The organism is Paenibacillus daejeonensis DSM 15491 (genome assembly GCF_000378385.1).
Taxonomy (GTDB): domain Bacteria; phylum Bacillota; class Bacilli; order Paenibacillales; family Paenibacillaceae; genus Paenibacillus_D; species Paenibacillus_D daejeonensis.
Genome location: NZ_KB899672.1, coordinates 115,343 through 170,800, shown reverse-complemented (window position 1 = coordinate 170,800; position 55,458 = coordinate 115,343). Strand labels below are relative to the sequence as shown.

The following is a 55,458-nucleotide window of genomic DNA, read 5'->3' as shown; positions in this document are numbered from 1 at the left end:
CACGAGGCTTCAGCAGACGATGCAGCATCAGAATCTGGTACGCATTGCAGGCGATAAGCGGAACAAACATGAAAATAACCGCCGTCGCATTATTTTCTGAGCCCAGTGCCGGCCATGCTTCGATGAACGTGACGACGATCATCAGGAACATGGTCGGTACAAAGGCGGTTTTATTGGTTTGTTGGGTTTTAATATTGGCTACCGTCAAGGCGATCAGCCCAAGAACAATAGGCAACACCCAGAATAGCCAGTTGTTGAAGCTTGCTCGGTTTTCATACAGCATATACCCCAGCGCAAGCAATGCGAACAAAGACGTATAAGCTTGCAAGGCATTCCACAAATATTTTTTGCGCAAAATACTTAAGGCAATATAGTTAAGGGTGAGATAAGCAAAAAAGCCCATCTGGCTAAATGCCCCGATCATCGTCCCCACCAGTGCCATCATCGCCGCATTGAAACCGGCGGCTTCTAGCCCCATAAAACCAAACTCCTGATCTGTCCATTGCATAATCGAACCGGTAACTGCCGTAACGACCGCCCCTACCGCCATGCAACTCCAGAACAGGAAAAACCATTTCCTAATATTCACCGCATCCCAGCCTCCTCTGTATCCCCTTCATTTTACCACTTTCAGAACAAAAAGCTACTTTGCGTCCATGATAATCCCGTGAACAATGAAGCATACTAAGCACTAATTACAACAGCCTGCAGTCCGCTGTTTGCTGGCGCCGACTGCTCAAGAAGGGAGTTCATCATATGCGGTGTAACCGCTGGTCCGTCCTCTTGCTTACAGCTCTTATGATGCTCGTGCTCGCCAGTTGCGGATCCGAGCCCACCAGCAGCAGCGAGCCGATCAGCTACAAGGATATGAAATCCATGGTGATTGATATTCTCAAAACAGAGGATGCCCAAAAAGCGCTCCAAGAGTCCGCGATGTCCACCAGTGGTCAAAGCAGCGGTATGGGTATGGGAATGCTGTCGGTGAATGATAAAGAGCAAGTCCGCATGGCGGTTAAAGAGGTGCTGGTCTCACCTGATTATGACAAAGTGATTAAGCAGCTTATGGTGGACCCACGCTTTGCTGGTGAATTTGCCAAATCAGTCAATTCGCAAAATAAAGAAATCCATAAAGAACTGATGAAGGATCCTGCTTACCAGGAAGACTTAATCAAGGTCATGCAAAATCCAGAGATGGATCGCATGATTCTGGATGTGCTGCAAAGCACGCAATTCCGCAAGCATGTCGCTACGATTATGCAGGAAAGTATGCAAAGCCCCTTGGTAAAGCTGCAATTACTTGATTTGATGCGTACCGCGGTGAAGGAAGAACTGGAGCCCAAGCCCGATGAGAAGGTCGAGAAAGAGAAGAAATCCGGTGATGGCTCTGGCGAAGGTGGAGAAGGCGGTTCGGGTGGCGATGAGCAGGAAAACAGCGGAAACGGCGAAGATAGCGGCTCTTCTACGTAATTCGTTCAGTCAAAAAAACAAGAGTCCTCGGCATGCTTAGCAACGCATCCGAAGGCTCTTGTTTTGCTTGTATCAGGTTTACTTTTCCGCTACCAGTTCTAGAACTCTCCTGGCCATGGCATCATACAGTTGCCCTGTCGGTGTCTCTGCTTTGTAGAGTGACGGTGAGAAGTCGGGCTCGGACACATGATTATCAGGAGCTCCCAAAGGAATCTGGGCCAACAGCTCAACGTTCAGCGTTTCTGCCAGACGGCCGCCGCCTCCCCGACCGAAGATGTAATCCCGCTCCCCGTCTTTATTCTCATACCAAGCCATATTCTCCACCACCCCAAGAATCTGGTGCTCGGTTTTAATCGCCATGGTGCCTGCTCTGGCAGCTACAAAAGCAGCCGTTGCATGCGGAGTCGTAACGATAATTTCTTTACTCTGTGGAATCATCTGATGAATATCCAGCGCCACATCACCGGTTCCTGGCGGTAGATCAAGCAGCAGATAATCCAGCTCGCCCCATTCGATTTCTGCGAAGAAGTTGCGCAGCATTTTGCCCAGCATTGGACCACGCCACACCACCGGGCTATTATCTTCGACAAAGAACCCCATGGAGATTACCTTCACGCCATGCCGTTCAATCGGAATAACGCGATCACCAACGACCTCTGGCCGCTCTTCAATCCCCATCATGTCAGGCACACTAAAACCATAGATATCGGCATCGATGATTCCCACTCGTTTCCCCTGGCGGGCGAGTGCTGCAGCCAAATTGACCGTTACCGTTGATTTGCCGACCCCGCCTTTCCCACTGGCGATTGCAATGAACTCTACTTCACTGCGCTCATTCAGCAACGGATGGGTCTCAAGGCCGCTTCCATGTCCTTTGACAGGCTGAGCTTCTGTAGGGGCTTGGCCGCTAGCAGCTCCGGCAGGATTGGCGGTCTGGGCAGCACCCGTCGCCGCTTGAGTAGTTAAGGGACGAAACCGCAGATGAGCAGATTCTGCACCGATCCGCTCCAGAGCGTCTCGCAGAGCCGCCTCAAGCGGCGGCTGGGCCTCGTCACTATCCGTCAGCACAGTCATGGACACCTGACTGTCCTTCACCATGACGTCACGAATCTGGACGACTTGCTTGGGGGCGTCTTCCTCTTGCCCCGCTTCCGTAAAAGGCTGTATCGCTTCCAACACTTGCTCTCGGGTTAACATAAACGTATTCACACACCTTTGCAAAGGTTCGATTGGTTCAGACTTGTGCAGTCCACAATGCGTATATTATAGCACAAATCTACCCTCGTCTCCCGCCCCGCACTTTCATTTCAAGATCCACTTTCCTGCCTTCCTGAGCCGATCAGGCCAGGCGCTTTCTCACCGGAGACATATCGCATAATGCCTTGATAAATAGAAGCGGCCACCTGCTTCTGATACGCCGGATCACCAAGTCTCTGCGCTTCGCTCGGATTCGAGAGAAAACCGACCTCTACCAGAGCGGTAGGAATTTCCTCGATCGCTTTGAGCAGATAGACCGTATTGACCTCGCCAGCAAGCCGGTTCGTATTCTCCAGATTGCGTCTGAGCTCCTCCTGAATGAAATATGCCAGCACCTCATTGTCCGGATGGTTGGGGTAGTAGAATGTCTGGGCCCCTGACCAACGGGTCTGCGGGATACTATTCATATGGATACTGATAAGAAGATCCGTTTCTCTTTCCTTAACCTGCTTCGCCCGCTCCAGCAAATCTTCGGTCTTGCGTCGGCTGTAGCCCCGGGTCCCCTCCTGCGCCAGATCATAGTCACCTTCTCTTGTCAGGTAGACAAGCGCCCCTGCTTCTTGGAGATAGTCTCTGAGCTGCAGAGCGATGGCCAGATTAAGATCCTTCTCAATTAATCCCTGCTTGCTGAGCGCACCTCCATCGACGCCGCCATGTCCCGCATCAATCGCTATGACTTTGCCCGATAAAGGCAGCGTCCAGTAGGACCACGTTCGCGAGGTAGGCATCTCCTGTGACAAGAGCAGCAGCGTTAACACCACGGTACTAACGGCGATCCCCAGTCGCAGCGCCCCTCGATGATTAAGCCAGACGATCAGCCGTTTCCTTCGTTGCCAGCGCTTCATCACAAAAAACCGCCCCCGATCCCCAATGTAAGGCCTGCAGGGCGTCCGGCGGGACAGCCCTGCTCTCCTTATCATCTTATGGGACGAGACGGTTCATTATGCGCTTATGTTCAAGACTAGAGGACGTAGGTCTCAGCCATGCCCTCAATCAAAATCTTCGCTACTTCCGGACGCGAGAACTCCGGTGGAGGGCATACGCCATCACGCAGCAGCGCTCTGACCTTCGTACCCGACAACGTCAGGTGCTGCTCCTTGTCATGAGGACATGTCTTACTGGAAGCCATGTTGCCGCAGGACTTGCAGAAGAAGCTGTGCTCAAAATAGAGCGGCGTAATGCCAAGATCTTCAGCAGGGAATGAACGCAGCAGATCCTGCGCTTCATAAGTACCGTAGTAGTCGCCAACGCCAGCGTGGTCGCGTCCTACAATGAAATGCGTGCATCCGTAGTTTTTGCGAACCATGGCATGGAAAATAGCTTCCCGTGGACCCGCATAGCGCATAGCTGCCGGGAATACACCGAGAAATACGCGGTCTTCAGGGTAGTAATTCTCCAACAGGGCAACATAGCTCTTCATGCGGACGCCTGCCGGCACATCATCAGACTTGGTCTCGCCGACCAGCGGATTCAGGAACAGAGCGTCTACGACCTCCATCGCACATTTTTGAATATATTCATGCGCGCGGTGCACGGGGTTGCGGGTCTGGAACCCGACGATTGTACGCCAGCCTTTGTCTGCAAAGATTTTGCGGGTCTCCGCTGGGTCAAAATAGTAATCCTCAAAACGCTCCGGCTTCGGACGATTTAGCACCGTGATCTCTCCGCCTACATACGTAGCCGAGCGTGACAAGAGCTTCTGGACGCCGGGATGCGCTTCGTCAGTCGTCTTGAACACTTGTTCCGCTTCATACAGCTGATCGATCTTATAGATGCTCGCGATATCGATGACGCCATAGGTTACGCCGTCTTCACCGACCAATGCGGCGCGTTCGCCCACTGCCAGCTCTGCCGCCTTGCCCTCGCTCACCGATAGCGTAATAGGAATACTCCATACTGTGCCATCTGCCAGACGCATCCGGTCGATAACAGACTTGTAGTCCTCTTCGTTCAAAAAGCCTGTCAGAGGGGAAAACGCGCCAACTCCAATCAGGTCGAGATCCGAAATCGTCCACGGATTAATCGTGATTGTCTTCAAGGATGATGTCTCGGCCAGCAATGCTTCCCGTGCTTCCCCTTCGGCTACCCGGTTGACCAGTAAGCCGCCATGTGGCTGAATCGTACTCATATGATCAAATGCCTCCTGTACATACTAGTGTTAGTAAGGGCCAATCGATTATTTATGCAGTCCGCACTCTGTCTTGTCGTTGCCCGACCAGCGTCCCGCACGCGGATCTTCGCCCGGCATAACCTGACGGGTGCAGTACTCGCAGCCAATGCTTGGATAATGATTGTCATGCAACGGGTTATAGAACACATTGTTGGTCCGAATATAGTTCCATACGTCTTCCTGGGTCCAATCGGCGATTGGATTGAACTTCACCAGTCCGAACTTGGTATCGTACTCGATTTTCTTGGCATTCGCCCGCGTTGGCGCCTGATCTCTGCGAATCCCTGTAATCCAGGCCTCGTATTTGGACAGAATCTGAGTCAGCGGCTGGACCTTGCGGATATTGCAGCAGAGGTTTGGATCACTCTTCCACAGCTCTTCTCCATGCTGCTCGGCTTGCTCGACCGGTGTCAGCTCAGGCTTGACCTCAACAAATTTAATGCCGTAACGCTCGGCCATCTTATCGCGCGTCTCGTAGGTTTCTTTGAAATGAAAATCCGTATCCAGGTAAAAAATATCCGTGCCAGGGCTGATTTTCTGGAGCATATCAACAATGACAACATCCTCTGCACCGAAGCTGCAGGCAAATGTAATATTGGGAAACGTTTCGACCGCGTATTTCAAGATCGCCTCTGGCGATGCGCTCTCCAATTCGACCGCCTTTTGCTCAATCAACGCTTCTTTCTCAAACAGATTCATTGGAATGACCTCCGTTAATAAGAATTCCTAGTAAATTTATATGCTTTAAATATTATACGTCTTCTTACTCAAGAGTTCAATGTTTTTATTGGTATCTTATGCCCATGTACCTGCATTCGCTCCTGATGTGGCATCGACCAAATCGAACTGCTACACTAGAACAAAACCATCCAATTATAGGAGGCTCCCCCATGAGCTCAGCAATGAACGGGCAGATTGACGGCATTGTGCAACGGCACAAGCAATTTTTTGATACGGGTCGTACCCGCGACCTCTCCTACCGAATTGAACAGCTCCAACGCTTGAAGCAAGCGATTACGCGATTTGAACCGAATATTACCCAGGCGATGTATCAAGACCTGCGCAAAAACGAAACTGAGACGTATCTTACCGAGATTCTGATTGTGCTGCGGAGCATTGATTACACCGTCAAGCATCTCCGCAAATGGGCCAAGCCCCAGAAGGTCCGTACCCCGCTAGCGCTTCAGCCCTCTTCCAGTGAGATCCGCTACGAGCCCTATGGGACTGTCCTGATTATCGGGCCCTTCAATTATCCGTTCCAGCTTGTCATTGAACCGCTCATCGGCGCACTGGCGGCAGGCAACTGTGCCATCGTAAAGCCCTCGGAGAGCACGCCTCGCGTGGCTGCTGTCATTGAGCACTTGATAGCTGACACCTTTGCCTCCGATCTCGTCAGCGTCGTACAGGGCGAGCGTGAGACAACGTCTGCGCTGATTCATGCCCCCGTCGACTATATTTTCTTTACGGGCAGTACAGCGGTAGGGCGAATTGTTATGGAGGCTGCTGCCAAACGCCTGGTACCCGTCACCCTGGAGCTCGGAGGTAAAAGCCCGGTCATTGTCGATGAAACAGCCAAGCTGGATATCGCCGCCAAGCGCATCGTATGGGGAAAGCTTATCAATACCGGACAGACCTGCATTGCCCCGGATTATCTGCTTGTTCACCACAGCGTCAAAAATGAGCTGCTGGATCGGATGAAACAAGCGATTACTGCCTTTTATGGAGACGTACCGCAAGACTCTCCCGATTACGGGCGGATCGTCAACGCACGCCAGTTTGACCGGTTGGAGGCAGTCCTCACAAGCGATGCAGAGCAGATTGTCTTCGGAGGGCAACACGACCGCAGCGACCTGTACATCGAGCCGACCTTACTAGATAACGTCACGATAAATCACGCCTCCATGCGGGATGAGTTGTTCGGCCCCATTCTTCCAATCCTGACCTATGATCAGCTGGAGGATGCCTTCGCCATAATTGAGCACCATCCGAAGCCGCTCGCTCTCTACCTCTTCTCCGAAAACGAGCAGCATGTGGAACGCGTCATGAATGAGGTGCGCTTCGGCGGCGGCTGCATCAATGACACGATTATGCATGTGGCCAGTCACCATCTGCCATTTGGCGGCGTCGGCCCCTCCGGTGTCGGCGCCTACCATGGCCGACACAGCTTTGAGCTGTTCTCCCATCGCAAGAGCTTGCTCAAGAAGAGCAGCCGCTTGGAGCCAGGCCTCGCCTTCCCTCCTTACGGGAATAAACTGGAGAAGCTCAAGAAGTTTTTGAAGTAAGCATCGTCTGTACTCTAGTAACGCAAAAAGTCATCCTGCAGATAATTCTAAGAAACGAATATCCGCACCTGGTGCGACAGCAGCCGACGACCAGTAGTTTTTGCCGGGCAATAGAGGAACAAAGGTGCGTTACAGCGGGCCGATGGTGGGGATGCAGGCAAATAGAGGAACAAAGGTACGTTACAGCAGTCCAATGGCGGGGATGCAGGCAAATAGAGGAACAAAGGTGCGTTACAGCGGGCCGATGGCGGGGATGCAGACAAATAGAGGAACAAAGGTGCGTTACAACGGGCGATTCCGCGGCACATCTTAATCGCAGCAAACAAAAAAGCCTCCGACCATAGGCCGGAGGCTTGAAAACATCTTAACGTTTGGAGAACTGAGGCGCGCGACGAGCGGCTTTCAAGCCGTACTTCTTACGCTCTTTCATCCGTGGGTCACGTGTCAGGAAGCCTGCACGTTTCAGAGCCGGACGGAACTCAGGGTCTGCTTTGAGCAATGCACGGGAGATACCGTGACGGATTGCACCCGCTTGACCTGTTGTACCACCGCCATGAGCCAGTACGAGAATGTCGTACTTGGACAGTGTTTCTGTCAGCGCAAGTGGCTGTTTCACGATCAATTTCAATGTTTCGTGACCGAAATATTCGTTCAGATCACGTTTATTAATGATGATTCGTCCTTCACCCGGTACGAGACGCACGCGCGCGACCGAATGTTTACGACGACCTGTTCCATAGTATTGGACTTGAGCCATGAAACTGTCCTCCTTCTAATTAACCGCGAAGCTCGTACACTTCAGGGTTTTGGGCTTGATGTGGGTGTTCCGCGCCGGCATAGACTTTCAGCTTCAGTCTGATCTTGTTACCCAGACGGTTGTGAGGGATCATGCCGTGGATGGCTTTCTCAATCACGCGCTCAGGGAACTTCGCGAGCAGTTCTTCAGCAGAAATAACTTTCAGGCCACCTGGATGCATCGAGTGACGGTAGTACTTCTTGTCTTTCATTTTGTTTCCGGTCAGTACGATCTTCTCGGCATTGATGACCACGACGAAATCGCCTGTGTCAACATGCGGAGTAAACTGTGGCTTGTGCTTACCGCGAAGCAGAGCGGCAGCTTCACTGGCCAGACGGCCAAGTGTTTTGCCTTCAGCGTCGATAATGTACCATTTGCGTTCTACTTCATTCGGCTTGGCCATATACGTGGTACGCATGGATGATCCTCCTTCATTCGTTCAAACAAACATATATTCATTCAAACAACGTAATCGTGTTTAATTCATGCTAGTGGTTTTTTATACCGTTAAACTATTGATTGTGTAAGGGTAAATCCGTTGAAAATTGTTGCATTTGCGCTGTTCTTAGCTGGGGGCCGTGGGATAGCCACTAAGAAAGCACAAGTTATATTCTACTACATTGAAGCACGAAGATCAAGCAAAACTTGCGATCTCTCCATACTCCACATTCCACAGCGTTAACCCATGCGCCATGGCTTTCGGTCCCGCTTTGGCACGGTCCATTGCAGCCAGGATTACAGGCATCTCCTCCGCGGACATTCGCCCCTCGCCGATGCGCATCAGCGTTCCCATAATCACCCGCACCATATTGTAGAGAAACCCGTTACCGGTAATATAGGTATAGACCACCCCGTCCTGCTCCTCCATATACGCCTCGTAAATGGTTCGAACATGCGAGGTTTTGGTCGAGTGGATCGAGGTAAACGAAGTGAAGTCATGCTCGCCAATCAGACAGGCCAGCGCCTCTCGCATCGGCTCCAGCTTCAGCGGACTGTAATGGTGAAACTCATACCGGCGGCTGAACACATCCGGGTGCTTACCAAGACGTATGGCGTAGCGGTACGTTTTACGTTTGGCCGACTTGCGAGCATGAAACGCCAGCGGCACCTCGATCGCCTCACGGATCACGATATCGGCAGGCAGATACGTATTCATCGCCACGGCCCAACGACCCACAGGAATCTGCGAAGACGTCTGAAAGTTGAAGACCTGACCATACGCATGGACCCCGGCATCGGTTCTGCCCGACCCATGGATCTTAATCGCCTCGCCAGTCAGCTTCCCTATCGCCTTCTCTATCTCATCCTGGACCGTATTCCCAATCGGCTGGCTCTGAAACCCGTGATAATCCGTCCCGTCATAGCTCACCGTCATGCACAGGTTCCGCATGTCTTCACTCCCATGTCTTCCTAGTAGAACGATCCTCAAAACAACGTGCAATTAACCGCTGTGAGGAGAGGGGGCTTCCAATCGCTGTTGTCCTCAGATTTCTCTATTAAAACCGCCAAGCGGTTGAAATCCGAGGACAAAGGCGAGCGCTCCGCTTTTCCAGCCTCCCTCTCCTCCCAGCTTTCGCACTGGTTTTAAGTTTCTTAAACGATCTAAATAGTTTCTGATCTAAAAAGTCTCATCTTCTATAGAAGTCCTCAAACCAGATGCGGCGCAAGCGAGCATCTGGCCCCCTGGCTTCTATGAACCAAGTAAGTGAGGCTCGCAGGCGAGGCCGGCATTGGCCGAAGTCCTGCCTTAAAGCCTTGTTCAACTTTCAAAAAATACCGGAGAGGTACGGAATTGTTCTGGAGAAGCGGAGCGCTCGCCTTTGTTCCCGGATTTCAACCGTTCATACGGTTAATCAATGAAATCTGGGAACAACAGCGATCGGAAGAACAATCCGTTACCCGCAGGCTTTTTTGAAGTGCTTTGAACATGTTTTAAGGTAGGCGCAAGCCATAGCCGGCCTAATGTGAGTGAGATTCACCTTGCCCCGCGAATCTCACAAAAAAAAGGTGGCCCAAGTGGTCCACCCCTTCTCGTTTCGGTCAATTACGCACGATCTACAAGCTCAAGGTAGACCATAGGCGCAGCATCGCCGCGACGAGGACCGAGCTTCAGGATCCGTGTGTACCCGCCCGCACGTTCTGAGTAACGGGTGGCCAATTCGGAGAACAACTTCTGGATGGCATCCTGCTCTCCATCAATGGTTTCACGACGAACAAATGCTGCTACTTGACGGCGGGCATGCAGATCGCCGCGTTTTGCTTTGGTGATGAGCTTCTCGGCAATGGAGCGAACTTCTTTAGCTTTCGCTTCCGTTGTCTGGATGCGCTCATACAAGAACAGGTCGGTCACGAGGTCACGGAACAGTGCTTTCCGCGCGCTCGCATCACGGCCCAACTTTTGATAAGCCATTTGCGTAGAACCTCCTTCAAACATGTCTATGAACGATAGTGTGTATCGTGCTTATATCTTACTCTTCCGTGCGCAAGCCCAGGCCCAGCTCTTCGAGCTTTTCCTGTACCTCTTCCAAAGACTTGCGGCCCAGGTTGCGGACCTTCATCATGTCTTCTTCCGTCTTGGTGATCAACTCCTGAACGGTGTTGATGCCTGCACGCTTGAGACAGTTGTACGAACGGACAGAGAGATCCAACTCCTCGATCGTCATCTCGAGGACCTTCTCTTTCTTGTCTTCTTCCTTCTCCACCATAATCTCAGCATCTTTAGCTTCGTCCGTCAGGCCGACAAACAGATCCAGATGCTCCGTGAGAATTTTGGCGCCCAGGCTGACTGCTTCCTCCGGCCGGATGCTGCCATCCGTCCAGACTTCCAGGGTCAGCTTGTCATAGTTGGTCACCTGACCTACACGCGTATTCTCAATTGCATAGTTCACACGAGTAATTGGCGTGTAGATAGAATCCACAGGGATCACACCGATTGGCTGGTCTTCGCGCTTGTTGCGGTCAGCCTGCACATATCCGCGGCCGCGGTTAGCGAAAATCCGCATGTGGAGTCTTGCACCGGAGGCCAAGGTGGCGATATGAAGATCAGGATTGAGAATCTCGACATCGCTGTCTGCGCGAATGTCGCCGGCCGTGATGCTGCCTTCGCCTTCCGCATCGATTTCCAACACTTTCTCTTCGTCGGAATGAATCTTCAGAGACAGGCCCTTCAGATTCAGAATGATCTCGGTCACATCCTCAATCACGCCCGGAATCGTTGAGAACTCATGCAGCACTCCATCGATCTGGACAGACACCACTGCCGCGCCCGGCAGTGACGAGAGCAGAATCCGGCGTAGCGAGTTACCCAGCGTCGTGCCGTAGCCTCTCTCGAGCGGCTCGACGACGAATCGTCCGTACGTGCCATCCTCATTCAGTTCTACCGTTTCGATCTTCGGCTTTTCGATCTCAATCACTAATTGAACCCTCCTTCAAAAACGTCGCTCCGTATCCATAGCGTTATGCGGTCAAATCATGTAGTATGCCTAACCTTCACAACCATTATTCACAAGTTGCAGATATTTGATACCACAATCAAATGAACTATACGCGGCGACGTTTAGGTGGACGGCATCCGTTGTGCGGAACCGGCGTTACGTCTTTGATCATGTTCACTTCAAGACCTGCGGCTTGCAGGGAACGGATCGCAGCTTCACGGCCTGCGCCAGGACCTTTTACCATGACTTCTACAGCTTTCATTCCGTGCTCCATTGCGGCTTTCGCGGCGGACTCGGCTGCCATTTGCGCTGCAAACGGCGTGCTCTTACGGGAACCTCTGAAGCCCAGGTTACCAGCACTTGCCCAAGAAATCGCGTTGCCGTGCGGATCCGTAATCGTCACGATAGTGTTGTTGAATGTCGAGCGGATGTGCGCTACGCCAGATTCAATATTTTTACGGTCACGACGTTTGGTACGGACCACTTTTTTCGGTTTAGCCATTTCAGTATCCCCCCTTATTTCTTCTTATTCGCAACGGTCCGACGAGGACCTTTCCGTGTACGGGCGTTAGTTTTTGTCCGTTGACCACGAACAGGCAATCCACGACGGTGACGGATACCGCGGTAGCAGCCGATCTCAATCAACCTTTTAATATTCAACGAAATTTCACGACGCAAGTCGCCTTCTACCTTGACCGATTTGTCAATCGTCTCGCGCAGTTTGCTAACTTCGTCTTCCGTTAAATCGCGAACACGTGTCTGTGCGTCGATGCCTGTTTCACCCAGGATTTTTTTAGCCGTGGTTTGGCCAATTCCGAAGATATACTGCAGAGCGATCTCTACGCGTTTGTCACGCGGCAAGTCTACACCAGCTATACGAGCCATATTCCGTTTCCCTCCTTCTTAACCTTGTTTTTGTTTATGCTTAGGATTTTCACAAATCACCATAACATTGCCTTTGCGACGAATGACTTTGCATTTTTCGCAGATCGGCTTGACCGAAGGTCTGACCTTCATTGTGATTACCTCCCGAATACTTCGTAACCAGGCTAGCTAAGCAGCCTACTTCCGATAGGTGATACGACCTTTAGTTAAATCATAAGGCGACAACTGGATTACCACTTTGTCTCCAGTCAGGATGCGGATAAAGTGCATTCTGAGCTTTCCGGACACATGGGCGAGGATTTGATGGCCGTTTTCCAGTTCCACCCTGAAATGCGCATTGGGCAGCGGCTCAATCACCGTACCTTCGACTTCAATCACATCTTCCTTGGTCACAGTTATTCTCCTTTCCGTTGTATATACTTCTGAATCGCAAATCGCAGTTTCCCGTTCGTCACGCTGCCGCTCTCGCGCAGGCTGTTCGCCACTTCCTCGCTGACCTGCGGCATGAGCGCCAGATGGAGCAGATTCTTTTTCTTCGGCTCCTGGACTTTGCGCTTGTGACCGTCGGCAATCATCACGAACCGTTCATCCAATACAGCGAGGATGACAGCCGGTGTGCCTTCGTCCTTGCCACGCAGTACGGTGACGATCTGGCCGATTTGGGGAAGCTCCTTCTCCGGCATCACGGTTCTACCCCTGGCTCCGGGTCAAAATCTCATACCCGTCCTCAGTGACTGCTACCGTATGCTCGAAGTGAGCACACCACGAATCATCCTCCGTCACGACCGTCCAGTTGTCCTGCAACGTACGTACATAGCGCTCGCCGATGTTGACCATAGGTTCAATCGCCAGTACCATCCCCGGCTTCAGACGCGGTCCGCGCCCAGGGATGCCGTAGTTAGGAATCTGTGGCTCTTCATGCAGTTTGGCCCCGATACCGTGGCCGACATACTCGCGAACGATCGAAAATCCTGCTTCTTCCACAACTTGCTGAATCGCATGCGAGACCGAAAACAGGCGAACATCCGGTTGGATCAACGCTAGTCCGGCGTACAGCGATTTCTCGGTTACGTCGAGCAGGCGGGCGGCCTCCGCGGAGATCTTCCCAACCCCGTAGGTCCAGGCCGAATCTCCATGGTAGCCATTGAATTGTGCGCCGATGTCGATGCTGATGATATCACCCTCGTTCAGCTTGCGCGAACCGGGGATGCCATGCACCAACTCGTTGTTTACAGAAGCACATATGCTGGCAGGAAATTGATTGTAACCTTTGAAAGACGGTACGGCGCCCTGGCTCCGTATATACGTTTCGGCAATCCGGTCAAGTTCTTTGGTGGTAATGCCGGGCTTGACGGATTGCGCCATCAGGCGGTGTGTATCCGCAACGATGCGTCCTGCTTCCCTCATGAAACCCAGTTCCACTTCGGATTTGCAGATGATCATTCTGTACCCCGCAAGCAATCGGCAATCTCAGCGGTTACGGTGTCGATTTCCTTCTCCCCATCCACTTCACGGAGCAGATCCTGCTTGTCGTAGTAAGCGAGCAGAGGAGCAGTCTTCGAGATGTACTCGTCGAGTCTTGTTCCGACTTTTTCTTCCGTATCATCTGAACGCTGGTACAGCTCACCGCCACACTTCGCGCATACACCCTCTTCTACCGGTGGGTTAAAGAGGACATGATAGGTAGAGCCGCAAGATTTGCAGATACGACGTCCCGTAAGACGGGCCAGCAGCAAGCTGCGGTCAACCTTGAGGTTGATGACATGGTCTAGCTTCCGGTTCATGCCCGCAAGCATTTCATCCAAGGCCTCAGCCTGGGAGATCGTCCGCGGGAAGCCGTCAAGCAGAAAACCAGCTGCGCAATCATCTTGCTGCAGACGCTCGCGCACAATACCGTTCGTGACATCGTCTGGGACCAAAAGTCCTTGATCGACGTATTCTTTGGCCTTCTGGCCGAGCGGTGTGCCTTGCTTCATTGCAAGACGGAACGCGTCGCCGGTCGAGATGTGGGGAATGTCGAATTCCTCTACGATCCGCTCCGCTTGCGTACCTTTACCAGCACCGGGAGGGCCCATGAATAGAATATTCATTATCGAGTTCCTCACTTTAAGCACAATAGGCTCGGCCGGGCTGACGAAACATCCGGAGGATGCTCGCGAAGCCCGCTACTGAACCTATTGTTATTTATTGATAAACCCTTTGTAGTGACGTTTGATCAACTGGCTCTCGATTTGCTTCATCGTGTCAAGCGCAACGCCGACAACGATCAGCAGCGAGGTTCCGCCAAGCTGTACAGAATCCGGAAGACCGGCCAATTGTCCGAAGAAGATCGGAATAATCGAGATCAACGCCAGGAACAGCGCTCCGGAAAGTGTGATCCGCGACATCACGCGGGTGATGTAGGAGCTGGTCGGTTTGCCAGGGCGAACGCCCGGGATGTAACCGCCATTCTTCTTCATCTGATCCGCCATTTGGGTCGGATTGATCTGGACGAACGTATAGAAGAACGTGAATCCGATAATCAGCAGCACGTATAGAACCATACCAAGCGGCTCTGTATACATGAGGTGATTCTGAATCCAGTTGGACCATGCCTGGCCAGACCAGAACTGTGCAATCGTTACAGGGAACATCAGCAACGATACCGCAAAGATAACCGGGATAACGCCTGCGCCATTCACCTTAAGTGGAATGTGCGTCGACTGTCCACCGTACATCTTGCGTCCAACCACGCGCTTGGCGTATTGGACCGGAATCTTGCGAATCCCCTGTTGAACATAAATGACACCGACGATCATGAGAATGACCGCAATGACGATGAGCAAAACCAGAAGGATGTTCAGGAAGAGCTGATCGCCCGCATCTGCCAATTTCTCAGCGTAGATGACGCGAATATGTCCAGGGATACCTGCTACGATACCGGCAAAGATGATAATCGAGATCCCGTTGCCGATTCCTTTCTCGGTGATTTGCTCACCAAGCCACATCAGGAATGCTGTACCTGCTGTCAATACGATGGCGATCATCGTATAGGTAACAAAACTCGGATCAAGAACAAATTGGGCGTTGTACTGGCGGTTGAAGCCAATCGCGGTTGCATAGGCTTGGATCAGACCGAGAATGATTGTACCATACCGGGTGATTTGTGCAAGCTTACGTTTTCCGTTCTCGCCTTCCTTTGCCCACTCTGCAAACTTAGGAATAACATCCATAGAGAGCAACTGGACGATGATGGACGCTGTAATGTAAGGCATAATCCCCAACGCGAAGATGGAGAATTGGAACAGCGCGCCACCAGAGAAGGTGTTGAGAAGACCAAAAATGTTCGTGCCTTGTTCATTCATCGACTCGAATACCGACTTGTCAATGTTGGGAACCGGGATGAAAGATCCGATGCGGAAAATCAGCAATACGAAAAGGGTGAACATCACGCGCTTGCGTAGATCCTCCACTTTCCATATGTTGGACAAAGTCTTGAACACGTTAGATCACCTCGGTTTTACCGCCGGCAGCTTGAATTTTCTCTACCGCAGATTGAGAGAACTTGTTGGCTTTTACAGTCAGTTGAACCTTGATTTCACCGTTACCGAGAATCTTGATACCGTCCTGCGGGTTTTTAACAACCCCTTGTTCCATCAGAAGCTCAGGCGTGATCTCGGTTCCTGCTGCAAAGCTGTTCAGATCTTCAATGTTTACAACGGCATACTCTTTACGGAACGGGTTGTTAAAACCACGTTTCGGCAAGCGACGATACAATGGGTTTTGTCCGCCTTCGAATCCTGGACGGACACCGCCGCCGGAGCGAGCGTTTTGCCCTTTGTGACCGCGACCTGCAGTTTTGCCATTGCCGGTACCGATCCCGCGGCCTTTACGTTTACCTACTTGTTTAGACCCGGGTGCTGGCTGAAGCTCATGCAATTTCATCGTTCGTTGCACCTCCTTATTGTTTCAATGAATCGCTAAGTGCGGGCTGCTTAAGCCTGCACTTCTTCGACTTTAACCAAATGGCTGACATGATTCACCATGCCGCGAATGGCTTCGTTGTCCGACTGGATTACCGAGTGATTCACTTTGCGAAGCCCAAGGGCTTGAACTGTCGCACGTTGTTTCTCGTTACGGCCGATCAAACTGCGTACGAGGGTGATTTGCAATTTTGCCATCGTATACCCCTCCTTAGCCCAAGATCTCTTGGACAGTTTTTCCGCGCAATTTAGCTACATCTTCAGCACGTTTCAGGCGGGAAAGGCCTTCAAGCGTCGCATTAACCATGTTAATTGCGTTGGAAGAACCGAGAGATTTGGTCAAGATATCGCCCACACCTGCAAGCTCGAGAACCGCACGTACCGGTCCACCAGCGATAACGCCCGTACCTTCAGAAGCTGGCTTCAGCAGTACTTCGCCAGCGCCGAAATGTCCGAGAACCAGATGAGGAATCGTTGTTTTTACAAGTGGAACTTGGATCAGGTTTTTCTTGGCATCGTCGATCCCTTTGCGGATTGCATCCGGAACCTCGCCAGCTTTACCGATCCCTGCGCCAACCCAGCCTTTGCCGTCGCCTACAACCACAAGAGCACTAAAGCTGAAGCGGCGTCCGCCTTTAACAACTTTAGATACGCGGTTGATTTGAACAACTTTTTCTGTCAATTCTAACGAATTAGGATCTACACGCAAGTCGATTTACCTCCTTATTAGTGAATTCGACTAGAATTCCATACCGGCTTCGCGAGCTGCGTCTGCCAGTGCTTGAATTCTGCCATGGTACAAGTAACCGCCGCGGTCGAAGACCACTCTGCTTACGCCTTGAGCTTTTGCACGGTCAGCGATCAGTTGGCCTACTTGCTTGGCTGCCTCGACGTTGCCGCCGTTTGTGATCGACTTCAGCTCTTTGTCCTGTGTGGATGCCGTCGCCAGGGTTACACCTTTGACGTCATCGATCAGTTGGACGTAGATATGTTTAGCGGAACGGAAGACGGACAATCTTGGGCGCTCAGTGGTGCCTTTGATTTTCTTGCGCACACGCAAGTGCCGTTTCAGACGCGCTTTGTTCTTATCGCCTTTAGTAATCATTAGAGGTTCACTCCCTTCTTCTGCCTTGAACCGGTAATCTTAGCTAAGCGCTCACGCGGAGAGCTTACTTCTTCTTACCGGCTTTACCTTCCTTACGAAGGATACGCTCGCCTTCGTACTTGATACCTTTGCCTTTATACGGCTCAGGCTCGCGTACGGAGCGGATTTTTGCTGCAAAAGCACCGACCAGTTCTTTGTCGATTCCTTTAACGATGATCTTCGTGTTCGTAGGAACCTCGAACTCAACGCCGCCCTCAGGGTTGATCTCAACCGGGTGGGAGTAACCAACGTTCAAGACGACCTTCTCACCGGACTTGCTGGCACGGTAACCTACGCCAACGAGTTCCAGAGATTTGGCGAAGCCTTCAGTTACACCGCTGACCATGTTAGCAACGACGCTGCGCGTCGTGCCGTGCAGGGAGCGATGCAGTTTGTTATCGGACGGACGCTCAACCGAGATCTCGTTCTCCGCGATAACGATTTTCATGTCCTTGTGCAGCTCACGAGTGAGCGTGCCCTTTGGACCTTTAACAGTAAGTTGTGTGTTATCCAGTTTAATGTCTACGCCAGCTGGCACCTGGATAGGTTTACGACCAATACGGGACATTGTTACACCTCCAATCGTTTAACGAGTGATTACCAAACGTAGCAAAGGACTTCGCCGCCGGCTTTACCTTGGCGAGCTTCCTTGTCGGTCACGATGCCTTTGGATGTGGAAATAATCGCGATTCCCAATCCGCCCAGCACGCGCGGTACTTCCGTACTTTTCGTGTATACGCGCAGACCTGGTTTACTGATGCGTTTCAAACCGGTGATGACACGCTCGTTGTTAGGGCCGTATTTCAGGAAAATACGGATCATCCCTTGTTTGTTGTCCTCGATATATTCAGCATCGCGGATGAAGCCCTCGCGTTTCAGAATTTCTGCGATTTGCTTCTTCGATTTCGAAGCGGGCATTTCCACGGTTTCATGACGGACGACATTCGCATTGCGGATGCGTGTCAACATATCTGCAATCGGATCAGACATAACCATTTGTTGTAAACCTCCTTCCCGAACTCGGCTGATTACCAGCTTGCTTTTTTGACGCCAGGGATCTGGCCTTTATATGCCAATTCACGGAAACAAATCCGGCAGATCTTAAATTTTTGAAGCACGGAGTGCGGGCGGCCGCAACGCTCACAGCGAGTGTAGGCACGCACTTTGAACTTCGGAGTACGTTGTTGCTTAACTTTCATCGAAGTTTTTGCCACTGGGTATTACACCTCCTAGAAGTGGATTACTTCGCAAACGGCATACCCAATTGGGTCAGCAATTCACGAGATTCTTCATCCGTTTTTGCCGTTGTTACGATGACAATGTCCATACCGCGGACTTTGTCGACTTTATCGTACTCGATCTCCGGGAAGATCAGCTGTTCTTTCAGACCCAGCGTGTAGTTGCCACGGCCGTCGAACGCTTTATTGGAGATCCCGCGGAAGTCACGTACACGCGGAAGAGCGACATTAAACAGTTTGTCGAGGAAGTAGTACATACGCTCGCCGCGCAGTGTTACTTTAACCCCGATCGGCATATTCTCACGAAGCTTGAAACCGGCGATCGATTTCTTAGCACGTGTGATTACGGGCTTCTGACCAGAAATAATTCTCAGTTCTTCTACTGCTACGTCAAGTACCTTGGAGTTCTGAACAGCTTCACCAACACCCATGTTGATGACAACCTTCTCGATCTTAGGTACCTGCATTACAGTGGAGTAGTTGAACTTCTGCATCAGGTTTGGTGTGATTTCATTCAAAAAGCGGTCTTTCATTCTGATTGCCACGATTTATGGACCTCCTTTCCGTCAAAGGGATTAGTCGATTACTGCGCCGGATTTGGCTACCCGGACTTTTTTACCGTTGTCTTGCACTTTATATCCGACACGAGTCGGTTTGCCTGATTTCGGATCCAGCAACATCACGTTAGACACATGGATCGCTGCTTCCTGCTCCAGGATACCGCCTTGCGGGTTTTGTTGGGTAGGACGCGAATGTTTCTTGACCATATTCACGCCTTCAACCAGTACGCGGTTCTCGCGCGGGTAAGCGGCGATGACACGGCCTTTCTTACCTTTATCCTTGCCAGTGATGACGATGACATTGTCATCCTTCTTCACGTGCAGCTTGTTGTTATGCGATTCAAGAATCTTTTTCAGCCTTGGCATTTCTCACACCTCACTTCGTGAGCATAGGTTTTGGGTATTGCATAAGACCGCAGCGGTCTTAGATAACTTCTGGAGCCAACGAAACGATTTTCATGAAATCTCTGTCGCGCAGTTCGCGAGCCACTGGTCCGAAGATACGGGTACCGCGTGGGCTCTTGTCGTCCTTCACGATAACTGCTGCATTCTCGTCAAATGCGATGTAAGAACCATCTTTACGACGAACAGAGTTCTTTGTACGTACGATAACTGCTCTGATTACATCACCCTTTTTGACAACGCCACCGGGTGTTGCTTGTTTGACAGAGCACACGATCAAATCGCCGATGTGTCCAACGCGACGTCCAGTACCACCCAGAACTCGAATACACATCAGTTCCTTTGCACCAGAGTTGTCAGCCACTTTCAAGCGTGTAAATGGTTGAATCATTGTAACGTCCTCCTTCCGGTCAAAAATACAAATTCGAAAGCTTGGGTTCGTTCAGCTTAGAGGATAATCGCTGCTTCGACGACTTCTACGAGTCTCCAGCGTTTGTCCTTGGAAAGCGGACGGGTTTCCATGATTCGTACCACATCACCAATTTTGGCTTGGTTGTTCTCATCATGGGCTTTAAACTTTTTCGTATACTTGATACGCTTGTTGTACAGCGTGTGCTTTTTGTAAGTTTCTACAGCCACCACTACCGTTTTGTCCATTTTGTCGCTGACAACCTTGCCGATTTGAACTTTGCGGGCATTACGTTCGCTCATGTTCTTCCTCCTTCCTTCAGCCTGTCAGAGAGGCTTAAGGCATCTAATCGAAATTATAAATTAGCTGCTAATACCGAGCTCTCTTTGGCGCAAAACCGTTTTGGCGCGAGCAATCTCTTTCCGCACATCGCGAATGCGAGTCGGATTGTCGAGTTGACCGGTAGCCAATTGAAAACGTAGGTTGAACAACTCTTCCTTGAAGCCGGCGACCTTTTGCTCGATCTCGGCGGAGGTCAGGTTGCGAAATTCACTAGCTTTCATTTGCTTCACCACCCACTTCTTCGCGCTTCACAAACTTCGTTTTCACTGGCAGTTTGTGAGAAGCAAGACGCATTGCTTCACGTGCGATATCTTCAGGGACACCAGCAAGCTCAAACATAATTTTGCCTGGCTTTACCACGGCTACCCATTTCTCAACATTACCTTTACCACTACCCATCCGGACCTCAAGAGGCTTCTGGGTGATAGGCTTAGCAGGGAAAATCTTGATCCAGACTTTACCGCCCCGTTTGATGTAACGGGTCATCGCGATACGAGCAGCCTCGATCTGACGGTTCGTAATCCATGCCGGCTCAGTAGCCTGCAGGCCGTATTCGCCGAAGAGTACTTCAGTACCGCCTTTGGCACGACCTCTCATATGACCGCGTTGTTGCTTGCGGTGTTTGACGCGTTTAGGTACCAACATGATTAGTTGCCTCCTTCCTGGGGAGCTGCTGTTCTTTTCTTAGCAGGAAGGACTTCGCCACGGTAGATCCAGACTTTGACGCCGATCAGACCATAAGTCGTGAACGCCTCTGCTGTTCCGTAATCGATATCGGCACGCAGCGTATGCAGCGGCACGGTTCCTTCACTGTAACCTTCAGTACGTGCAATCTCGGCTCCGCCCAGACGACCACTTACGGAAGTTTTGATTCCTTTTGCGCCTGCGCGCATTGTACGTTGAATCGCTTGTTTCAGGGCACGACGGAACGAAGTCCGGCGCTCCAATTGAAGAGCGATGCTTTCAGCTACCAGGATTGCATCCAGGTCAGCTTGTTTGATCTCGGCGATGTTGATATGAACCTTCTTGCCACCAGAAATCTTAGCAAGCTCCGTCCGCAGGTTCTCTACCTCAGATCCACCTTTACCGATTACCATTCCTGGCTTAGCGGTATGAATCGTTACGTTGACGCGGTTAGCGGCACGCTCGATTTCGAACTTGGATACAGCAGCATCTTTCAGTTTCTTCTTCAGATACTCACGGATTTTCACGTCTTCCAGCAAGAGATCACCGAAATCTTTGCCGGCATACCATTTCGATTCCCAGTCACGGATAATACCAATCCGTAGACCGACGGGATTTACTTTTTGACCCACACGTTTTCCCTCCTTATTTTTCGGATACCACCAGAGTGATGTGGCTGGTTCGTTTGTTGATCCGGCTCGCACGACCCATCGCGCGTGGACGGAAACGTTTCATTGTTGGCCCCTGATTGACATATACCTCGGATACGACCAGCTTGTTGACGTCCAGCTGATAGTTATGATCCGCATTGGCAATGGCAGAGTTCAACAGCTTCTCGACGATTGGCGACGCCGACTTTGGAGTGTGACGCAGGATCGCGATCGCTTCACCGACTTGCTTGCCGCGGATCAGGTCAACGACTAGTTGAGCCTTACGAGGCGCGATACGGATGAAGTTCGCAACAGCTTTTGCTTGTTGTGCCATGGTAGAACCTCCTCTCAGAACAGTTAACTATCAATCAAGCAGATTATCTTCTGCCTGTTTTCTTATCGTCGGCGGTGTGGCCCTTATACGTACGTGTAGGAGCGAACTCGCCCAGTTTGTGTCCAACCATATCCTCAGTTACGTATACAGGCACATGCTTACGGCCGTCATAGACAGCGAACGTGTGTCCGATGAACTGTGGGAAAATAGTGGAGCGGCGGGACCATGTTTTGACGACAACTTTCTTCTCCGTCTCATTCAGTTCCTCAACCTTTTTCAGCAGGTATCCGTCAATAAACGGCCCCTTCTTCAGACTGCGACCCATAGGTGATCCTCCCTTCAGCTAACCTGGCGTAGAATAGTGTCCGAGCCGCTCGGAGTCAAGCTAATCTTACTTCGTGCGGCCGCGTACGATATATTGGCTGGAAGCTTTTTTCTTCTTGCGGGTTTTGTAACCAAGTGTCGGTTTGCCCCATGGGGACATAGGCGATTTGCGTCCGATTGGCGCACGGCCTTCACCACCACCGTGTGGGTGATCGTTCGGGTTCATAACAACGCCGCGTACTTCAGGACGCTTGCCGAGCCAACGCGAACGGCCAGCTTTACCGATCTTAACGAGCTCATGGTCCTCGTTACCTACGGATCCGATTGTCGCACGACATACTTTCAGGATGCGACGAACTTCGCCGGAGGAGAGGCGGATAACCGCGTAAGTATCCTCTTTACCAAGCAATTGAGCTTCAGTACCAGCTGCGCGAACCAATTGGCCGCCTTTGCCTGGCTTCATCTCAATGTTGTGGATAACTGTACCAACCGGGATGTTCTCGAGTGGCAACGCGTTACCAGTTTTGATGTCAGCTGCAGGGCCGGAAGTGATAACGTCGCCTACCTTCAGTCCTTTAGGAGCGATGATATAACGTTTTTCACCGTCTGCATAGTGGATCAATGCGATGTTCGAGGTGCGGTTCGGATCGTACTCAATGGTAGCTACTGTACCAGGAATGCCGTCCTTATTGCGCTTGAAATCGATAATCCGGTATTTACGCTTGTGTCCGCCACCGTGGTGACGTACGGTAATTTTACCTTGGTTGTTGCGGCCGGCTTTTTTGAAAAGTGGCGCAAGCAACGATTTCTCCGGTGTGCTTGTTGTGATCTCTTCGAAAGTCGAGACGGACATCGCACGACGGGCTGGAGAAGTCGGTTTATACTTCTTAATTGGCACTTCGATTCCCTCCTTACTTGTCTAGTCTCTTATTATACAGATGCTTCGAAGAATTCGAGCTCATTGCTCTCTTCTGTCAGCTGAACGATTGCCTTTTTCCACTCGGAAGTGTAACCGGCATGACGACCTTGGCGTTTTGGCTTGCCAGGTACGCGCATCGTGTTTACGCTAGCGACTTTAACGTTAAAGATCGCTTCGATGGCTTGTTTGATCGCCGTTTTGTTGGCGCGCATGTCGACTTCGAACACATAGCGTTTAGCTACCATGAGTTCGCTTGTACGCTCGGTAATGATCGGGCGCTTGATAATATCGTGTGCGTTCTTCATTACGCAAGCACCTCCTGTACTTTCTCGACCGCTTCCTTGGTGATGATCAGTTGGTCATGAGCCAATACATCCAGAACATTAATGCCTTCGACTGTCAGGAATTTGACGCCTGGAATATTGCGTGCGCTCAGTGCAACATTATCTTCGTAGTTAGCTGTAACAACCAGCGCTTTACGAGCCACTTTCAGACTTCCCAGAATTCCTTTGAATTCTTTGGTCTTTGGTTGGTTGAAAGCCAGTTGATCCAACACGATGATTTCGTTACCGATCACTTTGGAAGACAGTGCGGATTTGATGGCAAGACGACGAACTTTCTTAGGAAGTTTAAATCCGTAAGAACGTGGAGTCGGTCCAAATACCGTACCACCGCCAACCCATTGCGGGGAGCGGATACTGCCTTGACGTGCACGACCCGTACCTTTTTGTTTCCATGGTTTACGGCCGCCGCCGCGAACTTCCGAACGACCTTTGGTCTTGTGCGTGCCTTGGCGTTCTGCAGCTTGCTGCAGGACCACTGCACTGTGCATAACGTGGGTATTCGGCTGGATGCCGAAGATGGCTTCAGCCAGCTCGATATCGCCGACTTGCGAACCACTCACGTTGTATACTGCTACCTTTGGCATTACGTGTTCCTCCTTTCTTCAGGGGTGTTATTTCTTCACCGTCGATTTAATTTTGACGAAGCTGTTTTTAGCTCCGGGAATGGATCCTTTAACGAGCAGCACATTGCGCTCTACGTCAACGCGGATAACTTCCAGACGTTGAATGGTGATGGTGTCTTGACCCATGTGTCCTGGCAGACGCTTGCCTTTCGGTACGCGGTTAGCCTGGATGGAACCCATGGAGCCCGGTCCGCGATGGTAGCGGGAACCGTGAGACATTGGACCTGTACTTTGTCCCCAACGCTTGATAACGCCTTGGAATCCTTTACCTTTGGAGATTCCTGTTACGTCAACAAATTCGCCTTCGGAGAACAGATCCGCTTTTACTTCTGCGCCAACCTCGTATTCTCCCACGTTAACTCCGCGGAATTCACGAATGTAGCGCTTAGGAGCCGTGTTGGCTTTTTGAGCATGAGCTGTTTCGGGCTTGTTCGCTCTTTGCTTCTTCTTGTCGACGAAGCCAAGCTGAATTGCCTCGTAGCCGTCATTCTCCTGATCTTTCTTCTGGAGAACCACACAAGGTCCTGCCTCGATGACCGTAACCGGAATTACGTTGCCCTCAGGCGTAAAGACTTGTGTCATGCCGAGTTTTTTCCCTAAGATACCTTTCATGTTGACACCTCGTTTCGCTTCAATAATAAGTAGTTAGTTCTTACAGTTTAATCTCGATATCTACACCGGACGGCAGGTCCAAGCGCATCAATGCATCGACCGTTTGCGGCGTTGGGTTAACAATGTCGATCAGACGCTTATGTGTGCGCATCTCGAATTGCTCCCGCGAATCCTTGTACTTATGAACCGCACGCAGAATGGTGATGATTTGCTTTTCCGTTGGCAACGGAATCGGACCGGACACGCCTGCTCCGGAACGCTTTGCAGTTTCAACAATTTTCTCTGCTGATTGGTCAAGAATTCTGTGATCGTAAGCTTTCAAACGAATACGAATCTTTTGCTTTGCCATGTAATTCCCTCCTTCTATCGCCCAATTTAGTATCGGACATACTCCGCGAGAAAACCCGACTTATGCCCCATGGCAAAGGGGCCGGGTGTGTCGGCAACCTCTCGCATCATCGCACAGCCACAGACCAACGTTCACTATTATATACAAAATGAAAGGCATTTGCAAGGAAAATATCCGCTTATGCATATTTATTTTCATATTGTATTTCAAATCCAGAATACGGGCGAATTCACACTATGAAAAGCTCATACAATTAATCATTTTCGCGTGTTTTTAATAATCTTTCTTCTATTATATAGATCACAAAAAAGAGGCTGCCCTCCCGATCAAGACCGGTTGAACAACCTCTTTATTACATCCAGCGCAGCTTACGCTGCAGCCGAATTATTTTTGGATCGAAGCAACAGCGCCAGCGCCTACTGTACGGCCGCCTTCACGGATGGAGAAGCGAGTTCCTTCTTCAACTGCGATTGGAGCGATCAGTTCAACAGTAACGGTGATGTTGTCACCAGGCATTACCATTTCGCTGCCTTCTGGCAGAGTGATGATACCTGTTACGTCTGTTGTACGGAAGTAGAACTGTGGACGGTAGCCTGTGAAGAAAGGCTTATGACGTCCGCCCTCTTCTTTTGTCAGGACGTAGATTTGAGCAGTGAAGTTCGTGTGTGGCTTAACGGAACCTGGCTTAGCCAGTACTTGACCACGCTCGATGTCTTTACGCTCAACACCGCGAAGCAGTGCACCGATGTTGTCACCAGCTTGAGCGGAGTCCAGCAATTTGCGGAACATCTCAACACCAGTACATACGGTTTTACGAGTTTCTTCTTGCAGACCGATAACTTCGATCTCGTCGCCGACTTTAACCACACCACGCTCAACACGGCCAGTAGCAACTGTACCACGTCCAGTGATTGTAAATACGTCCTCGACAGGCATCAGGAAAGGCTTGGATACGTCGCGCTCAGGAGTTGGGATGTAAGTATCCACGTGCTCGAACAGCTCAACGATTTTGTCAGCCCACTCGCCGTCTGGGTTCGACAGTGCTTCACGAGCAGCACCACGAACGATTGGCGTGTCGTCGCCTGGGAACTCATACTCGCTCAGCAGGTCGCGAACTTCCATCTCAACCAGCTCGAGGAGCTCTTCGTCTTCAACCATGTCGCATTTGTTCAGGAATACGACGATGTAAGGAACGCCTACTTGGCGGGAGAGCAGGATGTGCTCACGCGTTTGCGGCATTGGGCCGTCAGCAGCGGATACAACCAGGATCGCGCCGTCCATTTGAGCAGCACCAGTGATCATGTTTTTAACATAGTCAGCATGGCCTGGGCAGTCTACGTGAGCATAGTGACGGTTAGGTGTCTCATACTCAACGTGAGCTGTGGAGATTGTGATCCCGCGCTCGCGCTCTTCAGGAGCCTTATCGATTTGATCAAAAGCGATAGCAGCACCGCCGTACTTTTTGGAAAGTACAGTTGTGATGGCAGCAGTCAGAGTCGTTTTACCGTGGTCAACGTGACCAATTGTACCGATATTAACGTGTGGTTTGTTACGTTCGAATTTTTGCTTAGCCATTGAACTTATTCCTCCTTAATAAATGGAAAGTTATAGGTATCGGCCGCACACTCTCAGCTAAGAAGCATACAGATTGACGGCCGTGGCAACCAGGGAATTACTCGCCTTTGTGCTTGGAGATAATCTCTTCCGCAATCGACTTCGGCACTTCTTCGTAATGGGAGATTTCCATCGAGAACACGCCGCGTCCCTGTGTACCGGAACGAAGGGTAGTAGAGTACCCGAACATCTCGGCCAAAGGCACTTTGGAACGGATGATCTGAGCACCCGAACGGGAGTCTGTACCTTCGATGCGTCCGCGACGGGAGCTGAGCATACCCATTACGTCACCGAAGTACTCTTCCGGTACGGTTACTTCAACCTTCATGATTGGCTCAAGCAGGACTGGCTTACATTTGTCCTTCGCTGCTTTGAGCGCCATGGAGCCTGCGATCTTAAACGCCATCTCCGAGGAGTCGACATCATGGTAAGATCCGTCTACGATCCGAGCTTTAACATCGACGAGCGGGAAGCCGGCGATAACACCGTTCTTCATTGCTTCTTCGATACCAGCTTGAACAGCAGGAACATACTCACGAGGTACAACACCACCGACGATTTTGTTTTCGAATACAAAGCCGTCTCCTGGCTCTTGTGGTTCGAATTCGATCCAGACGTGACCGTATTGACCACGACCACCGGACTGACGTACGAACTTACCTTCAACCTTGGCTGCTTGCTTGAATGTCTCACGGTAAGCAACCTGTGGTTTACCTACGCTAGTCTCGACTTTGAACTCGCGTACCATGCGGTCTACGATGATCTCCAGATGGAGTTCGCCCATACCAGCGATAATAGTTTGTCCAGTCTCCTCATCCGTGTAAGCACGGAACGTAGGGTCTTCCTCCGACAGTTTCGACAGGGCAACGCCCATTTTGTCTTGGTCGGCTTTGGTTTTTGGCTCGATTGCGATCTGGATAACTGGCTCTGGGAAGTTCATCGACTCCAGGATAACCGGAGCTTTCTCATCACAGAGTGTATCACCCGTAACCGTATCCTTCAAACCAACAGCAGCAGCGATATCACCGGAGTAAACTTCGGAGATCTCTTGACGGCTGTTAGCATGCATCTGGAGAATACGTCCTACGCGCTCGCGTTTGCCTTTTGTACCATTCAGTACATAAGAACCCGAAGCCAGAACACCGGAATACACGCGGAAGAATGTCAGTTTACCAACATAAGGATCCGTCATGATTTTGAACGCCAGTGCCGAGAACGGCTGGTCGTCACCCGATTTACGCGTTACTTCTGTACCATCTTCAAGGAGACCCTTGATGTCTGGAACATCGATTGGCGCAGGCAGGTAGTCAACCACGGCGTCCAGCATAGGCTGAACCCCTTTGTTGCGATAAGAAGAACCACAGATAACAGGGAAGATCTTCACGTCGCAGACGCCTTTGCGAAGCGTTGCTTTCAGTTCCTCGATGGTGATTTCCTCACCTTCAAGATACTTCATTGTGAGTTCTTCGTCCAGTTCGGCAACTTTCTCTACCAGTTCTGCACGAAGCTCTTCCACTTGGTCTGCAAATTCTGCAGGAATCTCAACTTTCTCAGGATCCCGACCAAGGTCATCTTTGTAAACGTACGCTACGCGCTCAACGATGTCGATCATGCCTTGGAAATCATTCTCGGCACCGATCGGCAGTTGGATTGCAACTGCGTTGGCTTGCAGACGCTCACGCATATCTTTGATAACGTTGAGGTAGTCAGCACCGATGATGTCCATCTTGTTCACGTACGCGATCCGAGGAACACCATAGCGGTCAGCTTGACGCCATACCGTTTCGGATTGAGGCTCTACGCCTTCCTTAGCACTGAATACACCTACCGCCCCGTCCAATACGCGCAGGGAACGTTCAACTTCTACTGTGAAGTCAACGTGACCTGGGGTGTCGATAATATTGATGCGGTGACCATCCCATTGAGCTGTAGTCGCAGCAGACGTAATTGTAATGCCGCGCTCTTGCTCTTGCTCCATCCAGTCCATCGTCGCTGCACCTTCGTGCACCTCGCCGATTTTGTGGGTACGGCCTGTGTAGAACAGGATCCGTTCGGTAGTCGTGGTCTTACCAGCATCAATATGCGCCATAATCCCGATGTTACGCGTATTTTTCAAGGAGAACTCTCTAGCCATGATTATGTCTCCTTTCGAGTTTAGATCCTACCAGCGATAGTGGGCAAACGCTTTGTTTGCTTCCGCCATCTTGTGTGTATCTTCACGCTTCTTAACGGAAGCGCCAGTGTTGTTGGATGCATCCAGAATTTCAGCAGCCAAACGCTCTTCCATTGTTTTCTCGCCGCGGTTGCGCGAGTAGTTCACGAGCCAACGAAGTCCGAGTGCTGTACGGCGCTCTGGCTTCACCTCGATCGGTACTTGGTAGTTTGCACCACCAACACGACGGGCTTTAACTTCGAGAACAGGCATGATGTTTTTGATGGCTACTTCAAACACTTCCATAGGCTCTTTGCCTGAACGTTCTTGGATAAGTGTGAAGGCATCATACAGGATTGTCTGCGCTACACCGCGCTTGCCGTCGATCATGATACGGTTGATCAGACGAGTAACAAGCTTGCTGTTGTAGAGCGGATCCGGCAATACGTCTCTTTTTGGTACGGGACCTTTGCGTGGCATGAGGTATCCCCCTTTCAGTCGGTTTTGATCACGATGTGACTCACGGTAGCGGATTCGGCGTCGAATCTTGAATGCACTCCGAACTTCCGGTGCTCACGTAGCTTCCACTACGCTCCGCTTCTCATTTCGTCCTGCCTCCAACCTTCTCGGTGCTGAAAACCGATCCTTAGAGTCAGAAGTGATTTCTTACTTTTTAACTTTAGGACGCTTCGTACCGTATTTGGAACGAGCTTGCATACGGTTGTTAACACCTGCAGTATCAAGTGCACCACGAACGATATGGTAACGAACACCCGGGAGGTCTTTTACCCGGCCGCCGCGTACGAGTACCACGCTGTGCTCTTGCAGGTTGTGACCGATGCCTCCGATGTAAGCAGTAACCTCTACACGGTTCGTCAAGCGAACACGAGCATATTTACGCAAAGCGGAGTTCGGTTTCTTAGGCGTCATCGTTCCTACACGAGTGCAGACACCGCGTTTTTGCGGGGCGCTCAGGTTGGTTTCTTCACGCTTCAGCGCGTTGAATCCTTTTTGAAGCGCAGGCGATTTCGACTTGACCACTTTAGCTTCACGGCCCTTACGGACCAGCTGGTTGATTGTTGGCATGTTGCCACCCCCTTCCTCAGTTTTTGACTGTCCAATCACGTCTTGCTTAAGCCCACAGATCCAGGTGGTTCATAAAAGAACAAACGAAAGTTTTTGCACGGCGACTCTAGCCCCCATCGCAAAAACGAATGTCTCTTATTCTTCTTCAGGAATGACAGCAGCCATCGCAGCCCCGACATCAATGCCGCAGGTTGCCCCGAGGCGCTCCATCGTGTCTACCCAGATAACTTCAATTCCTGCCCGTTCGCTGAGCTCTACAATCTTGCCCGTTATTCGCTGATCTGCATCTTCTGCAACATAGACGGCAGTGGCAATACCTTGCTCTACCATCTTCGTCGTCTGCTTGCTGCCGATCTTGAATGGCATAGAATGTAACCCTCCATTCCAAGGATGATCCTGCGACCATCGGATGGTCGAGCTCAAACCAGCATGTTGGCACACTCCGATATAGTAGCACTTTGGTGCCCAGGGTGTCAAGGACTGTTTCTCAAAACACCTTCACAAAGTGCAGCTTGATCTCAGAGGCCTATTCTGATATGTTGCCGGGCCCCGAAACATCCCAAAAAACAGGGAATTGCCTGCAGCCCACAGACTGCCTGCAATTCCCCGCGTTCTGCGCGGTCCTACAGCTCGACCGGCACGCCTTCGAGTTGCTCTTCGCCAGTTTCCGGCTGTTCGTCGTCGCCGGCGAATTTGATGCTGCGGTAGCGGTTCATGCCTGTACCGGCAGGAATCAGCTTACCGATGATGACATTTTCTTTCAGACCAAGCAACTGGTCGACCTTGCCCTTGATCGCTGCATCTGTCAGGACACGTGTCGTCTCCTGGAAAGAAGCCGCGGACAGGAAGGAATCAGTCTCCAGGGATGCCTTGGTAATACCGAGCAAGACCGGTTTAGCTACAGCCGGCTCGCGATCGGAGAAGATCGCGGTCGTGTTGGCCGCTTCATACTCGTGAATATCCACGAATGCGCCCGGCAGCAGTGTCGTACCGCCTGCGTCCACAATGCGGATCTTGCGAAGCATCTGCTTGATCATAACCTCAATGTGCTTGTCATTGATCTCAACACCCTGGTTCCGGTATACGCGCTGAACCTCTTGCAGTATATAGTTCTGCACACCCCGGATACCCTTGATGCGGAGCATATCCTTCGGATCGATCGAACCGTCCGTCAGCTCATCGCCTGCTTCGATTTGTTGCCCAACGGTAACCCGAATCCGCGATCCGTAGGTGACGGAATACACTTTGGATTCAGCTTCGCCCTGCACTTCAATCTCGCGGCGATCCTTCGCTTCACGGATCTCCTTGATCGTACCGTCGAGTTCAGAGATGATCGCTTGGCCTTTTGGATTACGAGCCTCGAAGAGCTCCTGAATCCGCGGCAGACCTTGCGTGATATCGTCTCCGGCAACACCGCCGGTATGGAACGTACGCATGGTCAGCTGGGTTCCTGGCTCACCGATCGATTGTGCAGCAATGATACCAACTGCTTCACCAATCTCAACGTGCTTGCCAGTCGCCAGATTGCGTCCGTAACAGATCTTGCAGACGCCATGACGTGCGCGACAGCTCAGAACCGAGCGGATCTGCAGACGTTCTACACCAGCAGCAATAATCTCATCTGCTTTGGCAGAGTCAATCAGATCGTTACGCTGCGCGATGACCTCGCCTGTCTTCGGATGGCGAATCGTCTCGAACGAGTAACGCCCTTCAATCCGATCGTACAGATCCTCGATGACCTCTTTTCCATCTTGAATCTTGCTAACCGTGAAGCCTTTGTCGGTGCCGCAGTCGTCTTCACGAACGATGACATCCTGCGCCACGTCAACGAGACGACGAGTCAGGTAACCCGAGTCAGCTGTACGAAGCGCCGTATCGGCCAGACCTTTACGCGCACCATGCGTCGAGATGAAGTACTCGAGTACCGTCAGACCTTCACGGAAATTCGATTTGATTGGGAGCTCGATGATCCGACCCGACGGGTTGGCCATCAGACCCCGCATACCGCCCAGCTGGGTGATCTGCGATTTGTTACCCCGTGCTTTGGAATCCACCATGAGCATAATGGAGTTGTAACGTTCCATCGATTTCATGAGGATATCGGTAATCTGATCTTTCGCTTTACTCCAGATGCTAATGACACGGTCATAGCGCTCTTCGTTGGTGATCAGACCACGACGGTATTGATTTGTTACGACAGCGACTTTCTCTTCGGACTCTTTCATCAGCGCGTACTTCTCATCCGGTACGACAACATCATCCACCGCAATGGTGATGCCCGCACGAGTCGAGTAAGTGAAGCCCAACTGCTTGATTTTGTCCAAGATCATCGAGGTCTGTGTCGTGTGGTATTGGCGGAAGCACTCGGCAATAATCAAGCCCAGATACTCTTTGCCTACAGCGCCTGCAATCGCCAAGTCAGCATTGAACTTAGCCAGGTCTGTACCTTTTTCATACACAAAATATTTTTCCGGCGTTCCGTTCAACAGATTGCCTTTGGTGGCTTCGTTGATATACGGGAAATCATCCGGGAAGATTTCGTTAAAGATGACTTTACCCACCGTGGTGACGATGAGTGACTTTTGCTGTTCCTCGGTAAAGGTCGATTTACCCAATACTTTGACAGGGATGACGATGCGAGCGTGCAGGGAAACAATTCCCCGTTGATAAGCCGAGATCGCTTCGTTGACCGTACCAAAAATGGAACCGGAACCTTTGGCTTCATTGTTATCCATCGTCAGATAGAAACTGCCGAGAACCATATCCTGCGAAGGCGTAACGACCGGCTTGCCATCCTTAGGGTTCAGGATGTTGCCGGAAGCCAGCATCAGCAAGCGTGCTTCAGCTTGTGCTTCAGCCGATAGCGGAACGTGAACCGCCATCTGGTCACCGTCGAAGTCGGCATTGTAAGCCGTACAAACGAGCGGATGCAGCTTGATTGCGCGTCCTTCAACCAGAATTGGCTCGAACGCCTGAATACCGAGACGGTGAAGTGTGGGGGCACGGTTCAAGAGAACTGGATGCTCCTTGATCACTTCCTCCAGCACATCCCATACTTCAGGGCTTACGCGTTCAACCTTGCGTTTTGCACTCTTAATGTTGTGCGCCAAGCCTTTGTTAACAAGCTCCTTCATGACGAACGGCTTGAACAACTCCAGCGCCATTTCCTTCGGCAGACCGCACTGGTACATCTTCAAGCTAGGACCGACGACGATAACCGAACGACCGGAGTAGTCGACGCGTTTACCCAGCAAGTTCTGACGGAAACGGCCTTGTTTACCTTTGAGCATATGGCTGAGCGATTTGAGCGGACGATTGCCCGGTCCGGTAACCGGACGACCGCGGCGGCCGTTGTCGATCAGAGCATCGACAGCTTCCTGCAGCATCCGTTTCTCGTTCTGCACAATGATATCCGGCGCGCCCAGATCAAGCAGACGCTTCAGACGGTTGTTCCGGTTAATGACCCGGCGATACAGGTCATTCAGGTCAGAGGTCGCGAAGCGGCCACCGTCCAGCTGTACCATCGGTCGCAGCTCAGGCGGGATAACCGGCAGCACATCAAGAATCATCCATTCCGGATCATTACCGGAGTTGCGGAATGCCTCGATGACCTCCAGGCGTTTGATCGCCCGGTTGCGCCGCTGGCCTTGGGCCGTGCGCAGCTCTTCTTTCAACATGTCAAGCTCACGCTCAACATCGATGTCCTGAAGCAGCTTTTTAACAGCTTCCGCTCCCATACCAGCCTGGAATCCATAACCGTATTTTTCGCGGTAGCTGCGGTACTCCTTCTCCGAGAGCAATTGCTTCTTCTCGAGTGGCGTCTCGCCTGGATCCGTTACAACATAGGATGCAAAGTAGATGATCTCCTCAAGCGAACGAGGAGACATGTCGAGTGCCAGACCCATGCGGCTCGGGATGCCTTTGAAATACCAGATATGCGATACAGGCGCAGCCAGTTCGATATGGCCCATGCGCTCACGACGCACTTTGGCACGTGTTACTTCGACGCCACAGCGGTCGCAGACGACACCTTTATAACGTACACGCTTGTACTTGCCGCAGTGACATTCCCAGTCCTTCGTCGGTCCGAAGATCTTCTCGCAGAACAGACCTTCCTTCTCCGGCTTCAGGGTACGGTAATTGATCGTCTCCGGCTTTTTAACTTCTCCACGGGACCAGGAACGAATCTTGTCCGGTGAGGCCAAACCTATTTTCATATACTCGAAGTTGTTAACATCCAACAAGGAGCAACCCTCCTTAAGTCTGTGTCAGGCAAAATGTACACGTGCAGCCATTCCCGCCAGAGGCAGGAACAGCTGCTCACGTGTTGCAGTGAAATGGCAGATAGGTTGAATCCGACTATTCGACGCCGACTTCCGCACCTTCGAGATTGAGATTAAGCTTGTCGCCTTGGCCCTCATCCTCGTCGTCAATTTCACGCATTTCAATTTCTTCTTCATCCTCACTGAGAATCTTGACATCCATGCCAAGGCTCTGGAGCTCCTTGATGAGAACTTTGAACGACTCCGGTACACCCGGTTCCGGCACATTCTCACCTTTGACAATTGATTCGTACGTCTTCACGCGGCCGACCACGTCATCCGACTTGACTGTCAGAATCTCTTGCAGCGTATAAGCCGCGCCATAGGCCTCGAGTGCCCAAACCTCCATCTCACCGAAGCGCTGTCCGCCGAACTGCGCCTTACCACCGAGCGGCTGCTGCGTAACGAGTGAGTATGGACCCGTCGAACGGGCATGGATCTTATCGTCGACCATGTGAGCCAGTTTGATCATGTACATGACGCCAACCGTAACCTCACGTTCGAACGTCTCGCCTGTACGACCGTCGAACAGCTTGGTCTTACCGTTGCGCTGCATGCCGGCTTCTTCCATGGCATCGAATACGTCATACTCACGCGCGCCGTCGAATACCGGCGTAGCCGCGTGAATACCCAAGTGCTTACAAGCCATGCCAAGATGGACTTCCAGTACCTGACCGATATTCATCCGGGAAGGAACGCCGAGCGGATTCAGTACAACCTCAACCGGTGTACCGTCCGGCATGAACGGCATATCTTCTTCTGGCAGGATTCGTGCGATAACACCCTTGTTACCATGGCGTCCAGCCATTTTGTCACCCTCAGAGATTTTGCGTTTCTGAGCGATGTATGCACGAACCAGTTGGTTCACGCCTGGAGGCAGCTCATCGCCGTTCTCCCGTGTGAAGACCTTGACGTCGACGACGATACCGTCCGTACCGTGAGGTACACGCAGCGACGTGTCACGCACTTCGCGGGCCTTCTCACCGAAGATTGCGTGGAGCAAGCGCTCCTCAGCTGTCAGTTCTGTTACGCCCTTAGGGGTAACTTTGCCGACGAGAATATCTCCAGCGCCAATCTCGGCTCCGACACGGATAATACCGCGCTCATCGAGGTTTTTCAGCGCTTCTTCACCGACATTTGGAATGTCGCGCGTAATTTCTTCCGGTCCAAGCTTCGTATCACGAGCCTCAGACTCGTACTCCTCGATATGAATCGAAGTGTAGACATCCTCTTTGACCAGCTTTTCGCTCAGCAGGATCGCATCCTCGTAGTTGTAACCTTCCCAAGTCATGAAGGCAACGACGACGTTACGGCCAAGAGCCAATTCGCCGGACTCGGTGGATGGACCGTCCGCAAGAATCGTGCCTTTGCGTACAAACTCACCCTTACGGATGATAGGACGCTGGTTGATGCACGTTCCTTGGTTAGAACGCATAAACTTATGAAGCTTATGCTTGATCAGGTCGCCCGTCACCTGCTTGCCGTCGATTTCTTCGACGCGACGCAGCCAGATTTCATTAGCCGATACGCGCTCGATGATCCCGTCGTACTTGGTTACGATACACACGCCTGAGTCTTTTGCAGACTTGTGCTCCATCCCCGTACCAACCAACGGCGCTTTTGGAATCAAGAGTGGAACGGCCTGCCGCTGCATGTTGGATCCCATGAGTGCGCGGTTGGAGTCATCGTTCTCGAGGAACGGGATGAGCGCCGTCGCTACCGAGACAACCTGCTTCGGCGAGACGTCCATGTAGTCAACACGGTCACTCGGCATGGTCAGAATGTTGTCCGCCTGCTTGTTATAACGGACGATGACACTGTCATCGGCAAACTTACCTTCGTCGGTCAACTGTGCATTCGCCTGAGCGATGACATAGTTGTCCTCTTCGTCAGCCGTCAGATAAGCAATCTGCTCAGTAACGATACCCGTCTTCGGATCAACCCAACGGTACGGAGCTTCAATGAAGCCATACTCATTGATGCGGGCGAAGCTGGACAGGGAGTTGATCAAACCGATGTTCGGTCCCTCTGGTGTCTCGATCGGACACATCCGGCCATAGTGAGAGTTATGAACGTCGCGCACTTCAAAGCCCGCACGCTCACGCGTCAAACCGCCCGGTCCGAGTGCAGACAAACGGCGTTTATGCGTCAGTTCGGCCAACGGATTCGTCTGATCCATGAACTGCGACAACTGGGAGCTGCCGAAGAACTCTTTGATCGACGCGATAACCGGACGTATATTAATCAGAGCTTGCGGCGTAATAGCATTGGCGTCCTGGATGGACATCCGCTCGCGCACGACGCGTTCCATACGGGAAAGACCAATACGGAATTGATTCTGGAGCAGCTCGCCGACCGAACGCAGACGACGGTTACCCAGATGGTCAATATCATCCGTGCTTCCAACACCATGCAACAGGTTTAAGAAGTAGTTAATCGATGAGATAATATCAGCCGGCGTGATATTCTTCACGGCCTTGTCGATAATCCCGTTCGAAATAATCTTAATTATCTTGCCGTCCTCATCTGGCGAGAATACACTGATGGTCTGCAGTGGAATACTACTTGCATCCATCACGCCGTTGGCGACATGATACGTCTTGAATGCCACGTTCTTCTCCAGCAGCGGGAGAATCTCGTCAAGCAACCTGCGGTCAATCATCTGACCCGTTTCAGCCAGAATTTCACCTGTGCTTGGATCGATCAACGTCTCTGCAAGACGCTGATTGAACAGACGGTTCTTGATGTGAAGCTTCTTGTTGATCTTGTAACGGCCAACATTGGCCAGATCATAACGTTTCGGGTCAAAGAAGCGAGCGACGAGCAAGCTCTTCGCATTGTCCAACGTCGGCGGCTCACCCGGACGCAAACGCTCGTAAATCTCGATCAAGGCTTTTTCCGTGGAATCGGTGTTGTCCTTGTCGAGTGTGTTGCGGATATATTCATCGTGTCCCAGCAAATCAAGAATCTCTGCATCCGTGCCAAAGCCCAGTGAACGGAGCAGAACAGTTACTGGAATCTTACGTGTGCGATCAATCCGTACATAGACGATATCCTTGGCGTCGGTTTCCAGCTCAAGCCAGGCACCGCGGTTCGGAATAACTGTCGCTGTGTACGTCTTCTTCCCGTTTTTGTCCACTTTGGTGCTGAAGTACACACTGGGTGAGCGTACCAATTGGCTGACAATAACCCGTTCGGCACCATTGATGATGAACGTACCGGTTTCTGTCATTAGCGGGAAGTCGCCCATAAACACTTCTTGTTCCTTAACTTCGCCGGTTTCTTTGTTGATGAGACGCACCTTTACCCGCAGCGGAGCTGCATACGTCACATCACGCTCCTTGGATTCGTCTACCGAATACTTCGGTTCGCCCAGGCTGTAATCAATAAATTCGAGCGACAAATTACCCGTGAAATCCGAAATCGGCGAAATATCCTGGAACAATTCAAGCAAATCCTTCTCCAGGAATTTGTCGTACGACTTTTGTTGGATTTCGATCAGGTTAGGAACATCGAGCACCTCGCGGATGCGAGCGTAACTTCTACGCGTGCGTCGGCCATACTGAACAAGTTGTCCTGCCAACTTAACCTCACCCCTCATGTCTGCTTCAACGCTTGCGGAACAAGACATTGCTATAGTCAAACGCCCGGCCCACTAAGTATTCTCCCAATAAAGAAAAGCCCTTATCGAATAAAGTTTCGAAAAAAGAGCGTTGTCCCAAGTGCCGTGGCGCATGCTGCCAAACCTACATATCCACTAATTTTGCCCAAAATCTAAACATTATACGTCAAGCGAGAAGCTTTTATGCATGCTTGCCTTAAAATTTCTTCTTGACATTTTAGTCTACTAAAGACATTGAGCCCATATTAATGCTGACATTTTATAATAATACCACATCAGCAAATTGGAGTCAAGCGAAAACTTAATTGCTATTTCGTGGCCTTGAAGATGCGATAGCCTTTATCCTTCGTGATTTCTTGCACGTTATCGAAGAGCGTCTCTAGCTTGGCCAGTGTCGAGGGTGCCCCCTGCTTCTTCTGAATGACCACCCACATTGCCCCGCCGGACGTTAGTAATGCTGCGCCTTCTTCATAAATCCGATGCACCGTTTCTTTGCCTGCGCGAATGGGCGGGTTCGTCAAGAGCACGTCAAAACGTTCGTCCCGTACCGCCTCATACAGATCACTTTGCAGAATCCGTGCGTTGGCAACCCCATTCAGCTGAGCGTTCTCTCTTGCCAGCTCGATGGCGCGCGCATTGATGTCGATCATCGTCACTTTCCCAGCGGGAGCCAGCTTCGCCGCACTCAAGCCAATGGGCCCGTAGCCACACCCGACATCCAACACCCGAGCATCCGCCGCAAAGTCCATTGTCTCAATAAGCAAACGACTGCCGAAATCGACACCCGTCTTGGAAAATACGCCACTATCCGTCATAAAACGGAAACGCGTGCCTCTTAGCTCGGATTCATGAAGACGGCGATCATGTGCACCGCCAGGCGTACGTGTGTAGTAGTGGTCCGACATTCTGTTCCTCGCTTTCTACTCCCGCGTACAGCAAACCCCTTGAAGCGTTAGCTTCAAGGGGTTATGCCCCATACGTTAAATTATTTTACTTCTACAGCTGCGCCAGCGGCTTCCAGCTTCTCTTTCACGCTGTCTGCCTCTTCTTTGGATACTTTTTCTTTGATTGGCTTTGGTGCGCCATCAACCAGTTCTTTTGCTTCTTTCAAGCCCAGACCAGTGATTTCGCGAACAGCTTTGATAACGTTGATTTTGGAAGCGCCAGCGTTGTTCAGGATTACGTCGAACTCGCTTTGCTCAGCAGCAGCTTCGCCGCCGCCACCAGCTGCTGCAGCTACAGGAGCCGCTGCAGTAACGCCGAATTCTTCTTCGATTGCTTTAACCAGGTCGTTCAGTTCAAGCACGTTCATACCTTTAATTGCTTCTAGGATTTGCTCTTTACTCATGAGATGAACCTCCATAATATGTTATTTTGGGTAAAAGGCTTATGCGCCTTGTTGTTCTTGCTCTTGTTTCTCTCCAACTGCTTTAACCGCAAGCGCGAAGTTGCGCACAGGGGCTTGAAGCACGCTGAGGAGCATGGACAGCAAACCTTCGCGGGAAGGCAGTTCTGCCAGTGCTTTGATCTCTTCCACGTTGAAGACTTGGCCTTCAACAATGCCGCCTTTCAGCTTAAGAGCATCATTCTTCTTAGCAAATGTGTTCAAGATTCTTGCTGGTGCAACCGCATCTTCTTTGCTGAATGCGATCGCTGTCGGTCCAGTCAGAACTTCTTCCAGTCCGTTCAGCTCAGCATTAGCCGTAGCACGGCGAACGAGCGAGTTCTTAAGAACTTGGAACTCAATCCCTGCCTCACGCAGCTCTCTACGCAGCTCAGTTACCTGGGCTACATTCAGACCGCGGTAATCAGCGATGACTGTGCAGGAGCTCTCGCGCAGCTTGCCAGCGATTTCGTCAACTGCTTGTTGTTTCGATTCAATGATCTTTGCGTTTGCCAAACTTTACACCTCCTATAAATAATCTGCATTCCGTTATTCCTGGCGTCCCTCTCCGTTCTACAACACGAGAAAGACCTTCACTACAATACCGCTAGTGAAGGCCATGATGGTTCATCATCCCCGTACGCATGACACGCACATGAAATCAATAACTCTATCATAACACCTCGGTAGGAAATTAAGCCCGGGGGCACCTACTGTCTACGGTATGCATATTCAATTCTGAATTACGTCCCTCTTAACGGAATACTGTTGCATTCACGCGAGCGCTTGGGCCCATAGTCGAGGAAACCGCAATGTTCTTCAGGTAAACACCTTTTGCCGCTGCAGGCTTGGCACGTACCAATGCTTCAACAAGCGAACGAAGGTTTTCGTTCAGTTTGTCAGCATCGAAAGAAACCTTACCGATTGGCGCATGGATTTGACCTGCTTTATCCAGACGGTATTCGATTTTACCAGCCTTAATCTCTTGAACCGCTTTGGAAACGTCAAACGTTACCGTACCGGCTTTCGGGTTAGGCATAAGGCCTTTACCGCCGAGAATACGACCAAGCTTACCGACTTCCGCCATCATATCCGGCGTTGCTACGCAAACGTCGAATTCGAACCAGCCTTGCTGAACTTTGTTGATCATGTCGGAATCACCGACAAAATCAGCACCAGCGGCTTCTGCTTCCTTCGCTTTGTCGCCTTTGGCGAATACGAGGACGCGTTTTGTCTTACCTGTACCATGCGGGAGTACAACGACGCCACGCACAGCCTGATCTTGTTTCCGCGGGTCAACACCCAGGCGGACCGCTACTTCAACGGACTCGTCGAATTTCGCGGATGCGGCCTTCTTCACCAATTCAATGGCTTCCAAAGGCTCATAGCTGGCTTCACTGTCGAATTGCTTCGCAGCTTCCAGGTACTTCTTACCGTGTTTTGCCATGTTTTTCTCCTCCTTGTGTGGTGGTAGCGGAATATCCTCCTAACGGATGATCCTCCCACGAACGCAGTCCCGTGTGGACTACGCTGTCCATCGATGATTAGTCAACGATGTTGATGCCCATGCTGCGCGCTGTGCCTTCGACCATCAGCATTGCTGCTTCGACCGAACCAGCGTTCAGATCCGGCATTTTTTGCTCGGCGATTTCACGAACTTTGTCGCGTTTTACCGTTGCAACTTTCTTCTTGTTCGGTTCACCCGAACCTTTCTCGATCCCAGCTGCTACGCGGAGCAGTACAGCCGCAGGCGGCGTCTTAGTCTCGAATGTAAAGGAGCGGTCCTCGAATACGGAGATTACAACCGGAATAATCAATCCCGCTTGGTCAGCCGTACGAGCGTTGAACTCTTTACAGAATGCCATAATGTTCACACCCGCTTGTCCGAGTGCAGGACCGATCGGCGGCGCCGGATTCGCTTTACCCGCAGGAACTTGCAGTTTGACCATCTTGATGACTTTCTTTGCCATGATAGTACACCTCCCTGCCCTAAGTTGTGGTCGAACGGGAATAATTCATTCCCTCCCACCATCGCCTGTCCAAGAGAACAAGCGACTTCAGAAACCAGATACTTATATCTTCTCCACCTGAGTGTAATCCAGCTCAAGCGGGGTTTCCCTGCCAAACATGTTGACGTGGACTTTCAGCTTGCTCTTGTCGAGCAGGATCTCTTCGACCGTGCCGACAAAATTAGCGAAAGGACCCACTTTGACTCGAACCGTCTCCTTGAGATCGAACTCAATCTTCGGCTTCGGTTCCTCCATGCCCATGTGCTTCAGGATCTGTTCCACTTCGTCAGGCAGCAAAGCCGTAGGCTTCGAACCCGAGCCGGTAGAACCAACAAAACCCGTTACACCGGGGGTATTACGAACAACGTACCACGAATCATCTGTCTGGACCATCTCGACGAGCACGTAGCCGGGGTAAACTTTACGCATGACGGTTTTTTTCTTGCCGTCTTTGTTTACCACTTCTTCTTCCATCGGCACAAGCACACGGAAGATCTTATCCTCCATGCCCATCGATTCCACACGTTTTTCGAGATTCGCCTTCACCTTGTTCTCATAGCCGGAGTAAGTATGAACGACGTACCATCTCTTTTCCATAACAAACCACCTTTGGATCCTTCTTAAACAATCAGTTCGACCAGTTCGGAGATCCCGATGTCAAGAAGCCAAAAGTAAATCGTCACAGCTATAATCGTCACCATAACAACGATTGTGTAGCTCGTCAACTCTTTACGGTTTGGCCAGCGGACTTTCTTAAGCTCCGCCCAGCTATCGGCAAAGAAGGCAAATGTTGATCCGAAGCCCTGCTTCAATCTACCTAGAAAAGACACGTCCACACCTCCAGTTGCTATCTAGTTTCGCGATGAGGAGTATGCTCGTTGCAAAACTTACAAAACTTCTTCATCTCGATACGGTCGGGGTGATTACGTTTGTTCTTGTTGGTCGTGTAGTTTCTTTGTTTGCAGTTCGTACAAGCCAACGTGATAATAACACGCATTGCAGTACACCTCCCGGTCTGACCTTATAAAAAACCTTGAAACAAAAACATGAATCGGTTAGATTCATCGAGCCATTTGTTACAATACGCGCATTTAGGCCTACCTGAAATACTTTATCACATGGCTAATTTCATGTCAACAATAAACTTCTTTAAATGTCAAGCCCCCCGATTGGATTATTTCGGTATAACGGGGCGGACCCTATGAATCTCCGAGGTGTAGGCACCAAAATAGCAGACTGGTCGTCTGTGTTCCCAGTATTGCCAGCTCGATGGAGCTATAATCCCATAGAATTAAAAAAAGACTCGCCCGCGAGCCTTATGTGTCCTGCTATTATACGATCTGCCCGTTTCTTCAGCCCGGTACATCGCGAACTTCGAGATAGCGCTCGAGCTTGCGCTTGACGCGCTGCAATGCATTATCAATCGATTTGACGTGGCGGTCCAGGTCTACAGCAATCTCTTGATAGGATCTCCCATCGAGATAGAGCATAAGCACCTTGCGCTCCAAATCACTGAGAATCTCAGCCATCTTATCCTCGAGTCCGACAAACTCCTCCTGGTTAATAATCAGTTCTTCCGGGTCAGAGACACGGGAGCCACAGATTACATCGAGCAGTGTGCGGTCGGAGTCTTCGTCATAGATAGGCTTGTCCAGAGAAACGTAGGAGTTGAGAGGAATATGCTTCTGGCGTGTTGCCGTCTTGATGGCGGTGATGATCTGCCTAGTGATACAGAGCTCAGCAAACGCCTTGAAGGAGGCTAGCTTGTCCCCCTTGAAATCGCGAATCGCCTTGTACAGGCCAATCATGCCCTCCTGTACAATATCCTCGCGATCGGCGCCGATCAAGAAGTAAGAACGGGCCTTGGCGCGGACGAAGTTCTTATACTTGTTGATCAAGTATTCCAAGGCTTCGCTGTCGCCTTCGCGCACGGCATCCACGTTGTCCTCGTCCGTATTGCAGTCATATTCGTGCATACTCAATTCTTTGAGGTCGATGCTCACGAACTATCCCCCCGGCCTGCACGGCGTGCACTGCTTGAATTGTATTCAAAACTATCAGTTCTGCTTGATTGAACAGCCTCTAAAACTACCGATCTTATCCATAAAACATAGGATCAGTATACATTATGTAACCTTGAGGCGTCAACAGAACAGCTGCTCTCTTCGTCAATTACGATTTATCGCCCCGGCGCAGTCGCTCCAGACGCGTTCGAACGTCCAAACTAAGCACATCATCCAGAGGATTACGCTTGGCCGAAGCGGTCTCGCCCGATTTCAGCGTCTGCTCCAGCTCTTTGCGGCTCTGGCCCAGCTCGATAAGCAACTCGCGCGCGGACAGACGCAGCGCTCCCTTGCCGAAAGCCATGTGCTGCTCTGCCATGTCCGAAGTAGCAACATAAATTTCGCGGCCCCGCTGCTTCAGCTCGCCCACCAACCGTTCGACAACCTCGTCTGCGGTTTCCTTCTCCCGCGTGTAGATCACCGTCAGCTTGTACTGTTTGTAGGTCGCTCCATGACCAGGCACCCGATGCGCATCGAAGATGACAATGACCTGCATGCCGGTGAAGCCCTGGTAATCCGCCAGCATCGTCAACAGTCGATCTCTAGCTTCCTCGAGCCCTTCTTCCTTCAGCCGGTCCAGCTCAGGCCAGGCGCCAATCATATTGTAGCCGTCGACCAACAGTACATCCTGCCGCCGCATGCTACTCTCGGGGCGCGGCCTCTGCGCCGCGCTGACGAACGACTTCGTACATCAGCACTCCCGCTGCCACCGAAGCATTTAGCGAGTTGAGCTGGCCGCGCATTGGCAGCTTGATCAGGAAATCGCATTTCTCCCGAATGAGCCTTCCGACACCTTTGCCCTCATTGCCGATGACGACAGCCAGCGGCATTTTTAGATTGGACTGATACACATCCTGCTCGGCAGCCACATCGGTACCAGCAATCCAGATCCCCTGTTTTTTCAACGTCTCAATTGTCTGCGCCAGATTGGTGACACGTGCCACAGGCACATGCTCAACCGCACCCGCTGACGTCTTGTATACTGTCGCGTTCAGCGAGGCCGAACGGCGTTTAGGGATGATAACCCCATGTGCGCCGGTGCATTCAGCAGTCCGCAGGATTGAACCTAGGTTGTGCGGATCTTCAATTTCGTCGAGCAGCAGCAGGAACGGGTCCTCCCCTTTGGACTGGGCTTTCTCCAGCATTTCCTCAATCTCTGCGTACCGGTAAGCCGCCGCCTGTGCCACAACCCCTTGATGCTGTACGCCGGGAACCAATTGATCCAGCTTCCGTTTGTCGACATGCTGGATAATAACACCATGCTTCTTTGCTTCCGCAATGATGGGCTGAGTCAGATTTTTCTGGGCGCTCTCCGCGATCAACAGCTTGTTGATTTCGCGTCCCGAGCGCAAGGCTTCGAGTACCGGATGCTTCCCGGCAATCCACTCTTCCTGCTTGTCATTGTCCATCCCGTGTATCCTCCTCATGGTGATCCTCTTGCGGCGGGCCCGCCTCATCCGGCCAAGCCAGCTGCAGCAACTGATGCAGACGGTCTGTCCGCTTCAAGCAATACAAGTATCCGACCAGGCATTCCAGCGATGTGGCAAGCCGGTATTCCTGAACATCTGCATTTTTGGGGGGAGCGCCTGACTTCGCATTCCGTCCCCGCCGGACAACATCTGCCTCTTCCTCCGTCAAGAGCGGCTGCATCCGGCGCAGCAGCGCGCTCTGCGCTTTCGCCGAGACGTATGTGACAGCCTGGGAATGCAAATGATGCAGCTTATGGTTCGCACGTGACAACAGATACTGCCTCACCAGCAGCTCAAATACAGCATCCCCGATATAGGCCAGGACGACAGGGTTTAACTGTTGCGGCGGTTTGGCCGGGACATGGAACCACAGCCCCATATCTGCAGCCTCTTCTGTGTGCGGCCCCGTCATTTGCGCCGCCAGCGGATGCCCTGCGGCGTATCCTCAAGGATAATTCCCTCGGCTGCGAGCTGATCGCGCAGTTCATCGGCTCGCGCCCAGTTCTTGGCCTTGCGGGCGGCAATCCGCTCCTCGATCATGCGCTCCACCTCTGATGCCGCCAGACCGTTGTCCGGCTGCTCTGCAGGCAGCAGACCCAGTACCCGGTCCATCCCCGCAGTGAGTGCCAGCAGTTCTTCCAAGTCCTGCGCCGACACGACCTCGCGTTGCAGATACTGGTTGGCTTCGCTGACCAGCTCAAACCAGGCGGTTATGGCATCCGGCGTATTAAAGTCATCGTTCATCTTCTGGTGGAAGGTATCCCGAATCGCTTGAATCCGCTCTCCGAGCTCCGGTTTCGGACCTGCAGGCAGCGGCTGTCCCGGCTCAACCTGCAGCGCCTTCAGCCGATGCTCCAGGTTGTCTCGGCTATTGCGAATCCGCTCTACGCTGTTCTCTGCCTGCTGGATCGTCTCATCACTGAAGTTGAGCGGGCTGCGGTAGTGCGTGGCCAGCATGAAATAACGGAGCGCCTCTGGCTTGACCCGCTCCAGCAGCGCCCGTACCGTAATACCATTGCCGAGCGATTTGGACATCTTCTCGTTGTTGATATGAATGTACCCATTATGCATCCAGTAACGAGCCAGCGGATGCCCCGTCAGGGATTCGGACTGTGCGACCTCGCACTCATGATGTGGGAACTGCAAATCATGCCCGCCACCGTGAATGTCCAGTGTGTCGCCCAGGTACTTGCGGGCCATCGCCGAGCACTCGATATGCCAGCCTGGCCGTCCATCTCCCCACGGACTCTCCCAGAAGATCTCGCCAGGCTTGGCGCCCTTCCACAGGACAAAGTCTTGGGCATCGTCCTTGCGCTCATCAATGCCGATGCGGATACCCATCTGCAGTTCATCCAGGTTCTGATGCGACAGCTTGCCATATTCCGAAAACTTCGCGGTGCGGAAGTAGACGTCACCGCTGCTCGCATAGGCGTAGCCCTTGTCGACTAGCCCCTCGATAAAAGCAATGATTTCTCCGATATGGTCGGTCACCCGTGGATTCAGCGTTGCCTTGCGTACGCCGAGCCCCTCAATGTCCCGGTTAAAAGCGTCGATGAAGGTGTCCGCCACCTCCGGGACAGTCGTACCGAGCTGCTCCGCCTTGCGAATCAGCTTGTCGTCGACGTCGGTAAAGTTCACAATATAGTTCACTTCGTGACCGACCGACTCCAAATAACGCCGTACCACATCGAAGAAAATGACTGGTCGCGCGTTTCCGATATGAATGTAATCATAGACCGTCGGACCGCACACATACATCTTGACCTTTCCCGGCTCTTGCGGGACAAAAGCTTCCCGCTGCCGGGTCAGCGTGTTATAGATTGATACCGTCATGTTCTTGTATTCCCCCCACTACCTATCGCTTGTCTATCCGTTCCCGCTCCTGCTTCCGGGTCCTCCGGATCGTCAGGGCGCTCCTGCCTCGCCCCTCGTTCCTGTCTTACCCGATTCAGCTCAGTCCGCAACTCCTGAATCTCCGCCTGCATCTGACGGAACATCTCGACCACCGGATCGGGCAGCTGGGCATGATCCAGCCGGTCTCGTACCCGCACGCCATTACGCTTGACGATCCGTCCCGGGATCCCAACCACTGTGCTGTTGGGTGGCACTTCCCGGAGAACGACCGAGTTGGCTCCAATATTAGCATTGTCCCCCACCGTAAAGGATCCCAATACCTTGGCTCCTGAAGCAATGACGACGTTATTGCCGATCGTTGGATGCCGCTTGCCGCGTTCCTTGCCGGTACCGCCCAGGGTCACCCCTTGGTAGATGACCACATTCTCTCCGATCTCGCACGTCTCTCCGATGACGACGCCCATGCCATGGTCGATGAAGAGGCCGCGCCCGATCCTGGCACCAGGATGAATCTCGATCCCAGTGAAGAATCGGCTCACCTGAGAGATCCAGCGGGCCAGCGTCGGCATGCCGCGGCGATGGCAAATATGAGCGATCCGGTGGGCCCAAATGGCATGAAGGCCGGAATACGTAAAGACAACCTCCCACTTATTGCGGGCAGCCGGATCGTTCTCCATGACCGCCTTAATGTCTGATTTGATATGGCCCATTCCATCCACCTCCCCGCAGCTCACGATTAACCCGCTTCTTCATCTCTCGCATGTTCAGCCGTCCCCCATCGTATCGTTGCGTCTGATTATCCTTCAAAAAAAGACGTCCCCTGCAGCCTGCGCTGCAGAGACGTCTCGACGCGGTCCCACTCTGCTTGGAAGACATCTGCAGCACGCCAAAACGGCATGCCGGTCTTCTCCTCTAAGCCTGTAACGCAGGCCTGCGGCACAGCCTACCCCTCGCGTCGCTCGGACGTGAGGCTCGGTGCGCGGCTCCCAGGCGCATGTTCGGCCGGCGGGGATGGACGACTCACAGCCGGCGCCGCGGCAATCTGCCGCATGGCGCCGGTCGTCCTCTCTGAGATCCCAGTTCCGGCTTACTTCTCCTGTTCATAGCTGTGTATATTGATTACTGGCGTATACGTTCAACCCAGTTAAATGCTTGTTAATCGGCATTGAAATCGTACCCCTAGTATACTCTTATCCCTCTGGGATGACAAGATCGTCCCGTTCTAACCCAGTCTGTCCGCGAGTCTTGCCTGCACCTTCTCACTGCCTAGCAGCTTGAGGGTGAGATTCAGATCAGGCCCGTGCGTCTGCCCGGTTACTGCGGCGCGAATCGGCATGAACAGCTGCTTCCCTTTGGCGCCTGTTTCCTTCTGCACCGCCTTGATCATGGCCTTGATCGCGTCCACAGTCAAGGGTTCTTCTGCTGCAGACAATTGTGCAGCGAAGGCCGCCAGTACAGCTGGCACTTGCTCTTCAGCCAATACGGCCGCTGCCTCGGCCTCATCCTCCACCTCGGATTGGAAGAACAGTGCCGTCTGCGGCACGATCTCCGACACACAAGTCAGCTTCTCCTGATACAGCAGTACCAGTTCATCCACCCAGCTCCGCTGCTCGGGATCCAGCACGTCTGGCAGCCTGCCGGCACGCTGCAGGTACGGCAAGGCCAGCTCAGCGATTCGGGCCGGATCAGCTTTCTTAATATACTCATTATTCATCCAGCTGAGCTTTTGTGTATCGAACACAGCAGTACTTTTGCTCAGACGGGCAGCATTGAAAATGTCCACCAGCTCACCGCGAGTGAAGATCTCCTGCTCACCCTCCGGCGACCAGCCGAGCAGCGCGATGAAGTTAAACAAGGCTTCCGGGAGATAGCCAAGCTGATCGTATTGCTCAATAAACTGCACAATCGACTCGTCCCGCTTGCTCAGCTTCTTGCGCTGGTCATTAACAATCAGCGTCATATGAGCGAAGATTGGTGGCTCCCAGCCAAACGCCTCATAGACCATCAACTGCCGCGGCGTGTTGGAGATATGATCCTCTCCCCGCAGCACGTGGCTAATCTTCATGAGGTGATCGTCAATCGCGACGGCAAAATTGTACGTCGGTATGCCATCCTTCTTCACAATAACGAAGTCGCCTGTTCCCTCTGATTCAAAGCTGATTTCGCCTTTGACCATATCGTTAAACGTATAGGTGCGGCCTTCCGGTACACGGAACCGGATGCTCGGCACCCGACCCTCCGCTTCAAAGGCCTGCTGCTGCTCAGGCGTCAGATCGCGATGCTTGCCGGAATAACGCGGGGTTTCGCCGCGCGCCGTCTGCTCCTCGCGTTCCCGCTCCAATTCTTCCTCCGTACAGTAGCAACGGTAGGCGAGTCCTTTCTCGAGCAGCTCCTCGTAATGCTGACGGTAGAGATCCACACGCTCCGTTTGCCGGTAAGGACCGTACCCCCCGCCGATATCGATACTCTCATCCCAGTCGATGCCGAGCCACTTCAGATAATTCAGCTGATTTTCCTCGCCGCCTGCAACGTTACGTTTCAGATCCGTATCTTCGATGCGGATGATGAATTTGCCGCCTTGGCTGCGCGCAAACAAATAATTGAATAAGGCCGTCCTGGCGTTGCCGATATGCAAATGCCCGGTCGGTGACGGCGCATAGCGCACGCGCACTTCATGTGTCATAGTGAGATTCCTTCCTTTCTAATTAGACAGACAACCGACTGGGCGGCGATCCCCTCGCCCCGGCCGGTGAATCCCAGCTGCTCGGTCGTCGTCGCCTTAACGTTCACCTGGGATAATTCAGCTCCCAGCGCCCCGGCGATCACTTCTACCATCTGCGGGATATAAGGCGCCATCTTCGGCTTCTGTGCGATAATGGTTGCATCTAGATTGCCCAGCTCGTAGCCCCGATCCACTACCATGGCCCAGACGTCCTCGAGCAGCTTCAAGCTGTCAGCGTCCTTAAAGGCTTCGTCTGTATCGGGAAAATGCTTGCCGATATCGCCCAATCCGAGGGCACCCAGTATGGCATCGCTTATTGCATGCAGCAGAACGTCTGCATCGGAGTGGCCCAGCAGGCCCCGCTCATAGGGGATATTGACCCCGCCGATAATGCAGGGACGTCCCTCGACCAGCTGATGCACATCAAAACCTTGTCCAACCCTTATCATCTGTTAAGCTCCTCCCCCGTCCGGATTGTCGATGCCTTGCGTGAGCAAGAACTCCGCATAAGGCAAATCCTCCGGTGTGGTAATTTTAAGATTGGTATATTCCCCTTCGGCGACCTTGACCGGCCTGCCCGCATGCTCCACCATCATCGCATCGTCTGTTCCAGAAAACCCGGACCGCATGGCTTCCTGATGGGCAGAGAGCAACAGGTCATAGCGAAAAGCCTGCGGGGTCTGGATCGCCCACAAGCTTCGCCGATCCGGAGTGGCCACAATCAGGCCGTCTCCGTCCACCTGTTTAATTGTATCTTTCACAGGAACAGCCAGTACAGCTGCACCTTCGCGCTCAGCAAGCGAGCAGCAGCGCCGGACGGCCTCCTGGCTCACCAGCGGACGTACGCCATCATGTACGAGAACCCATGAAGCGGTAACGGCTTGCAAGCCGAGATACACGGATTCCTGACGGTCTGCGCCGCCAGCGACCACGCTGGTCAGCTTGCCCAACCCGTAGAGCTGTGTCCAAGCCTGGCAGCGCTCAACATCTTGCGAGCCCACAACCAGTACAATCTCAGATACTTCGGACATCGCTTGGAACAGCGCCAGCGAGCGAGCCAGAATCGGCTTGCCGCCAAGCGAGAGATACTGCTTGCTTTCGGCCGTCCCCATGCGGGTTCCGCGGCCTGCGGCGACAACAACTGCCGCCCATGATTGATTCTGCATTGGTTAGCCTGACCTGCCTTGCTGATTAGGATAGAATACCTTCATCATACCCTTATCCTTTGCAATCCGCAATCTAGGCGGTCAGCTCGCCCCAGATCAGCCTGCCGGATGTTTTATTGGGCGCGCTCGAGCAGCTTGGGCTTGGCAAAAATCATTCGTCCGGCAGAGGTCTGCAGCACGCTGGTCACTAGCACTTCCATTGTCATCCCGATATAATCGCGTCCGCCTTCAACCACGATCATGGTTCCATCATCCAAATACGCGACACCTTGTCCATGCTCTTTGCCATCCTTGATCACTTGAACCACGATCTCCTCGCCGGGCAGCACGACCGGCTTCACCGAGTTGGCCAGATCATTAATGTTGAGAACGGATACCCCTTGCAGCTCGCATACTTTATTGAGATTAAAATCATTGGTGACTACCTTGCCGCCGAGTACCTTGGCCAGCTTCACCAGCTTGCTGTCCACCTCGCCAATTTCTTCGAAGTCCCCTTCGTAGATCAAGACATGGACATCAAGCTCTTTCTGAATTTTGTTCAGAATGTCCAGCCCCCGCCGACCGCGATTGCGCTTGAGCAGATCAGAGGAATCAGCGATATGCTGCAGCTCCTCCAGCACGAATTCCGGAATGACCAGCGTGCCCTCAATGAAGCCTGTTTTGCAAATATCCGCAATTCTGCCGTCGATGATAACACTCGTATCCAGAATCTTATGTTCTTCGAAGCGAGGCGTCTCGGGTGGTGCCTCCTTCGGCGCGCGCGATTCGAGAAAGACATGATACGCATCCGCAATCGCTTCGCGCTTCATCCAACCAATCCGCAGACCCATATAGCCCAGGAACAACGTCAGTGCAGCAGGCAAGAGCAACCAAGCTCCGGAGAGCTGAGACATCGCAGGGAAGACCAGAGCCGCCACGGCCAAGCCCGCTACCAGTCCGACTCCGCCGGATACCAGATCGCCGGTTGGCAGCTGTGCGGCTTGATCAGCCCCCTGCCGCATCAACCGTATAAGCGGAGCTGCCAGCAGTGTCGCGAGGATCCACCCGCCGAGCGCACCAAGCGCCATACTCATGTAATGCATACCGGAGAAATCCGACATCGCAATCAGTCCCTGCGAGCGCAGCATTGCGCCGCCGATCTGGCGGTTCACTTCCGTCCCCAGCATGCCTCCTAAGATAAGACCAAGCAATTGAATCATACGTTTCATCATCATTTTCCACACCTCCACTACCCATTATGTGCCAGTTTTCGAACCCTTAAACGGGGCCCGGTCCGGAAGTTGGTAGAAGCAGGTGCTAACCGTTTCCATTCCAAAAAGACTTTTGTAAAGTGGGGGTCAAATCGACTATAATGGGAGGTGGAAAGCAAATCATGGAATGAGGTGGAACTGATGAGCGCCCCAACACTGGAGCAATTTCAGCAGCAGGTGTCCGAATTGCTGCTTCGTCACCGGAGTTTGCTTGACGTTTTATCGAAGTATGGGCAAGCCGGCGCATCCGTCAACCGTGCCGTCACCAAGGCTGTCACTGAGTGTGGCTGCGTGGAGCTCAACGCCCGCAAACAGGATTATCCCGAAGGCGTCGCCTGGGAAGAAGCGCGTACCCAGTTAGCCAGCCATATGGAAGGGGACCTGTGCGAGCATTGCAAGGACGTCCTGAAGTCTGAGCTCGGCAAGAACTTGTTTTATATGTCCGCGCTTTGCAACCTACTGAACATTAAGCTGGAGGAAGTCGTTGATGCCGAATCGCAGAAATGTTCCACCCTTGGCCTGTTCAACCTGACCTGATTCTCACCAAGCCAAGCGCAGCTCTCTATACAGGCAAGACTAGCCGTCCCCCGGGACGGCTTTTTTATATGACTTATCAATCTGACAGCGTGTTTATTAAACTGTGCAAACGCGCCGCCGTATCTGTTGAAGCTGTATAAATCATAATCTTCAAGTCAGGATTTTTTGACGGTTGGAGGACCAGATGTTCAAACTCCATCTCTCCGATAAGAGGATCGTAACTTCGTTTGTAGCGATCCGTAACGGCCTGAACGTCATGTAACGGCCATAACTCACAAAACAGTTGACTGGTCTTCATTAATTCCTCAATGAGCTCATTAAACCTTGGATCATCGCGTAAATGCGCATAATCTGCACGAAACTGTGCGATCACAACTTGCGCTCTGTATTTGTCTGCCCCCAGCAAGCCGCCCGTCAAAAGATGCTTCAACCAATTGGTTCTCTGCTGCATATGATTCGAAAATAGCGGTAATTGGAAAACGAATGCAGCCGCTTTATTCCATATCAACAGATCCCAATATCTAGTGAGAATAAAAGCTGGATTAGGCTCAAGAGCACTTATTGTCCGTTCCAAACCCCTATGCATTTGCTCATCAACTGCCCGTTCCTGCTGCGCCGGTTTTGCAAGAAGATGGAGGTGTTCACGTTCATCCTCCGTCAATTGTAACGCGTGTGCAATGTTATTGAGTACATCCTCTGATGGATTGACACTTCGACCTTGTTCCAATGAGGTATACCATGAAGTTCCAATATGGGCAAGCTGGGCTACTTCTTCCCTTCGAAGCCCAGGCGCCCGTCGTCGTCCATAAGATGCTATCCCTACATCTTCTGGAGAAAGGCGTTCGCGACGAGAACGCAAAAAATCACCTAGTAACCTTTTGGATGGATCCTCCTTCATCATACTCCTCCTTATCCTGACACTCCCAATCATACGATAAACACAGGAAGGCAACTAGTCGAGCCTTCTACTAAGCTAAGCCTAAGACATTCAAGAGCTGAGGAGGATTCTAAAAATGAACATTTTCGTGACAGGATCAACAGGTAAAGTAGGAAGCCGTGTTGTCCCCCGTATACTGCAGCGCGGACACCAAGTTAAATTGTTAGTAAGGAACGCCGCAAAAGCGGATTGGCTTTATCAGCAAGGGGCCGAGCTGTTGGAAGGCGATCTTTTGCAGCCGGAAAGCTATGCTGACGATCTCCAGGGTACGGATGTTGTAATTCATTTGGCTGCACAGTTCCGCGGGGTAGACGAGAATACGACTAGAACAGCAAACTTCGATGGCAGTATAGCCTTGGCTCAAGCGGCGTTGAAGGCAGGTGTGCCAAGGTTTGTTTTTACGAGTACCAATAACGTCTATGGTTCGATTAATCGCTGGAGACCATGCCGCGAAGACGATGAGCTTAGACCCGTGCATCCTTATCCGCAAAGTAAAGTTGAAGCCGAAGATGCGCTGCTGCAGCTCCATCGCGAGCAGGGATTGGGTGTGCGCATCGTTCGGCTGCCCTTTGTTTATGGGGAGCACGATCCCCACATCACTGAAAGTCTGCCGTACTTCCGTAGTTGGAATCCAGCCAAGAGAATCCATATGGTACACCATGCGGACGTAAGCCAAGCCCTGATGCTTGCAGCCATGATACCGGGTTATGATGGCCGAATCTATAATGTTGGCGACGATGCGCCGATCTCAATTGCTGAGCTTTTTCAACTTAATCACAGCGAGATACCGTCAGAAGCATTGCAAAAGGATTATGATCCGTGGGACATGGTCGTCGATACAACGCGAATAAGAGACGATTTGAACTATCGACCGATTTATCCTTCGTTCTACTCGGCAAGAGATGCAGGTGCGTTGTAATGGCCTTCGCAAGTGCGCCTCTCAGCGGATCGGCAAAGGTTTTGCACCAAAGTTATCCAGTGTGGATAATTTAACGTCCTTCATTCATCGAGGTTATGCACATTTTTATGTTGAAATTGTTATAAACTAGCTCTATTTTTACGTATCCACAGCTTTATCCCCAAAAATCACAGGTTTGTCCACAGGGTTTGTGCAGTTACCAACACCCTGTGCACACCTTGTTAACAACTAAGGTAACGTGAGAAAAACGATTATAATCAAAAAAAGCACTTACCCCATCACACATGAGGTAAGTGCCAGCCTTGCAATGTCTCATCTCTATCCTGTATTACGCGCTATTCTCCGAGTTCGCCGACTCTTCCTTCGCTTCCATGACTTGGCCCCGACGCTTGCGGGATTTTCCGGAAAGCCGGCGGTCAACGTTTTTTTTTAGGCCATACAGTGCATACAACACCAGTGGCACAAAAATGATTTTTGCTAGTTGATCCGGAAAGATGATACCGAGGACCACTGCGATTAATACCACAAGTGGAATAACCCAGATGGACCCTTTCGGAATACCGACCTTTTTGAAGTTCGGGTATTTCACCTTGCTAACCATCAAGTAAGAAAGCACAATCATACTGAGCAGCAGAACCGCGACCGGAATATCCTGATAAAACAAAGCCAATGTACACAACACACCGCCTGCGGCAGGAATCGGCAAGCCGATAAAATAGCCTGGTGTCCCAGGCACAACATTAAACCGGGCCAGCCGCAGCGCTCCGCAGATCGGGAACAGGGCTGTAATGATCCAAGCCGCCGCCGGATTGAGCTCCTGAAAAGCCACAACGTACATAATGAAAGCCGGCGCCACGCCGAAGGAAATGACATCCGACAAGGAGTCCAACTCCTTGCCGAATTCACTCTGCACATTAAGCGCCCGGGCGACCTTGCCATCCACGCCATCCAGGAGCATGGCGATAATGACCATCATGGCCGCATATTCCGGCCGTTCATTGAACACGAGAATAATCGCTACAACGCCCAGAAACAAATTGCCTATGGTAAAAAGATTCGGTATCGATTTCGTGATCATCTCTATCCACCTCATCTTTACTATGCCCATTTACAAATCTTCGCACCTGCTCCTATTTACGAACTGGCAACCATAATGGTTCCAAGT

The 55,458-nt window shown here is 51.8% G+C and carries 71 protein-coding genes and 1 other annotated feature (1 of these 72 running past the window's edge); of the genes, 4 read left to right on the top strand and 67 right to left on the bottom strand.

Annotated elements, in window-relative coordinates:
• Positions 1-550: the 5' portion of a KinB-signaling pathway activation protein gene (locus F556_RS0127200; protein WP_157272982.1), read on the bottom strand. The gene continues 35 nt to the left of window position 1, outside the view; 550 of the gene's 585 nt are visible here — the first part of the coding sequence; it begins with the start codon at positions 548-550; its stop codon lies off the left edge, out of view.
• A gap of 206 nt (positions 551-756) precedes the next feature.
• Here F556_RS0127200 and gerD point away from each other — a divergent pair, with 206 nt between their 5' ends.
• Positions 757-1,467, top strand: a complete 711-nt coding sequence (gene gerD / locus F556_RS0127195; protein WP_020620173.1) for a spore germination lipoprotein GerD — start codon at positions 757-759, stop codon at positions 1,465-1,467.
• 78 nt (positions 1,468-1,545) lie between these two features.
• Here the strand turns inward: gerD and F556_RS0127190 are convergent, their stop codons facing one another.
• The 4 genes from F556_RS0127190 to F556_RS0127175 form a co-directional block, all read right to left on the bottom strand.
• Positions 1,546-2,664 carry a P-loop NTPase gene (locus tag F556_RS0127190; protein ID WP_020620172.1) on the bottom strand — a complete coding sequence of 373 codons (1,119 nt, stop codon included), beginning with the start codon at positions 2,662-2,664 and terminating at the stop codon, positions 1,546-1,548.
• Positions 2,665-2,774: 110 nt separating this feature from the next.
• Positions 2,775-3,569, bottom strand: coding sequence for an N-acetylmuramoyl-L-alanine amidase CwlD (gene cwlD / locus F556_RS0127185; RefSeq protein WP_020620171.1), 795 nt, complete (start codon positions 3,567-3,569; stop codon positions 2,775-2,777).
• Positions 3,570-3,685: 116 nt separating this feature from the next.
• Complete coding sequence (gene sat / locus F556_RS0127180; RefSeq protein ID WP_020620170.1) at positions 3,686-4,852, bottom strand: sulfate adenylyltransferase; 1,167 nt, start codon at positions 4,850-4,852, stop codon at positions 3,686-3,688.
• A gap of 48 nt (positions 4,853-4,900) precedes the next feature.
• Positions 4,901-5,593 (bottom strand): phosphoadenylyl-sulfate reductase, encoded by a 693-nt coding sequence (locus F556_RS0127175; protein WP_020620169.1) that lies wholly within the window; start codon positions 5,591-5,593, stop codon positions 4,901-4,903.
• Positions 5,594-5,796: 203 nt separating this feature from the next.
• Here F556_RS0127175 and F556_RS0127170 point away from each other — a divergent pair, with 203 nt between their 5' ends.
• Entirely contained in the window at positions 5,797-7,176 is a 1,380-nt protein-coding gene (locus F556_RS0127170) for an aldehyde dehydrogenase (protein ID WP_026297521.1), read from the top strand.
• 47 nt (positions 7,177-7,223) lie between these two features.
• Here F556_RS0127170 and F556_RS38105 read toward each other — a convergent pair whose 3' ends face one another.
• The 60 genes from F556_RS38105 to F556_RS0126880 all read right to left on the bottom strand — a co-directional run bounded on the left by F556_RS38105 (position 7,224) and on the right by F556_RS0126880 (position 51,861).
• Positions 7,224-7,502: a hypothetical protein gene (locus F556_RS38105; RefSeq protein WP_157272979.1), complete on the bottom strand. Its 279-nt coding sequence runs from the start codon at positions 7,500-7,502 to the stop codon at positions 7,224-7,226.
• Between the two features lie 38 nt (positions 7,503-7,540).
• Complete coding sequence (gene rpsI / locus F556_RS0127165) at positions 7,541-7,933, bottom strand: 30S ribosomal protein S9 (RefSeq protein ID WP_020620167.1); 393 nt, start codon at positions 7,931-7,933, stop codon at positions 7,541-7,543.
• 19 nt (positions 7,934-7,952) lie between these two features.
• Complete coding sequence (gene rplM / locus F556_RS0127160) at positions 7,953-8,390, bottom strand: 50S ribosomal protein L13 (RefSeq protein WP_020620166.1); 438 nt, start codon at positions 8,388-8,390, stop codon at positions 7,953-7,955.
• A 216-nt stretch (positions 8,391-8,606) separates the two neighbouring features.
• Positions 8,607-9,362: a tRNA pseudouridine(38-40) synthase TruA gene (gene truA / locus F556_RS0127155; protein ID WP_020620165.1), complete on the bottom strand. Its 756-nt coding sequence runs from the start codon at positions 9,360-9,362 to the stop codon at positions 8,607-8,609.
• A 654-nt stretch (positions 9,363-10,016) separates the two neighbouring features.
• On the bottom strand, positions 10,017-10,382 hold the full coding sequence (gene rplQ, locus F556_RS0127150; protein WP_020620164.1) for a 50S ribosomal protein L17: 366 nt from the start codon (positions 10,380-10,382) through the stop codon (positions 10,017-10,019).
• Between the two features lie 58 nt (positions 10,383-10,440).
• Positions 10,441-11,385 (bottom strand): DNA-directed RNA polymerase subunit alpha, encoded by a 945-nt coding sequence (locus F556_RS0127145; RefSeq protein WP_020620163.1) that lies wholly within the window; start codon positions 11,383-11,385, stop codon positions 10,441-10,443.
• Positions 11,386-11,512: 127 nt separating this feature from the next.
• Positions 11,513-11,908 carry a 30S ribosomal protein S11 gene (gene rpsK, locus F556_RS0127140; RefSeq protein WP_020620162.1) on the bottom strand — a complete coding sequence of 132 codons (396 nt, stop codon included), beginning with the start codon at positions 11,906-11,908 and terminating at the stop codon, positions 11,513-11,515.
• Positions 11,909-11,922: 14 nt separating this feature from the next.
• Positions 11,923-12,291 (bottom strand): 30S ribosomal protein S13, encoded by a 369-nt coding sequence (gene rpsM, locus F556_RS0127135; RefSeq protein WP_020620161.1) that lies wholly within the window; start codon positions 12,289-12,291, stop codon positions 11,923-11,925.
• 18 nt (positions 12,292-12,309) lie between these two features.
• Positions 12,310-12,423 carry a 50S ribosomal protein L36 gene (rpmJ, locus tag F556_RS37370; RefSeq protein ID WP_003333770.1) on the bottom strand — a complete coding sequence of 38 codons (114 nt, stop codon included), beginning with the start codon at positions 12,421-12,423 and terminating at the stop codon, positions 12,310-12,312.
• A gap of 45 nt (positions 12,424-12,468) precedes the next feature.
• Positions 12,469-12,684: a translation initiation factor IF-1 gene (gene infA, locus F556_RS0127125; protein WP_020620160.1), complete on the bottom strand. Its 216-nt coding sequence runs from the start codon at positions 12,682-12,684 to the stop codon at positions 12,469-12,471.
• Positions 12,685-12,686: 2 nt separating this feature from the next.
• Positions 12,687-12,974 (bottom strand): KOW domain-containing RNA-binding protein, encoded by a 288-nt coding sequence (locus tag F556_RS0127120; RefSeq protein WP_020620159.1) that lies wholly within the window; start codon positions 12,972-12,974, stop codon positions 12,687-12,689.
• A 7-nt stretch (positions 12,975-12,981) separates the two neighbouring features.
• The gene (map, locus tag F556_RS0127115; RefSeq protein WP_020620158.1) at positions 12,982-13,734 is read right to left on the bottom strand and encodes a type I methionyl aminopeptidase; all 753 of its coding nucleotides are present in this window, start codon (positions 13,732-13,734) and stop codon (positions 12,982-12,984) included.
• Positions 13,731-14,381, bottom strand: coding sequence for an adenylate kinase (locus tag F556_RS0127110; RefSeq protein WP_020620157.1), 651 nt, complete (start codon positions 14,379-14,381; stop codon positions 13,731-13,733). The genes map and F556_RS0127110 overlap by 4 nt, the downstream gene beginning before the upstream one ends.
• A gap of 90 nt (positions 14,382-14,471) precedes the next feature.
• Positions 14,472-15,773 carry a preprotein translocase subunit SecY gene (secY, locus tag F556_RS0127105; protein ID WP_020620156.1) on the bottom strand — a complete coding sequence of 434 codons (1,302 nt, stop codon included), beginning with the start codon at positions 15,771-15,773 and terminating at the stop codon, positions 14,472-14,474.
• 1 nt (position 15,774) lies between these two features.
• The gene (gene rplO, locus F556_RS0127100) at positions 15,775-16,215 is read right to left on the bottom strand and encodes a 50S ribosomal protein L15 (RefSeq protein WP_020620155.1); all 441 of its coding nucleotides are present in this window, start codon (positions 16,213-16,215) and stop codon (positions 15,775-15,777) included.
• Positions 16,216-16,265: 50 nt separating this feature from the next.
• Positions 16,266-16,451 carry a 50S ribosomal protein L30 gene (gene rpmD / locus F556_RS0127095; RefSeq protein ID WP_020620154.1) on the bottom strand — a complete coding sequence of 62 codons (186 nt, stop codon included), beginning with the start codon at positions 16,449-16,451 and terminating at the stop codon, positions 16,266-16,268.
• A gap of 13 nt (positions 16,452-16,464) precedes the next feature.
• Positions 16,465-16,962 carry a 30S ribosomal protein S5 gene (gene rpsE, locus F556_RS0127090; protein WP_020620153.1) on the bottom strand — a complete coding sequence of 166 codons (498 nt, stop codon included), beginning with the start codon at positions 16,960-16,962 and terminating at the stop codon, positions 16,465-16,467.
• 30 nt (positions 16,963-16,992) lie between these two features.
• Positions 16,993-17,358 carry a 50S ribosomal protein L18 gene (gene rplR, locus F556_RS0127085; protein WP_020620152.1) on the bottom strand — a complete coding sequence of 122 codons (366 nt, stop codon included), beginning with the start codon at positions 17,356-17,358 and terminating at the stop codon, positions 16,993-16,995.
• Positions 17,359-17,422: 64 nt separating this feature from the next.
• Positions 17,423-17,965, bottom strand: a complete 543-nt coding sequence (gene rplF, locus F556_RS0127080) for a 50S ribosomal protein L6 (protein WP_020620151.1) — start codon at positions 17,963-17,965, stop codon at positions 17,423-17,425.
• Positions 17,966-17,994: 29 nt separating this feature from the next.
• Positions 17,995-18,393: a 30S ribosomal protein S8 gene (gene rpsH / locus F556_RS0127075; RefSeq protein ID WP_020620150.1), complete on the bottom strand. Its 399-nt coding sequence runs from the start codon at positions 18,391-18,393 to the stop codon at positions 17,995-17,997.
• A gap of 32 nt (positions 18,394-18,425) precedes the next feature.
• Complete coding sequence (locus F556_RS37365) at positions 18,426-18,611, bottom strand: type Z 30S ribosomal protein S14 (protein WP_013312154.1); 186 nt, start codon at positions 18,609-18,611, stop codon at positions 18,426-18,428.
• Between the two features lie 26 nt (positions 18,612-18,637).
• The gene (gene rplE / locus F556_RS0127070; RefSeq protein ID WP_020620149.1) at positions 18,638-19,180 is read right to left on the bottom strand and encodes a 50S ribosomal protein L5; all 543 of its coding nucleotides are present in this window, start codon (positions 19,178-19,180) and stop codon (positions 18,638-18,640) included.
• 30 nt (positions 19,181-19,210) lie between these two features.
• The gene (gene rplX, locus F556_RS0127065; RefSeq protein ID WP_020620148.1) at positions 19,211-19,561 is read right to left on the bottom strand and encodes a 50S ribosomal protein L24; all 351 of its coding nucleotides are present in this window, start codon (positions 19,559-19,561) and stop codon (positions 19,211-19,213) included.
• A 58-nt stretch (positions 19,562-19,619) separates the two neighbouring features.
• Positions 19,620-19,988 (bottom strand): 50S ribosomal protein L14, encoded by a 369-nt coding sequence (gene rplN / locus F556_RS0127060; RefSeq protein WP_020620147.1) that lies wholly within the window; start codon positions 19,986-19,988, stop codon positions 19,620-19,622.
• A 56-nt stretch (positions 19,989-20,044) separates the two neighbouring features.
• Positions 20,045-20,308, bottom strand: coding sequence for a 30S ribosomal protein S17 (gene rpsQ / locus F556_RS0127055; protein WP_020620146.1), 264 nt, complete (start codon positions 20,306-20,308; stop codon positions 20,045-20,047).
• A 60-nt stretch (positions 20,309-20,368) separates the two neighbouring features.
• The gene (gene rpmC / locus F556_RS0127050) at positions 20,369-20,569 is read right to left on the bottom strand and encodes a 50S ribosomal protein L29 (RefSeq protein ID WP_020620145.1); all 201 of its coding nucleotides are present in this window, start codon (positions 20,567-20,569) and stop codon (positions 20,369-20,371) included.
• Entirely contained in the window at positions 20,559-20,993 is a 435-nt protein-coding gene (gene rplP, locus F556_RS0127045) for a 50S ribosomal protein L16 (RefSeq protein WP_020620144.1), read from the bottom strand. Before rplP ends, rpmC begins: the two co-directional genes overlap by 11 nt.
• Positions 20,994-20,995: 2 nt before the next feature.
• Positions 20,996-21,664: a 30S ribosomal protein S3 gene (gene rpsC, locus F556_RS0127040; protein ID WP_020620143.1), complete on the bottom strand. Its 669-nt coding sequence runs from the start codon at positions 21,662-21,664 to the stop codon at positions 20,996-20,998.
• Between the two features lie 13 nt (positions 21,665-21,677).
• On the bottom strand, positions 21,678-22,016 hold the full coding sequence (gene rplV, locus F556_RS0127035; RefSeq protein WP_020620142.1) for a 50S ribosomal protein L22: 339 nt from the start codon (positions 22,014-22,016) through the stop codon (positions 21,678-21,680).
• Between the two features lie 43 nt (positions 22,017-22,059).
• Entirely contained in the window at positions 22,060-22,341 is a 282-nt protein-coding gene (rpsS, locus tag F556_RS0127030) for a 30S ribosomal protein S19 (protein WP_020620141.1), read from the bottom strand.
• 66 nt (positions 22,342-22,407) lie between these two features.
• Complete coding sequence (gene rplB / locus F556_RS0127025) at positions 22,408-23,238, bottom strand: 50S ribosomal protein L2 (protein ID WP_020620140.1); 831 nt, start codon at positions 23,236-23,238, stop codon at positions 22,408-22,410.
• 32 nt (positions 23,239-23,270) lie between these two features.
• Complete coding sequence (gene rplW, locus F556_RS0127020) at positions 23,271-23,564, bottom strand: 50S ribosomal protein L23 (protein ID WP_020620139.1); 294 nt, start codon at positions 23,562-23,564, stop codon at positions 23,271-23,273.
• On the bottom strand, positions 23,564-24,187 hold the full coding sequence (gene rplD, locus F556_RS0127015; protein WP_020620138.1) for a 50S ribosomal protein L4: 624 nt from the start codon (positions 24,185-24,187) through the stop codon (positions 23,564-23,566). Before rplD ends, rplW begins: the two co-directional genes overlap by 1 nt.
• A gap of 27 nt (positions 24,188-24,214) precedes the next feature.
• Entirely contained in the window at positions 24,215-24,838 is a 624-nt protein-coding gene (gene rplC / locus F556_RS0127010; protein WP_020620137.1) for a 50S ribosomal protein L3, read from the bottom strand.
• A 40-nt stretch (positions 24,839-24,878) separates the two neighbouring features.
• Positions 24,879-25,187, bottom strand: coding sequence for a 30S ribosomal protein S10 (gene rpsJ / locus F556_RS0127005; RefSeq protein ID WP_005544556.1), 309 nt, complete (start codon positions 25,185-25,187; stop codon positions 24,879-24,881).
• A 384-nt stretch (positions 25,188-25,571) separates the two neighbouring features.
• Positions 25,572-26,762, bottom strand: a complete 1,191-nt coding sequence (gene tuf, locus F556_RS0127000) for an elongation factor Tu (RefSeq protein ID WP_020620136.1) — start codon at positions 26,760-26,762, stop codon at positions 25,572-25,574.
• Positions 26,763-26,859: 97 nt separating this feature from the next.
• Entirely contained in the window at positions 26,860-28,935 is a 2,076-nt protein-coding gene (gene fusA, locus F556_RS0126995) for an elongation factor G (protein WP_020620135.1), read from the bottom strand.
• A 27-nt stretch (positions 28,936-28,962) separates the two neighbouring features.
• Entirely contained in the window at positions 28,963-29,433 is a 471-nt protein-coding gene (gene rpsG / locus F556_RS0126990; RefSeq protein ID WP_020620134.1) for a 30S ribosomal protein S7, read from the bottom strand.
• Between the two features lie 186 nt (positions 29,434-29,619).
• Entirely contained in the window at positions 29,620-30,039 is a 420-nt protein-coding gene (gene rpsL, locus F556_RS0126985) for a 30S ribosomal protein S12 (RefSeq protein ID WP_020620133.1), read from the bottom strand.
• A gap of 135 nt (positions 30,040-30,174) precedes the next feature.
• On the bottom strand, positions 30,175-30,405 hold the full coding sequence (locus F556_RS0126980; protein ID WP_020620132.1) for a ribosomal L7Ae/L30e/S12e/Gadd45 family protein: 231 nt from the start codon (positions 30,403-30,405) through the stop codon (positions 30,175-30,177).
• Positions 30,406-30,662: 257 nt separating this feature from the next.
• Positions 30,663-34,283 carry a DNA-directed RNA polymerase subunit beta' gene (rpoC, locus tag F556_RS0126975; RefSeq protein WP_020620131.1) on the bottom strand — a complete coding sequence of 1,207 codons (3,621 nt, stop codon included), beginning with the start codon at positions 34,281-34,283 and terminating at the stop codon, positions 30,663-30,665.
• A gap of 115 nt (positions 34,284-34,398) precedes the next feature.
• A complete protein-coding gene (rpoB, locus tag F556_RS0126970; protein ID WP_211222644.1) occupies positions 34,399-37,962 on the bottom strand; it encodes a DNA-directed RNA polymerase subunit beta in 3,564 nt (1,187 codons plus the stop codon).
• A gap of 329 nt (positions 37,963-38,291) precedes the next feature.
• Positions 38,292-38,888 carry a class I SAM-dependent methyltransferase gene (locus F556_RS0126965; RefSeq protein WP_020620129.1) on the bottom strand — a complete coding sequence of 199 codons (597 nt, stop codon included), beginning with the start codon at positions 38,886-38,888 and terminating at the stop codon, positions 38,292-38,294.
• Positions 38,889-38,968: 80 nt separating this feature from the next.
• The gene (gene rplL / locus F556_RS0126960; RefSeq protein WP_020620128.1) at positions 38,969-39,331 is read right to left on the bottom strand and encodes a 50S ribosomal protein L7/L12; all 363 of its coding nucleotides are present in this window, start codon (positions 39,329-39,331) and stop codon (positions 38,969-38,971) included.
• A 39-nt stretch (positions 39,332-39,370) separates the two neighbouring features.
• Complete coding sequence (gene rplJ / locus F556_RS0126955; RefSeq protein ID WP_020620127.1) at positions 39,371-39,883, bottom strand: 50S ribosomal protein L10; 513 nt, start codon at positions 39,881-39,883, stop codon at positions 39,371-39,373.
• A gap of 57 nt (positions 39,884-39,940) precedes the next feature.
• Positions 39,941-40,108, bottom strand: a sequence feature (ribosomal protein L10 leader region).
• Between the two features lie 13 nt (positions 40,109-40,121).
• The gene (gene rplA, locus F556_RS0126950) at positions 40,122-40,814 is read right to left on the bottom strand and encodes a 50S ribosomal protein L1 (RefSeq protein ID WP_020620126.1); all 693 of its coding nucleotides are present in this window, start codon (positions 40,812-40,814) and stop codon (positions 40,122-40,124) included.
• Positions 40,815-40,911: 97 nt separating this feature from the next.
• Complete coding sequence (gene rplK / locus F556_RS0126945) at positions 40,912-41,337, bottom strand: 50S ribosomal protein L11 (RefSeq protein ID WP_020620125.1); 426 nt, start codon at positions 41,335-41,337, stop codon at positions 40,912-40,914.
• Between the two features lie 102 nt (positions 41,338-41,439).
• On the bottom strand, positions 41,440-41,973 hold the full coding sequence (nusG, locus tag F556_RS0126940) for a transcription termination/antitermination protein NusG (RefSeq protein ID WP_020620124.1): 534 nt from the start codon (positions 41,971-41,973) through the stop codon (positions 41,440-41,442).
• Between the two features lie 23 nt (positions 41,974-41,996).
• A complete protein-coding gene (secE, locus tag F556_RS0126935; protein ID WP_020620123.1) occupies positions 41,997-42,206 on the bottom strand; it encodes a preprotein translocase subunit SecE in 210 nt (69 codons plus the stop codon).
• Positions 42,207-42,223: 17 nt separating this feature from the next.
• Positions 42,224-42,373, bottom strand: coding sequence for a 50S ribosomal protein L33 (gene rpmG / locus F556_RS37360; RefSeq protein WP_081666981.1), 150 nt, complete (start codon positions 42,371-42,373; stop codon positions 42,224-42,226).
• A gap of 355 nt (positions 42,374-42,728) precedes the next feature.
• Positions 42,729-43,379, bottom strand: coding sequence for an RNA polymerase sporulation sigma factor SigH (sigH, locus tag F556_RS0126930; protein WP_020620122.1), 651 nt, complete (start codon positions 43,377-43,379; stop codon positions 42,729-42,731).
• 169 nt (positions 43,380-43,548) lie between these two features.
• Positions 43,549-44,079 carry an NYN domain-containing protein gene (locus tag F556_RS0126925; protein ID WP_020620121.1) on the bottom strand — a complete coding sequence of 177 codons (531 nt, stop codon included), beginning with the start codon at positions 44,077-44,079 and terminating at the stop codon, positions 43,549-43,551.
• 1 nt (position 44,080) lies between these two features.
• Complete coding sequence (gene rlmB / locus F556_RS0126920; RefSeq protein WP_020620120.1) at positions 44,081-44,848, bottom strand: 23S rRNA (guanosine(2251)-2'-O)-methyltransferase RlmB; 768 nt, start codon at positions 44,846-44,848, stop codon at positions 44,081-44,083.
• Complete coding sequence (locus F556_RS35365) at positions 44,838-45,320, bottom strand: Mini-ribonuclease 3 (RefSeq protein WP_040718418.1); 483 nt, start codon at positions 45,318-45,320, stop codon at positions 44,838-44,840. The genes rlmB and F556_RS35365 overlap by 11 nt, the downstream gene beginning before the upstream one ends.
• Positions 45,317-46,741 (bottom strand): cysteine--tRNA ligase, encoded by a 1,425-nt coding sequence (cysS, locus tag F556_RS0126910; protein ID WP_020620118.1) that lies wholly within the window; start codon positions 46,739-46,741, stop codon positions 45,317-45,319. The genes F556_RS35365 and cysS overlap by 4 nt, the downstream gene beginning before the upstream one ends.
• The gene (gene cysE, locus F556_RS0126905) at positions 46,738-47,472 is read right to left on the bottom strand and encodes a serine O-acetyltransferase (protein WP_020620117.1); all 735 of its coding nucleotides are present in this window, start codon (positions 47,470-47,472) and stop codon (positions 46,738-46,740) included. Before cysE ends, cysS begins: the two co-directional genes overlap by 4 nt.
• A 512-nt stretch (positions 47,473-47,984) precedes the next feature.
• Positions 47,985-49,445, bottom strand: a complete 1,461-nt coding sequence (gene gltX / locus F556_RS0126895; protein WP_020620115.1) for a glutamate--tRNA ligase — start codon at positions 49,443-49,445, stop codon at positions 47,985-47,987.
• The gene (gene ispF, locus F556_RS0126890; RefSeq protein WP_020620114.1) at positions 49,442-49,933 is read right to left on the bottom strand and encodes a 2-C-methyl-D-erythritol 2,4-cyclodiphosphate synthase; all 492 of its coding nucleotides are present in this window, start codon (positions 49,931-49,933) and stop codon (positions 49,442-49,444) included. Before ispF ends, gltX begins: the two co-directional genes overlap by 4 nt.
• 3 nt (positions 49,934-49,936) lie before the next feature.
• The gene (gene ispD / locus F556_RS0126885; RefSeq protein WP_020620113.1) at positions 49,937-50,650 is read right to left on the bottom strand and encodes a 2-C-methyl-D-erythritol 4-phosphate cytidylyltransferase; all 714 of its coding nucleotides are present in this window, start codon (positions 50,648-50,650) and stop codon (positions 49,937-49,939) included.
• A 113-nt stretch (positions 50,651-50,763) separates the two neighbouring features.
• Complete coding sequence (locus F556_RS0126880; RefSeq protein ID WP_026297519.1) at positions 50,764-51,861, bottom strand: PIN/TRAM domain-containing protein; 1,098 nt, start codon at positions 51,859-51,861, stop codon at positions 50,764-50,766.
• Between the two features lie 180 nt (positions 51,862-52,041).
• Between F556_RS0126880 and F556_RS0126875 the strand changes: the two genes are divergently transcribed.
• Entirely contained in the window at positions 52,042-52,437 is a 396-nt protein-coding gene (locus F556_RS0126875; RefSeq protein WP_020620111.1) for a nucleoside triphosphate pyrophosphohydrolase family protein, read from the top strand.
• Between the two features lie 76 nt (positions 52,438-52,513).
• Here the strand turns inward: F556_RS0126875 and F556_RS0126870 are convergent, their stop codons facing one another.
• Positions 52,514-53,335: a helix-turn-helix transcriptional regulator gene (locus F556_RS0126870; RefSeq protein WP_020620110.1), complete on the bottom strand. Its 822-nt coding sequence runs from the start codon at positions 53,333-53,335 to the stop codon at positions 52,514-52,516.
• A gap of 115 nt (positions 53,336-53,450) precedes the next feature.
• Between F556_RS0126870 and F556_RS0126865 the strand changes: the two genes are divergently transcribed.
• Positions 53,451-54,293: an NAD-dependent epimerase/dehydratase family protein gene (locus F556_RS0126865; RefSeq protein WP_020620109.1), complete on the top strand. Its 843-nt coding sequence runs from the start codon at positions 53,451-53,453 to the stop codon at positions 54,291-54,293.
• A 328-nt stretch (positions 54,294-54,621) separates the two neighbouring features.
• Here F556_RS0126865 and pssA read toward each other — a convergent pair whose 3' ends face one another.
• Entirely contained in the window at positions 54,622-55,371 is a 750-nt protein-coding gene (gene pssA / locus F556_RS0126860; RefSeq protein WP_020620108.1) for a CDP-diacylglycerol--serine O-phosphatidyltransferase, read from the bottom strand.
• Positions 55,372-55,458: the final 87 nt, after the last annotated feature.

Coding starts and splice junctions, on each gene's coding strand:
- gerD (WP_020620173.1), top strand. CDS start 757: ATGCGGTGTAACCGCTGGTCCGTCCTCTTGCTTACAGCTCTTATGATG.
- F556_RS0127190 (WP_020620172.1), bottom strand. CDS start 2,664: ATGTTAACCCGAGAGCAAGTGTTGGAAGCGATACAGCCTTTTACGGAA.
- cwlD (WP_020620171.1), bottom strand. CDS start 3,569: ATGAAGCGCTGGCAACGAAGGAAACGGCTGATCGTCTGGCTTAATCAT.
- sat (WP_020620170.1), bottom strand. CDS start 4,852: ATGAGTACGATTCAGCCACATGGCGGCTTACTGGTCAACCGGGTAGCC.
- F556_RS0127175 (WP_020620169.1), bottom strand. CDS start 5,593: ATGAATCTGTTTGAGAAAGAAGCGTTGATTGAGCAAAAGGCGGTCGAA.
- F556_RS0127170 (WP_026297521.1), top strand. CDS start 5,797: ATGAACGGGCAGATTGACGGCATTGTGCAACGGCACAAGCAATTTTTT.
- rpsI (WP_020620167.1), bottom strand. CDS start 7,933: ATGGCTCAAGTCCAATACTATGGAACAGGTCGTCGTAAACATTCGGTC.
- rplM (WP_020620166.1), bottom strand. CDS start 8,390: ATGCGTACCACGTATATGGCCAAGCCGAATGAAGTAGAACGCAAATGG.
- truA (WP_020620165.1), bottom strand. CDS start 9,362: ATGCGGAACCTGTGCATGACGGTGAGCTATGACGGGACGGATTATCAC.
- rplQ (WP_020620164.1), bottom strand. CDS start 10,382: ATGGCTTATCAAAAGTTGGGCCGTGATGCGAGCGCGCGGAAAGCACTG.
- rpsK (WP_020620162.1), bottom strand. CDS start 11,908: ATGGCTAAACCGAAAAAAGTGGTCCGTACCAAACGTCGTGACCGTAAA.
- rpsM (WP_020620161.1), bottom strand. CDS start 12,291: ATGGCTCGTATAGCTGGTGTAGACTTGCCGCGTGACAAACGCGTAGAG.
- rpmJ (WP_003333770.1), bottom strand. CDS start 12,423: ATGAAGGTCAGACCTTCGGTCAAGCCGATCTGCGAAAAATGCAAAGTC.
- F556_RS0127120 (WP_020620159.1), bottom strand. CDS start 12,974: ATGCCGGAGAAGGAGCTTCCCCAAATCGGCCAGATCGTCACCGTACTG.
- map (WP_020620158.1), bottom strand. CDS start 13,734: ATGATCATCTGCAAATCCGAAGTGGAACTGGGTTTCATGAGGGAAGCA.
- F556_RS0127110 (WP_020620157.1), bottom strand. CDS start 14,381: ATGAATATTCTATTCATGGGCCCTCCCGGTGCTGGTAAAGGTACGCAA.
- rplO (WP_020620155.1), bottom strand. CDS start 16,215: ATGAAATTGCATGAGCTTCAGCCAGCACCCGGGTCTAAACAAGTAGGT.
- rpmD (WP_020620154.1), bottom strand. CDS start 16,451: ATGGCAAAATTGCAAATCACCCTCGTACGCAGTTTGATCGGCCGTAAC.
- rplR (WP_020620152.1), bottom strand. CDS start 17,358: ATGATTACTAAAGGCGATAAGAACAAAGCGCGTCTGAAACGGCACTTG.
- rplF (WP_020620151.1), bottom strand. CDS start 17,965: ATGTCCCGTATTGGTCGTAAACCTATCCAGGTGCCAGCTGGCGTAGAC.
- rpsH (WP_020620150.1), bottom strand. CDS start 18,393: ATGGTTATGTCTGATCCGATTGCAGATATGTTGACACGCATCCGCAAT.
- rplX (WP_020620148.1), bottom strand. CDS start 19,561: ATGCCAAGGCTGAAAAAGATTCTTGAATCGCATAACAACAAGCTGCAC.
- rplN (WP_020620147.1), bottom strand. CDS start 19,988: ATGATTCAACCATTTACACGCTTGAAAGTGGCTGACAACTCTGGTGCA.
- rpsQ (WP_020620146.1), bottom strand. CDS start 20,308: ATGAGCGAACGTAATGCCCGCAAAGTTCAAATCGGCAAGGTTGTCAGC.
- rpmC (WP_020620145.1), bottom strand. CDS start 20,569: ATGAAAGCTAGTGAATTTCGCAACCTGACCTCCGCCGAGATCGAGCAA.
- rplP (WP_020620144.1), bottom strand. CDS start 20,993: ATGTTGGTACCTAAACGCGTCAAACACCGCAAGCAACAACGCGGTCAT.
- rplV (WP_020620142.1), bottom strand. CDS start 22,016: ATGGCACAACAAGCAAAAGCTGTTGCGAACTTCATCCGTATCGCGCCT.
- rpsS (WP_020620141.1), bottom strand. CDS start 22,341: ATGGGTCGCAGTCTGAAGAAGGGGCCGTTTATTGACGGATACCTGCTG.
- rplW (WP_020620139.1), bottom strand. CDS start 23,564: ATGAAGAACGCACACGATATTATCAAGCGCCCGATCATTACCGAGCGT.
- rplD (WP_020620138.1), bottom strand. CDS start 24,187: ATGCCAAAGGTAGCAGTATACAACGTGAGTGGTTCGCAAGTCGGCGAT.
- rplC (WP_020620137.1), bottom strand. CDS start 24,838: ATGAAAGGTATCTTAGGGAAAAAACTCGGCATGACACAAGTCTTTACG.
- rpsJ (WP_005544556.1), bottom strand. CDS start 25,187: ATGGCAAAGCAAAAGATTCGTATTCGTTTGAAAGCTTACGATCACAGA.
- tuf (WP_020620136.1), bottom strand. CDS start 26,762: ATGGCTAAGCAAAAATTCGAACGTAACAAACCACACGTTAATATCGGT.
- fusA (WP_020620135.1), bottom strand. CDS start 28,935: ATGGCTAGAGAGTTCTCCTTGAAAAATACGCGTAACATCGGGATTATG.
- rpsG (WP_020620134.1), bottom strand. CDS start 29,433: ATGCCACGCAAAGGTCCCGTACCAAAAAGAGACGTATTGCCGGATCCG.
- rpsL (WP_020620133.1), bottom strand. CDS start 30,039: ATGCCAACAATCAACCAGCTGGTCCGTAAGGGCCGTGAAGCTAAAGTG.
- F556_RS0126980 (WP_020620132.1), bottom strand. CDS start 30,405: ATGCCATTCAAGATCGGCAGCAAGCAGACGACGAAGATGGTAGAGCAA.
- rpoB (WP_211222644.1), bottom strand. CDS start 37,962: ATGAGGGGTGAGGTTAAGTTGGCAGGACAACTTGTTCAGTATGGCCGA.
- F556_RS0126965 (WP_020620129.1), bottom strand. CDS start 38,888: ATGTCGGACCACTACTACACACGTACGCCTGGCGGTGCACATGATCGC.
- rplL (WP_020620128.1), bottom strand. CDS start 39,331: ATGAGTAAAGAGCAAATCCTAGAAGCAATTAAAGGTATGAACGTGCTT.
- rplA (WP_020620126.1), bottom strand. CDS start 40,814: ATGGCAAAACACGGTAAGAAGTACCTGGAAGCTGCGAAGCAATTCGAC.
- rplK (WP_020620125.1), bottom strand. CDS start 41,337: ATGGCAAAGAAAGTCATCAAGATGGTCAAACTGCAAGTTCCTGCGGGT.
- nusG (WP_020620124.1), bottom strand. CDS start 41,973: ATGGAAAAGAGATGGTACGTCGTTCATACTTACTCCGGCTATGAGAAC.
- rpmG (WP_081666981.1), bottom strand. CDS start 42,373: ATGCGTGTTATTATCACGTTGGCTTGTACGAACTGCAAACAAAGAAAC.
- F556_RS0126925 (WP_020620121.1), bottom strand. CDS start 44,079: ATGCGGCGGCAGGATGTACTGTTGGTCGACGGCTACAATATGATTGGC.
- rlmB (WP_020620120.1), bottom strand. CDS start 44,848: ATGGACAATGACAAGCAGGAAGAGTGGATTGCCGGGAAGCATCCGGTA.
- F556_RS35365 (WP_040718418.1), bottom strand. CDS start 45,320: ATGACGGGGCCGCACACAGAAGAGGCTGCAGATATGGGGCTGTGGTTC.
- cysS (WP_020620118.1), bottom strand. CDS start 46,741: ATGACGGTATCAATCTATAACACGCTGACCCGGCAGCGGGAAGCTTTT.
- cysE (WP_020620117.1), bottom strand. CDS start 47,472: ATGGGCCATATCAAATCAGACATTAAGGCGGTCATGGAGAACGATCCG.
- gltX (WP_020620115.1), bottom strand. CDS start 49,445: ATGACACATGAAGTGCGCGTGCGCTATGCGCCGTCACCGACCGGGCAT.
- ispF (WP_020620114.1), bottom strand. CDS start 49,933: ATGATAAGGGTTGGACAAGGTTTTGATGTGCATCAGCTGGTCGAGGGA.
- ispD (WP_020620113.1), bottom strand. CDS start 50,650: ATGCAGAATCAATCATGGGCGGCAGTTGTTGTCGCCGCAGGCCGCGGA.
- F556_RS0126880 (WP_026297519.1), bottom strand. CDS start 51,861: ATGATGAAACGTATGATTCAATTGCTTGGTCTTATCTTAGGAGGCATG.
- F556_RS0126875 (WP_020620111.1), top strand. CDS start 52,042: ATGAGCGCCCCAACACTGGAGCAATTTCAGCAGCAGGTGTCCGAATTG.
- F556_RS0126870 (WP_020620110.1), bottom strand. CDS start 53,335: ATGAAGGAGGATCCATCCAAAAGGTTACTAGGTGATTTTTTGCGTTCT.
- F556_RS0126865 (WP_020620109.1), top strand. CDS start 53,451: ATGAACATTTTCGTGACAGGATCAACAGGTAAAGTAGGAAGCCGTGTT.
- pssA (WP_020620108.1), bottom strand. CDS start 55,371: ATGATCACGAAATCGATACCGAATCTTTTTACCATAGGCAATTTGTTT.